Annotated in this window: 55 protein-coding genes and 1 riboswitch (2 of these 56 running past the window's edge); of the genes, 41 read left to right on the forward strand and 14 right to left on the reverse strand. The window is 37.2% G+C overall.

Annotated elements, in window-relative coordinates; all coding sequences use genetic code 11:
• A protein-coding gene (locus H9632_RS09085; RefSeq protein WP_191703797.1) for a methyl-accepting chemotaxis protein crosses the window boundary here: on the forward strand, window positions 1-1,513 show its 3' portion. It extends 173 nt beyond the left edge of the window; the window shows 1,513 of its 1,686 coding nt (coding positions 174-1,686); the start codon falls outside the window, past its left edge; the stop codon is at window positions 1,511-1,513.
• A gap of 98 nt (window positions 1,514-1,611) precedes the next feature.
• Here H9632_RS09085 and H9632_RS09090 read toward each other — a convergent pair whose 3' ends face one another.
• Window positions 1,612-2,079 (reverse strand): hypothetical protein, encoded by a 468-nt coding sequence (locus tag H9632_RS09090; RefSeq protein ID WP_191703798.1) that lies wholly within the window; start codon window positions 2,077-2,079, stop codon window positions 1,612-1,614.
• Between the two features lie 176 nt (window positions 2,080-2,255).
• On the opposite strand from H9632_RS09090, the gene H9632_RS09095 reads away from it, so the two are divergent.
• The 4 genes from H9632_RS09095 to H9632_RS09110 all read left to right on the forward strand — a co-directional run bounded on the left by H9632_RS09095 (window position 2,256) and on the right by H9632_RS09110 (window position 5,947).
• A complete protein-coding gene (locus tag H9632_RS09095) occupies window positions 2,256-2,729 on the forward strand; it encodes a Fe-S oxidoreductase (protein ID WP_191703799.1) in 474 nt (157 codons plus the stop codon).
• A 470-nt stretch (window positions 2,730-3,199) separates the two neighbouring features.
• The gene (locus H9632_RS09100; protein WP_191703800.1) at window positions 3,200-4,528 is read left to right on the forward strand and encodes a hemolysin family protein; all 1,329 of its coding nucleotides are present in this window, start codon (window positions 3,200-3,202) and stop codon (window positions 4,526-4,528) included.
• Window positions 4,529-4,583: 55 nt separating this feature from the next.
• The gene (locus H9632_RS09105; protein ID WP_191703801.1) at window positions 4,584-5,648 is read left to right on the forward strand and encodes a hemolysin family protein; all 1,065 of its coding nucleotides are present in this window, start codon (window positions 4,584-4,586) and stop codon (window positions 5,646-5,648) included.
• A gap of 134 nt (window positions 5,649-5,782) precedes the next feature.
• Window positions 5,783-5,947, forward strand: coding sequence for a hypothetical protein (locus tag H9632_RS09110; protein ID WP_191703876.1), 165 nt, complete (start codon window positions 5,783-5,785; stop codon window positions 5,945-5,947).
• 57 nt (window positions 5,948-6,004) lie between these two features.
• Here the strand turns inward: H9632_RS09110 and H9632_RS09115 are convergent, their stop codons facing one another.
• Window positions 6,005-6,208 (reverse strand): hypothetical protein, encoded by a 204-nt coding sequence (locus tag H9632_RS09115; RefSeq protein ID WP_191703802.1) that lies wholly within the window; start codon window positions 6,206-6,208, stop codon window positions 6,005-6,007.
• 152 nt (window positions 6,209-6,360) lie between these two features.
• On the opposite strand from H9632_RS09115, the gene H9632_RS09120 reads away from it, so the two are divergent.
• Window positions 6,361-7,287: a bile acid:sodium symporter family protein gene (locus tag H9632_RS09120; protein ID WP_191703803.1), complete on the forward strand. Its 927-nt coding sequence runs from the start codon at window positions 6,361-6,363 to the stop codon at window positions 7,285-7,287.
• A gap of 291 nt (window positions 7,288-7,578) precedes the next feature.
• Complete coding sequence (gene sstT, locus H9632_RS09125) at window positions 7,579-8,790, forward strand: serine/threonine transporter SstT (protein ID WP_191703804.1); 1,212 nt, start codon at window positions 7,579-7,581, stop codon at window positions 8,788-8,790.
• A gap of 64 nt (window positions 8,791-8,854) precedes the next feature.
• On the opposite strand, the gene H9632_RS09130 is transcribed toward sstT, so the two are convergent.
• Complete coding sequence (locus H9632_RS09130) at window positions 8,855-9,775, reverse strand: DUF4003 family protein (protein WP_191703805.1); 921 nt, start codon at window positions 9,773-9,775, stop codon at window positions 8,855-8,857.
• A 173-nt stretch (window positions 9,776-9,948) separates the two neighbouring features.
• Here H9632_RS09130 and H9632_RS09135 point away from each other — a divergent pair, with 173 nt between their 5' ends.
• The 5 genes from H9632_RS09135 to H9632_RS09155 all read left to right on the forward strand — a co-directional run bounded on the left by H9632_RS09135 (window position 9,949) and on the right by H9632_RS09155 (window position 16,443).
• A complete protein-coding gene (locus tag H9632_RS09135) occupies window positions 9,949-11,163 on the forward strand; it encodes a carboxylate--amine ligase (RefSeq protein WP_191703806.1) in 1,215 nt (404 codons plus the stop codon).
• A 105-nt stretch (window positions 11,164-11,268) separates the two neighbouring features.
• Window positions 11,269-11,706, forward strand: coding sequence for an SACOL1771 family peroxiredoxin (locus H9632_RS09140; RefSeq protein ID WP_191703807.1), 438 nt, complete (start codon window positions 11,269-11,271; stop codon window positions 11,704-11,706).
• A 13-nt stretch (window positions 11,707-11,719) separates the two neighbouring features.
• Window positions 11,720-13,723 (forward strand): ABC1 kinase family protein, encoded by a 2,004-nt coding sequence (locus tag H9632_RS09145; protein ID WP_191703808.1) that lies wholly within the window; start codon window positions 11,720-11,722, stop codon window positions 13,721-13,723.
• Window positions 13,724-14,010: 287 nt separating this feature from the next.
• The gene (hutH, locus tag H9632_RS09150) at window positions 14,011-15,495 is read left to right on the forward strand and encodes a histidine ammonia-lyase (RefSeq protein WP_191703809.1); all 1,485 of its coding nucleotides are present in this window, start codon (window positions 14,011-14,013) and stop codon (window positions 15,493-15,495) included.
• 69 nt (window positions 15,496-15,564) lie between these two features.
• Window positions 15,565-16,443: a 5'-3' exonuclease gene (locus H9632_RS09155; protein ID WP_191703810.1), complete on the forward strand. Its 879-nt coding sequence runs from the start codon at window positions 15,565-15,567 to the stop codon at window positions 16,441-16,443.
• Window positions 16,444-16,499: 56 nt separating this feature from the next.
• On the opposite strand, the gene H9632_RS09160 is transcribed toward H9632_RS09155, so the two are convergent.
• From H9632_RS09160 to H9632_RS09175, 4 genes are all read right to left on the reverse strand, one after another.
• A complete protein-coding gene (locus H9632_RS09160; protein WP_191703811.1) occupies window positions 16,500-17,633 on the reverse strand; it encodes a Ger(x)C family spore germination protein in 1,134 nt (377 codons plus the stop codon).
• Window positions 17,630-19,060: a spore germination protein gene (locus H9632_RS09165; protein WP_191703812.1), complete on the reverse strand. Its 1,431-nt coding sequence runs from the start codon at window positions 19,058-19,060 to the stop codon at window positions 17,630-17,632. Before H9632_RS09165 ends, H9632_RS09160 begins: the two co-directional genes overlap by 4 nt.
• Complete coding sequence (locus H9632_RS09170; RefSeq protein WP_191703813.1) at window positions 19,057-20,145, reverse strand: endospore germination permease; 1,089 nt, start codon at window positions 20,143-20,145, stop codon at window positions 19,057-19,059. Before H9632_RS09170 ends, H9632_RS09165 begins: the two co-directional genes overlap by 4 nt.
• Window positions 20,146-20,227: 82 nt before the next feature.
• Window positions 20,228-20,755 carry a C39 family peptidase gene (locus tag H9632_RS09175; RefSeq protein ID WP_191703814.1) on the reverse strand — a complete coding sequence of 176 codons (528 nt, stop codon included), beginning with the start codon at window positions 20,753-20,755 and terminating at the stop codon, window positions 20,228-20,230.
• Between the two features lie 133 nt (window positions 20,756-20,888).
• On the opposite strand from H9632_RS09175, the gene H9632_RS09180 reads away from it, so the two are divergent.
• Together H9632_RS09180 and H9632_RS09185 are read left to right on the forward strand one after the other, a co-directional pair.
• Window positions 20,889-21,413, forward strand: coding sequence for a sigma-70 family RNA polymerase sigma factor (locus H9632_RS09180; RefSeq protein ID WP_191703815.1), 525 nt, complete (start codon window positions 20,889-20,891; stop codon window positions 21,411-21,413).
• The gene (locus H9632_RS09185; RefSeq protein ID WP_191703816.1) at window positions 21,382-23,160 is read left to right on the forward strand and encodes a hypothetical protein; all 1,779 of its coding nucleotides are present in this window, start codon (window positions 21,382-21,384) and stop codon (window positions 23,158-23,160) included. The genes H9632_RS09180 and H9632_RS09185 overlap by 32 nt, the downstream gene beginning before the upstream one ends.
• A 46-nt stretch (window positions 23,161-23,206) precedes the next feature.
• Here the strand turns inward: H9632_RS09185 and H9632_RS09190 are convergent, their stop codons facing one another.
• The 3 genes from H9632_RS09190 to H9632_RS09200 all read right to left on the reverse strand — a co-directional run bounded on the left by H9632_RS09190 (window position 23,207) and on the right by H9632_RS09200 (window position 25,576).
• Window positions 23,207-23,818 carry an NAD(P)-dependent oxidoreductase gene (locus H9632_RS09190; protein WP_191703817.1) on the reverse strand — a complete coding sequence of 204 codons (612 nt, stop codon included), beginning with the start codon at window positions 23,816-23,818 and terminating at the stop codon, window positions 23,207-23,209.
• A gap of 2 nt (window positions 23,819-23,820) precedes the next feature.
• Window positions 23,821-25,026 carry an MFS transporter gene (locus tag H9632_RS09195; protein ID WP_191703818.1) on the reverse strand — a complete coding sequence of 402 codons (1,206 nt, stop codon included), beginning with the start codon at window positions 25,024-25,026 and terminating at the stop codon, window positions 23,821-23,823.
• 232 nt (window positions 25,027-25,258) lie between these two features.
• Window positions 25,259-25,576 (reverse strand): thioredoxin family protein, encoded by a 318-nt coding sequence (locus tag H9632_RS09200; protein WP_191703819.1) that lies wholly within the window; start codon window positions 25,574-25,576, stop codon window positions 25,259-25,261.
• A 243-nt stretch (window positions 25,577-25,819) separates the two neighbouring features.
• On the opposite strand from H9632_RS09200, the gene H9632_RS09205 reads away from it, so the two are divergent.
• The 10 genes from H9632_RS09205 (at window position 25,820) to H9632_RS09250 (ending at window position 36,248) form a co-directional block, all read left to right on the forward strand.
• Complete coding sequence (locus tag H9632_RS09205; protein WP_191703820.1) at window positions 25,820-28,204, forward strand: 3-hydroxyacyl-CoA dehydrogenase/enoyl-CoA hydratase family protein; 2,385 nt, start codon at window positions 25,820-25,822, stop codon at window positions 28,202-28,204.
• A 199-nt stretch (window positions 28,205-28,403) separates the two neighbouring features.
• A complete protein-coding gene (locus tag H9632_RS09210; protein ID WP_191699822.1) occupies window positions 28,404-29,576 on the forward strand; it encodes an acetyl-CoA C-acetyltransferase in 1,173 nt (390 codons plus the stop codon).
• A 30-nt stretch (window positions 29,577-29,606) separates the two neighbouring features.
• Window positions 29,607-31,391 carry an acyl-CoA dehydrogenase family protein gene (locus tag H9632_RS09215; RefSeq protein ID WP_191703821.1) on the forward strand — a complete coding sequence of 595 codons (1,785 nt, stop codon included), beginning with the start codon at window positions 29,607-29,609 and terminating at the stop codon, window positions 31,389-31,391.
• A 332-nt stretch (window positions 31,392-31,723) separates the two neighbouring features.
• Window positions 31,724-32,080: an arsenate reductase family protein gene (locus H9632_RS09220; RefSeq protein WP_191703822.1), complete on the forward strand. Its 357-nt coding sequence runs from the start codon at window positions 31,724-31,726 to the stop codon at window positions 32,078-32,080.
• 79 nt (window positions 32,081-32,159) lie between these two features.
• On the forward strand, window positions 32,160-32,540 hold the full coding sequence (gcvH, locus tag H9632_RS09225) for a glycine cleavage system protein GcvH (RefSeq protein ID WP_191703823.1): 381 nt from the start codon (window positions 32,160-32,162) through the stop codon (window positions 32,538-32,540).
• A gap of 92 nt (window positions 32,541-32,632) precedes the next feature.
• Entirely contained in the window at window positions 32,633-32,959 is a 327-nt protein-coding gene (locus tag H9632_RS09230; RefSeq protein WP_191703824.1) for a toprim domain-containing protein, read from the forward strand.
• Window positions 32,960-32,966: 7 nt separating this feature from the next.
• The gene (locus tag H9632_RS09235; RefSeq protein ID WP_191703825.1) at window positions 32,967-33,269 is read left to right on the forward strand and encodes a thioredoxin family protein; all 303 of its coding nucleotides are present in this window, start codon (window positions 32,967-32,969) and stop codon (window positions 33,267-33,269) included.
• 61 nt (window positions 33,270-33,330) lie between these two features.
• Window positions 33,331-33,434: riboswitch (SAM riboswitch) on the forward strand.
• A 157-nt stretch (window positions 33,435-33,591) separates the two neighbouring features.
• Entirely contained in the window at window positions 33,592-34,620 is a 1,029-nt protein-coding gene (locus H9632_RS09240; protein ID WP_191703826.1) for a methionine ABC transporter ATP-binding protein, read from the forward strand.
• Window positions 34,613-35,281, forward strand: a complete 669-nt coding sequence (locus H9632_RS09245; RefSeq protein ID WP_191703827.1) for a methionine ABC transporter permease — start codon at window positions 34,613-34,615, stop codon at window positions 35,279-35,281. Before H9632_RS09240 ends, H9632_RS09245 begins: the two co-directional genes overlap by 8 nt.
• A 160-nt stretch (window positions 35,282-35,441) precedes the next feature.
• On the forward strand, window positions 35,442-36,248 hold the full coding sequence (locus tag H9632_RS09250) for a MetQ/NlpA family ABC transporter substrate-binding protein (protein ID WP_191703828.1): 807 nt from the start codon (window positions 35,442-35,444) through the stop codon (window positions 36,246-36,248).
• Between the two features lie 76 nt (window positions 36,249-36,324).
• Here the strand turns inward: H9632_RS09250 and H9632_RS09255 are convergent, their stop codons facing one another.
• Window positions 36,325-37,227 (reverse strand): LysR family transcriptional regulator, encoded by a 903-nt coding sequence (locus H9632_RS09255; RefSeq protein WP_191703829.1) that lies wholly within the window; start codon window positions 37,225-37,227, stop codon window positions 36,325-36,327.
• 118 nt (window positions 37,228-37,345) lie between these two features.
• On the opposite strand from H9632_RS09255, the gene gltB reads away from it, so the two are divergent.
• The 9 genes from gltB (at window position 37,346) to H9632_RS09300 (ending at window position 49,367) form a co-directional block, all read left to right on the forward strand.
• Window positions 37,346-41,866, forward strand: a complete 4,521-nt coding sequence (gene gltB, locus H9632_RS09260) for a glutamate synthase large subunit (RefSeq protein ID WP_191703830.1) — start codon at window positions 37,346-37,348, stop codon at window positions 41,864-41,866.
• A 15-nt stretch (window positions 41,867-41,881) separates the two neighbouring features.
• On the forward strand, window positions 41,882-43,363 hold the full coding sequence (gltD, locus tag H9632_RS09265) for a glutamate synthase small subunit (protein WP_191703831.1): 1,482 nt from the start codon (window positions 41,882-41,884) through the stop codon (window positions 43,361-43,363).
• Between the two features lie 312 nt (window positions 43,364-43,675).
• Window positions 43,676-44,458, forward strand: a complete 783-nt coding sequence (gene sufC, locus H9632_RS09270) for a Fe-S cluster assembly ATPase SufC (RefSeq protein ID WP_191703832.1) — start codon at window positions 43,676-43,678, stop codon at window positions 44,456-44,458.
• 18 nt (window positions 44,459-44,476) lie between these two features.
• Window positions 44,477-45,784: a Fe-S cluster assembly protein SufD gene (gene sufD / locus H9632_RS09275; protein ID WP_191703833.1), complete on the forward strand. Its 1,308-nt coding sequence runs from the start codon at window positions 44,477-44,479 to the stop codon at window positions 45,782-45,784.
• Window positions 45,784-47,013 (forward strand): cysteine desulfurase, encoded by a 1,230-nt coding sequence (locus H9632_RS09280; RefSeq protein ID WP_191703834.1) that lies wholly within the window; start codon window positions 45,784-45,786, stop codon window positions 47,011-47,013. Before sufD ends, H9632_RS09280 begins: the two co-directional genes overlap by 1 nt.
• Window positions 47,003-47,443, forward strand: a complete 441-nt coding sequence (gene sufU, locus H9632_RS09285; RefSeq protein ID WP_191699837.1) for a Fe-S cluster assembly sulfur transfer protein SufU — start codon at window positions 47,003-47,005, stop codon at window positions 47,441-47,443. The genes H9632_RS09280 and sufU overlap by 11 nt, the downstream gene beginning before the upstream one ends.
• Window positions 47,444-47,509: 66 nt before the next feature.
• Window positions 47,510-48,907 carry a Fe-S cluster assembly protein SufB gene (gene sufB, locus H9632_RS09290; protein ID WP_191703835.1) on the forward strand — a complete coding sequence of 466 codons (1,398 nt, stop codon included), beginning with the start codon at window positions 47,510-47,512 and terminating at the stop codon, window positions 48,905-48,907.
• A gap of 40 nt (window positions 48,908-48,947) precedes the next feature.
• Window positions 48,948-49,211, forward strand: coding sequence for a hypothetical protein (locus tag H9632_RS09295; RefSeq protein WP_191703836.1), 264 nt, complete (start codon window positions 48,948-48,950; stop codon window positions 49,209-49,211).
• A gap of 18 nt (window positions 49,212-49,229) precedes the next feature.
• Window positions 49,230-49,367, forward strand: a complete 138-nt coding sequence (locus H9632_RS09300) for a hypothetical protein (protein ID WP_191703837.1) — start codon at window positions 49,230-49,232, stop codon at window positions 49,365-49,367.
• A gap of 245 nt (window positions 49,368-49,612) precedes the next feature.
• On the opposite strand, the gene H9632_RS09305 is transcribed toward H9632_RS09300, so the two are convergent.
• Window positions 49,613-50,083 (reverse strand): hypothetical protein, encoded by a 471-nt coding sequence (locus H9632_RS09305; RefSeq protein WP_191703838.1) that lies wholly within the window; start codon window positions 50,081-50,083, stop codon window positions 49,613-49,615.
• A 529-nt stretch (window positions 50,084-50,612) separates the two neighbouring features.
• On the opposite strand from H9632_RS09305, the gene H9632_RS09310 reads away from it, so the two are divergent.
• Entirely contained in the window at window positions 50,613-50,756 is a 144-nt protein-coding gene (locus H9632_RS09310; protein ID WP_191703839.1) for a hypothetical protein, read from the forward strand.
• A gap of 47 nt (window positions 50,757-50,803) precedes the next feature.
• Here the strand turns inward: H9632_RS09310 and H9632_RS09315 are convergent, their stop codons facing one another.
• Window positions 50,804-51,118, reverse strand: a complete 315-nt coding sequence (locus tag H9632_RS09315; protein WP_191703840.1) for a thioredoxin family protein — start codon at window positions 51,116-51,118, stop codon at window positions 50,804-50,806.
• A gap of 114 nt (window positions 51,119-51,232) precedes the next feature.
• Here H9632_RS09315 and H9632_RS09320 point away from each other — a divergent pair, with 114 nt between their 5' ends.
• The 6 genes from H9632_RS09320 (at window position 51,233) to H9632_RS09345 (ending at window position 56,935) form a co-directional block, all read left to right on the forward strand.
• Window positions 51,233-52,084 carry a DUF72 domain-containing protein gene (locus tag H9632_RS09320; RefSeq protein ID WP_191703841.1) on the forward strand — a complete coding sequence of 284 codons (852 nt, stop codon included), beginning with the start codon at window positions 51,233-51,235 and terminating at the stop codon, window positions 52,082-52,084.
• Between the two features lie 20 nt (window positions 52,085-52,104).
• Entirely contained in the window at window positions 52,105-53,469 is a 1,365-nt protein-coding gene (locus H9632_RS09325; protein WP_191703842.1) for a bifunctional metallophosphatase/5'-nucleotidase, read from the forward strand.
• A gap of 63 nt (window positions 53,470-53,532) precedes the next feature.
• On the forward strand, window positions 53,533-54,636 hold the full coding sequence (locus H9632_RS09330; protein WP_191703843.1) for an HD-GYP domain-containing protein: 1,104 nt from the start codon (window positions 53,533-53,535) through the stop codon (window positions 54,634-54,636).
• A gap of 40 nt (window positions 54,637-54,676) precedes the next feature.
• Window positions 54,677-55,474 carry a sporulation protein YunB gene (gene yunB, locus H9632_RS09335; RefSeq protein ID WP_404829015.1) on the forward strand — a complete coding sequence of 266 codons (798 nt, stop codon included), beginning with the start codon at window positions 54,677-54,679 and terminating at the stop codon, window positions 55,472-55,474.
• A gap of 113 nt (window positions 55,475-55,587) precedes the next feature.
• Complete coding sequence (gene lipA / locus H9632_RS09340) at window positions 55,588-56,499, forward strand: lipoyl synthase (protein ID WP_191703844.1); 912 nt, start codon at window positions 55,588-55,590, stop codon at window positions 56,497-56,499.
• 91 nt (window positions 56,500-56,590) lie between these two features.
• Window positions 56,591-56,935 (forward strand): YutD family protein, encoded by a 345-nt coding sequence (locus H9632_RS09345; protein ID WP_191703845.1) that lies wholly within the window; start codon window positions 56,591-56,593, stop codon window positions 56,933-56,935.
• A gap of 41 nt (window positions 56,936-56,976) precedes the next feature.
• On the opposite strand, the gene H9632_RS09350 is transcribed toward H9632_RS09345, so the two are convergent.
• Window positions 56,977-57,243 (reverse strand): DUF3055 domain-containing protein, encoded by a 267-nt coding sequence (locus H9632_RS09350; RefSeq protein ID WP_191699846.1) that lies wholly within the window; start codon window positions 57,241-57,243, stop codon window positions 56,977-56,979.
• 91 nt (window positions 57,244-57,334) lie between these two features.
• On the opposite strand from H9632_RS09350, the gene H9632_RS09355 reads away from it, so the two are divergent.
• Window positions 57,335-57,671 carry the 5' portion of a DUF86 domain-containing protein gene (locus tag H9632_RS09355; RefSeq protein WP_191703846.1) on the forward strand. The gene runs 116 nt beyond the window's last position, so 337 of the gene's 453 nt are visible here — the first part of the coding sequence; its start codon is at window positions 57,335-57,337; the stop codon falls past the right edge of the window.

Raw genomic sequence — 57,671 nt, forward strand, 5'->3', positions numbered from 1 at the left:
TTTTCAAGGATTATATGGACGAGCACTTATATTGGAAAATTCCGATAAAAACCAAGAGAATTTGCTTACATACGCTGGTAATTTAGATGAAAATATTAAACAGATTGAACTTTTAGCTACAACAGATACTATGAAATCTTATATAGCGGAAATTAAAATATTTAATAATCAATTTAACGAAAGTGTCGACAAATTACTTGCTACGCTTAAAAGCGGCAATGTTCAAGCTAGTACAAATCTCGTAAATAATGATATGCAAAATGCGAATGTAGGAATTTTGAATGTAGCGAATGAAATGGTAGCATTCCAAAAATTTCAGTTGGATGAAATTAAGATAGAAACAGAACAAGCAATGACAACTTCAAAAATAATATCGATGGTATCTGTTGTGATTAGTATTATTGTCGGTTTCATCATGATTTTATTTGTAAAAAGATCAATCGTAAAACCTTTGGCGACTTTAATGAACGCAGCAGAGCATATTTCAGAAGGGGATTTAACACATCCTCTAGTAAAAATTCAATCGAAGGATGAAATCGGTCAGCTAGGAACAATCTTTAATAAGATGAAGCTAAATCTTCAAAGCCTTATCCAGTCCGTTCAAAATAATTCACAGCAATTAACTGCCGCCGCTGAGGAGCTTTCAGCAAGTGCGGAAGAAATTACTGCAACGACAGAAGATGTAACACAACAAATTGAACATACTGCAGATGCAGCACAAAATTCAGCAGTTGCTTCAAATGAAAGTGCACGGGCAATGGAAGAAACTGCCCACGGTGTTCAGCGCATCGCGGAAGCTTCTCAAATACTTCACAATTCATCGTTGGATGCAAGCTCGACTGCTACAAAAGGTGCTCAAACTATTGAAAGTGCTCAAGAGCAGATGGCGACAATCAATCACTCTACCTCTACTGTGAACGAACTTGTACAAAAGCTAGCGGCGCAAACGGTTGAAATTGAAAATATGACAAAAGTTATTACGGACATTACAGATCAGACAAATCTATTATCCTTGAATGCAGCGATTGAGGCAGCACGCGCTGGAGAGCATGGGAAAGGCTTTGCGGTGGTTGCTGATGAGGTTCGCAAACTTGCGGAAAGCTCGAAGCAATCAGCGAATTCAATTGTTGGATTGACAATGGAAATTCAGCGCGATACTTTCAATGTAGAGCAAGCTGTTTCAAGTGCACTTAACTCAGTAAATGACGGCGTAAAAATCATTGGCCATGCGGGAGAATCATTCAATGAAATTGTTGGTGCAGTAAATTTAATGACAACACAAATCGAAGAAATCTCGGCAACAGCAGAGCAACTTTCAGCAAGTTCAGAAGAAGTAACAGCTTCCGTAAATGAAATTGCTGGAGGAGCAAATAGTGCTTCACAAAGTATGATTTCCGTTGCCGCTGCGATGGAAGAACAATCTGCAACAATGCAGGAAGTAAGCGGTATAGCTGTTTCTTTAGTGGATAGCGCAGCTGAATTACAACATGAAATCGGGAAATTTAAAGTGTAAAATATTCTTGCATTAAGTTGAAAATATAAATTAGAATAGCTAACAAAAAGCTCTTATGAAGCAGGAATCTCACTGCATCATAAGAGCTTTTATTTAATTTAAAAACACTGGAATGTAAGGATGGAGCCACGATTTACTGTGCTATATACCCAACCGAAACGTCCCCAACGGAAGCCTAAAATGATATTGCTAGTGACGAACGTTGGGAAAAACCAGAATGTATTACCATTTCTTTGCCAAATAAATGTGTTTCGATAAATACATCGTCTTATTCCGCTTGAACCTTGCTGTGATTGGGATGACGATAATTGCATTTGTGGTGTAAATGCAGGAGGCGGACCCATTGGCATAGGTGTGTTTCCTCCTGGTTGTGGACCACCTGGGAACGTCTGTGGTGGACCTCCCGGAAACGGATTATTACCTCCTCCTGGTGGTGGAGGTGGACCCCCAGGGCGAGGCGGATTCATCGGGAATGGACTTGGCTGATTGAACGGTGGTGGGAAAAATGGGCTGAATGGTTGTTGATTGGGGCTATCATCAAATGGGTTAAATGGATTTTGACTCAAAAATTTACCTTCCTTCATAAAGTATTCATTGCTAATCTATGTGAAAGAAAGCATCGAATCCTAGGATTTAGCCTAATTAATTGTCACTTTCTTACATTTGCGCGTAGAAAATTTGATTAATTCGCGGAATTTTAATAAAATCACGAAGAATAGGTTTCAAAGAAGGGAATTAGAAAATGAAAAAATTTTTGCTCGCTATATTTTTATTATTGGTAGCCGGCTGCAGTGATGGAGAAGGGAAGCAACATACTAAATTTACAGAACAGCAGGCGGTACCATTCGAATTAGTTCATTACGAAGAAAAGATTGCCCCAATTTATGAATCACTCGTTCCACATATTGCATATGCCAGTACGCCGTCACAATTTGAATCACTTCAAGGACGTTTTAAAGTAGCTGACTTTTCAATTGATCTAGACAACTATATGGCTGTATTTATCGTTACTTATTCAAATGGCTGTGGGGTATTTGTTGATGGAGTATACGATCATGATGGATATCTAGGTGTTCAACTAATCGACTCTAATGGTAAGTCATGCGATGTAGAAGGTGTCCCTCACACTTTCGTTTTACAAGTGGAAAAAAATCAATATAAAAAAGTACAGTTGTTTAATGGTGAAATAATCAAATCTTCAGTAGATGTAGAATAAAATTTTTAAGAGCCTGGGACAGAAGTAGAAATTTCATTGGATAAGGAGAAGACCCTTATTAAAAAACGGATATTTTATAAAATTGATTGGAATGGAGGGCGACTCCTGCGGGAACAGCACGACGCCTGAGACTACAGGCTCAGGCCGTGCCCGCGGAAAGCGTCCCGGAATGGAAATCAATTTTTACGCCAGCAAAAAAATGCTATTTTTCTCAGGGAGAAAAATGGCGTTTTTGGGTTATTTCCCAGTCCCTTAAATTTTTTTGAGGGGATAATTTGCTATCACAAACAAAAGATTATATAATTTTCTTAAACTATAACGTGATGGTTTTGAATGCTAGTTTTAATCAATTCCGATCATATTCTTTCTTTTTATGAGCATGCCATCGCTCTTTTTGGGTACATAAATAGAAAGATAAAAAATTATAGCAATTCATTTTGGAGGTGAATCCCTCATTTAGAGGGAAGTAATTGGACGTAAACACCATATTAAACATCATTTTATTAATTATCTTTTTAGGTTTAACAGCTTTTTTCGTTGCAGCAGAATTTGCTGTTGTGAAAATTCGTAAATCCCGTATTGATCAATTGATTTTAGAAGGTAATAAAAAGGCAGTCATAGCAAAAAAAGTAGCAGGTGACCTCGATTATTATTTATCAGCTTGTCAGCTTGGTATTACAATTACAGCAATCGGCTTAGGTGCTTTTACAAAACCGTATGTAAAGGAATTAATGTATCCAATATTTAATTGGTTAAATGTTTCGGACATTGTAGCTTCTGCTGCCTCGTACGTTATTGCTTTGGCGATTGTAAGTTATCTGCATGTAGTAATCGGTGAAATGGCGCCAAAAACGTTGGCGATTCAGTTCTCGGAGAAAGTAACATTGATGCTTGCAGGACCTCTTTATTGGTTCGGTAAAGTGATGTATCCATTCATACAGGCGTTAAATGGAACATCGCGTCTGCTTTTACGGGCAGTTGGTGTCAAATCGGCAAGTGAAGATCAAGCATACTCGGAAGAAGAGCTTAAAATTATAATGGCACAAAGTTTTCAGGGTGGTCAAATTGACCAGCAGGAGCTGAAATATTTGGAAAATGTATTTGCATTTGATGAACGTGATGCAAAGGATATTATGGTGCCTCGAACAGATTTAATAACGATTGATAAAGACATGAGTGCGGAGGAAATTGTGCAAATTTTAGATGAGCATAACTACACACGTTATCCTGTCGTTGAGAATAATGATAAAGATCGCATTATCGGTGTTGTCAATGCCAATAAACTTCTCAGTCATATCGTATCCAACCGGGAAGTTCAGTTAGATCAATTTGTAAGGAAAGTTCCGTTTGTTTTAGGTGTAACTAGCATTCAGGATGCTTTATTGAAAATGCAAATGGCAAAAGTACATATGACAGTTGTCATTGATGAATATGGTGGCACTTCCGGTGTACTCACTATGGAAGATGTACTGGAAGAACTAGTGGGCGAAATCCGTGATGAGTTTGATGAAGATGAAGTAGATGAAATCCGTAAATCCGGTGAAAATGAATATACGATAAGCGGACGTGTATTACTTGTTGAACTGGAAGACCGTTTCGGCTTTGAATTTGATGATAGTGAAGAAATCGATACGATTGGTGGATGGATTCAACATTCGAGCATTGATTCGGTTAAAAATGGAGAAGAGCTCCAAATTGGAGATGAAATCAAATTTGATGACCATAGCTGGACAATTTCGGATATGGACAATCTTCAAATTAAAGAAGTCATTTTAAAACAGTATATATTTCAACAGTAAAGAACCCATACTTATTTGTCTTGGAGGTGAATCCCTCAATTTTCGGGGGAATTAATTGGACAGTATTATAATAATAAATTTAATTTTAATTGCGATTTTTATTTTATTAACCGCCTTTTTCGTAGGTGCTGAATTCGCGATATTAAAAGTTCGTATGTCACGTATTGAGCAGCTTATCGCAGAAGGTAATAAAAAGGCGATTACAGCAAAAAAAGTTACGCAGGATTTGGACTATTACTTATCCGCCTGTCAGCTTGGTATAACAATTACAGCTTTAATTTTAGGTGCGCTAGGTGAGCCAACAGTTGAAAAAATGCTACAGCCGGTTTTTGACCAGTTCAACATCCCGGCAGCAATTGCGACAGCCCTTTCCTATGTGATAGCTTTATCGGTAGTAACATTCCTACACGTAGTACTTGGTGAATTAATGCCAAAAACGCTGGCGATTCAATATGCAGAAAAGATGACGCTATTATTGGCGCCGCCACTTTATTGGTTTGGTAAAATAACGAGTCCTTTTATAAAAGTGCTAAATGGTTCTGCACAGGGATTATTAAAAATTTTCGGTGTAAAGCCAGCCGGTCATGATACGGTATATTCAGAGGAAGAGCTTAAACTTATTGTGACGCAAAGCTATGAAGGTGGCGAAATTAATAAAACTGAGCTTGCTTATTTGGAAAACATATTCGCTTTTGATTCACGTCAACTAAGCGAAGTCATGATTCCTCGTAATGAAATGATTACACTGGAAAAGAACTTTACTTTAGAGCAGATGTTAGCTGTTATAGAGGAATTTGAATATACACGTTATCCGGTTATTGGTCGAAATAAAAATACATCGGCATTTATCGGCTTTGTGAATTCGAAAGAAATGCTGACAGATATTGCTGCAGGACGTATTAATGATATGACTTCATATATCCGTGAAATCCCTCGCTATAAAGAAACCGTTGCGATAAAAGATGTGTTTTTAAAAATGCAGCAAACACGCAATCATATGGCAATTGTTACCGACGGAAAAGGGGTTACAATTGGGCTTGTTACGATGGAAGATATATTATCGGAAATCGTTGGAGAGATTGAAGACGAAGATGATGGTAATGTAGTATATACAAACTAAAAATTCCAACCTCAAAAATCGATCATTTTGCCAATTGGCCTAGTGATCGATTTTTGAATTACAGCTTTTCAGGATATAATCTTAACAAACCGTGCCCTTAAAACTAAACCTTTTAAAATGAAAGAAAGGAGACGATGAACATGCAATGTGGCGCAAAATGTTTTGTAGTGGAAGTGGAACATAATGGTGAAAAAAAGCGAATCCCTGTAACAGCCAGATCTGCGGTAAACGCTAGAAAAACGGTCCGCCTCAAGTATGAGGAAGCTGTTAAAATTATTTCCGTAAGAGAAGAAAAATAAGAAGCGATCTACTAAAAAATCGATGGCCACTTTTCAAAGAAGGGCATCGATTTTGTGTTAAAGACGATTCTGTTTTTCTAGTTTAATTTGCTTCACTAAATGAATGATGAGCATTAAAATCCCTGCTGTACATAAAACGACGCTAATGATAAACAATATGAGCCAAGCTTCCATACTCCAGTTTCCCGTAAAAAATATAGAACCTACTAATAACAGGACCCCTAAAAATAAAATAAGGTATCCACCTTTAGACAGTGACATGCCAAAAACCTCCTTCCAATACTACATCATAAAAATAACATAAAAATCGTAAATTTATCTATTAAAATGAATACAAGTTATTTAAAGCGCTTATCTGTCAGTCTGTCTATGATACAATTTATGAATTAATGTAGTAGGGGAGAAGTGGCAAAATGAAAGTACAACAACTCAATCAATTTATCCAAAAGTGGATACCCGTATTAACCCCCCTAAGCTTAATATTCGGCGTTTTTTTAGAAGATATTGGCACTCATTTATTATTTATAGTACCCATTTTATTTGCATTAATGACGCTAATTAGCAGTTTAAGTTTGAAGTTTCGAGATATTAAAGTGTTTACGCAATATCCGAAAACGATTTTATTTATGATTGGATTTTTACATATATTAATGCCTTTGTGGGCATTCCTTTTAGCAGAACTTATTTTTGATGACCGTTTATTAACGATAGGCTTTTTAATTTCTGTAGCAGTACCAACAGGTGTGACAAGTGTGATTTGGGTGACGATCAGTAAAGGGAATTTACCGCTTTGCTTAGCAATCATTTTAATCGATACTTTGATTGCACCGCTACTAATGCCGCTAATTTTACTTTTTGTAGTAGGTGAGACAATACAGCTTAATATGCTATCACTAGTGTTTGATTTAATCTGGATGATTGTTTTACCATCTTTATTAGGAATCATCATAAATGAATGGACAAAAGGAGTATTACTCGAGAAATTCGGCGGCCCTTTATCGCTCATTTCAAAGCTATGTTTATTTGCGATTATTATGGTTAACAGCAGTGCGATTGCTCCTTATGTTAAGGATATCAATTTAGAGTTGGCGAAAGTAATTGTAGTTGTATTGTTATTGGCGGTATCAGGCTATGCTTTATCGCTTATACTCAGTCGGCTATTTTGGAAGTCTAAAGGGGATCAAGTTGCGATAGTTTTTAATGGTGGAATGAGAAATATCGCAGTAGGAGTAGTTTTAGCAACGACATACTTCCCATCAAAGGTTGCCATGCCAGTCGTGTTTGGTATGCTGTTTCAACAAATACTTGCATCGATATTTTATAAAATAATCCGAACATAACAGCTGAAAATAAATTTAAATTGAGCTGTTCAATTATTTAATTCGTGTTTTTTAAGCTCTTATAGGTGAAAAGTAAGTTATATCAGTATTTTGCTATATTTTGCGTTGTACTTCCAGAAAATACAGTTGTGTTAATTAGGGGGACAATGTATTATTGATATATATTAAATTAACGAAAAAGTGTTATAGAAGGAGAATCTTTAAGTAGTGGGATTTTTCTCATCAAAGATGATACTTCACTCGCTTCAACATCACGAAGTAAGTTAACAACTTAGAATTGCGGAGGAAATTATGAATAGAATGTTCGAAAAATGGAACAGCATTAACTTAGTTAGCCGTATAATCGTAGGGATAATCGTTGGAGTTGGATTAGCTTTAACAATTCCGGAAGCTGTAAGTGGTATTACTATTTTAGGGACTTTATTTATTTTAGCTTTAAAAGCAGTTGCACCAATTTTAGTGTTTGTCTTGGTTATTAATGCAATTGCTTCACATGTCGGTGGTAAATCAACAAATATGAAGACAGTACTTGCCTTATATGGGGTGGCTACATTATCTGCCGGATTTGTCGCAGTTGTTGTAAGTTTTATTTTCCCGACGACATTAACATTAAAAACAGAAGCACAGGATGTAGCACCGCCAAGCGGGATTATTGAAGTGTTTGAAAAATTATTATTCAATATCGTATCAAATCCAGTCAGCGCAATTATGGAAGCCAACTACCTTGGTATTCTGGCGTGGGCTGTTATTTTAGGAATTGCGTTGAAAGCTGCGAATGATTCTACAAAAGGTGTAATTGCTAATTTTTCAGATGCGATTACAAAAGTTGTACAATGGATTATTAGTTTAGCTCCACTTGGGATTATGGGGATTGTGTTTGAAGCGGTCTATACGACAGGTCTTTCAGCTTTAAGTGAGTATTTGCGGTTAATTATCATATTGGTAGGAACGATGTTTTTCGTCGCACTTGTTGTAAATCCGCTGATTGTATTTGCAGTGGCACGAAGAAATCCATACCCATTAATTTTAATATCATTAAAAGAAAGTGGAGTAACGGCCTTTTTCACACGTAGTTCGGCAGCGAATATCCCTGTTAATATGGCGTTGGCAGAAAAACTGAAATTGGACAAAGATACGTATGCTGTATCCATTCCTTTAGGTGCTACTATTAATATGGGCGGGGCAGCCATTACGATTTCTGTTTTAACGATGGCAACTGCACATACATTAGGAATCGAAGTAGATCTTTTCACTGCAGTCATTTTAATGGTTATGGCAGCCCTTTCGGCAGCAGGTGCATCAGGTGTAGCTGGAGGATCATTATTATTAATACCATTAGCTTGTAGTTTACTTGGAATTTCAGATGATATTGCAATGCAAGTTGTAGCAATTGGATTTATCATTGGGGTTATTCAGGATTCGTGTGAAACAGCATTAAATTCTTCAACAGATATCGTATTTACAGCAGCAGCTGAGTATGCAAAAGAACGCAAACAAAATTAAAAAAATAAAACTATGCTGAACGGTAAAAAGAAGCCATTTAGCATAGTTTTTTTATTTTAGAAGGTTAATCGCCACCGCCACCACCATCACTTCCGCCATCTGAAGAGCTTGATTCAACTGCAGAGAAAATAATATCAGAGTAATACGATTCATTCGACGGTATGTCACCAATTGCTTCATTTGATGTATAGATTTGTGTAGTGATAAGCAAGGTGTTGCATTGATTGTGATTTAATTTTAATTCTCGGCATATTTCATTGTGGATATCGTAAAGTGCCGGGAACTGGTGTACTTCAAATTTTGCTAGGGCAAGCAGGGCAATTGTTGCATAGTGGCAAGATTTTAGTTTTGTTTCTGTATTTTTTATAAATAAAGTTAACTCCTGCAGCCTTGTAAATGTAAACTCGTCAAATGTACCTGTTCCAAGCGTTAAAATAAGAGCTGCATTTTTAGTGGCGTCTTTTCTTTCATAACCGATAGACACGAGTGCCTTATAGTATTGCTCAATAGTATTCGCCAAAATCCCTGTATCTTCTGGTCGCCTAGCCAGCATTGCACAAGTGGCCGGTTTTATTGGATAATATTTCATGCTTGTTTGCTTCATTAAATCAGCTAACAGTTTCTGAATTCGGTCCATATCATCCTCTGTCGTTAAATAGGCAGACGTTATATAGCTATGTTCGCCACGTGAAAACTGCTTCGTCAAACTTTTATAAAGATTGAGTGCTCCGCCAATTTTTTCAGGCTGTTTTGCAAAGTGGACATAATATGTATTAATAACTTGTTGATTGACCCGTGCTGTGTTATACCATTTCGTATGCTTCTTAATCTCCTGCCGAACCGCTTCATAATCTTCATAATGAAAAATGATATTACGCACTGTAAGCTTCAGTGCTAAATTAATGTAAAAAGATTTGGCATCCGAGCCAAAGTATAAATTAATTTTATCGATGTTAGTAAAAAACAATTGTAATTGAGCATTCATAGCGATCACCTCTTACTTAATACGTACGTTTTAAAAGAAGAGAAGTTTCAAAATCAGGAACATTGTTTGACAAAATTCGTTTGTAAATTACAGCATAAATCGAAAGAGTATTGTATGATAAATAAGTGAAAAATGAAATGAAAGACCTTGAACAAATTGAGAGGAAGTAAGTTATGACCCAACAACGTTTTTTACCGATTATTGTAGGAACTGATATTAATGCATATAACATGGCGATTTCGTTCCATGAAGAATATAAAATACGTCCAGTTTTAGTAGGAAAGGGTGTATTGCCCTTTACAAATTTAAGTAATATACCACGTGCGATTGAATATGATAAAAAGTTGGGCGATCCGACACAATTTGCGAAGATTTTAATTAGTGTTGCAAAGAAATATGAAAAAGAAGCAGAAAAGTTAATTTTAGTCGGTACGAATGATTTATATGTCCGCTTAATTATTGAAAATCGTGCAATTTTACAGGATTATTTCGTATTCAACTACATCAACGAAGATTTAATGAATGACTTGCAAATTAAATCCAACTTCTACAAGCTGTGTGAGCAGTTTGACATCGATATTCCAACGACAGTATTTTATGATTGCCGGCAAGACGGATCATTTGAACAGCAAATGATGTATCCTGTTATAATTAAACCGAGCAACGGCATTGAATATAGCCGCCATCCATTTGAAGGACAGGCAAAAGTATTCAAAGTGGAAAGTAAAGAAGAAGTACAAAATGTAATCGATATGATAAAAAAGAGTGGCTATAATGATGAGTTGATTATTCAGGATTATATTCCGGGTGATGATACAGCAATGTGGGATTCTGTTATTTATGTAAATACGAAAGGCGAAACACAGCTCGTATCTTTTGCCCAAGTTGTTCTGCAAGAGCATACAAAAACGGCAATCGGAAATTATACGGCATTAATTTCCCGTTACAATGAAGAAGTGATGACGAAGCTACGGGGCTTTTTAGAAGCAGTTGGCTATCGTGGATACGGGAACTTTGATTTAAAATACGATGAGCGTGATGGGAAATTTAAAGTGTTTGAAGTAAATATTCGCCAAGGTCGTTCAAGCTACTATATTAACGCAATGGGTCACAATATGGCCCGCTATTTTGTGGAAGATTTAATAAACGATATTCCAAAACCATGCGCCTATTTAAAGGGGGACGTGCTCTTTTCGGTCGTACCTAAAATTGTATTGAAAAATTTCGTTCATGATGAAGATGTGAAAAAGGATATCGAGCGTCTAATTCAAGAAAAGAAACTTGTTAATCCGCTATTCTACAAGCAGGACAAGCATTTAAAACGTAAATTTTACATGTTCATACGTCAAGTTAACTACTATAAAAAGTACAAAGAAAACGTCTGGTAAAGTCGAAGCCCATCAACGAGCAACTCTTGTTGATGGGCTTTTTTATCGGGAATTAACTATAAATAATGTTATAGTAAAAGAAAAAAATGAAAAGAGTGAATATTCATGACAATACATACATTTACATTACATATAGATTGGCCAGGGGGTCGCAATTCGGTAGGAGAGCTTTCGGCAGAGCGCTTGCAAACCAAAATTTCCATTCCTCCAGAAATGAATGGCCCCGGTATCGGTACAAATCCGGACGAGATGTTGCTAGGTGCAGCAGCAACATGCTATTTGATTACGCTTGCGGCAATGCTTGAACGAAGTGAAATAGAAGCAGAACTCACATTGGAATCAAAGGGACTTGTTGATGTGACAAACGGCGTATTTACTTATAAAGCGATTCATCATAATGTAGAGATTTTACTAAAAAACAAAGAAGATGATCGTGGGCGTCGTATAGCAGAGCGCTATGCATATAAAGCGGAGGAAACATGTATGATTAGTAAGGCGTTAAAAGGGAATGTAGATATAGAAGTACATTTAACTCTGAGATAAAGGGGCGATTATGATGAATATCGTTTCAGCAATGATCCAACTTTTAGTTGCAGCGGTAATTATTTTTTTCATTAGCGGTCGATTAATTGGTTCACAGGTGAGCTTAACGAAAAGAATTATGTCAGTAATAATTAGTGTAGCTTTTACAACCTTTGTATTTTGGTATACGTACTTGCGTGGTTCAGACTACTATGACCAAGGTATTGTTTCCAATGTTGTTAATATAGCAACACTTTTATGGTTAGGAAGTATGCTCCTTATTTCCATGCTCTTTTATTTGCTTTTTGAGCTCTTTGATCCAATCGAGTTGAATGAAAAAGGGGCACCTATTGGCAGGCGTTCGTATTTTAGAACGTTCATTACGTATTGGAGGCGACAAAAACGTTTGCGCCAAGTAGTGAGTATTGCCGTGAAAAACGGGGTCACAAGAACGATGAAGTATGCACGTGCCCGTGAGGATGAACGTGAGCTAGCAAAGGCATTACGGGAAACACTTGAACAGTGTGGTGGAGTATTTATAAAGTTTGGACAAGTTCTATCAACCCGTAAAGAGCTATTGTCCCCGATTTTCATAGATGAACTCCAAAAGCTGCAGCAACATGTAAAACCTCTTTCTGAACAGCAAGTGGACCAAATTATAAAGGAAAACTTTAATGCAGATACTAGTAAGATATTTTCCTATTTCAGCAAAACACCATTAGCTTCTGCTTCGATCGGTCAGGTACATAAAGCAATTCTAAAGGAAACGAATGAGCCTGTCGTTGTAAAATTTTTGCGCCCTGATGTAAAAAATATTATGCATGAGGATTTGGCCATCTTAATGGAATTTGCAAGCTGGATCACAAGTAAATCGCAATGGGCTGAAAATCTTGGCTTTTATGATTTGGCAAAAGGTTTTAGTCTGGCATTGAGTGAAGAAACCGATTTTAATATTGAAGCTCGCAATATGGAGCAAGTCGCAAAAATTGTAGAGCGTGGAAGCATCGATGTAAAGGTTCCGAAAGTATATCCGGAATGCAGTAACTCAAATGTAGTAGTGATGGAGCATATAAAAGGAAAATCGGTAACGGTCGCGAATAATATATTTGTTGATTTACAAATTGATCGACATGAATTTGCCCAAACGTTACTCAAAATATTTTTGGAACAGGCACTTATCTCAGGAATTTTCCATGCAGACCCACATCCAGGTAATATTTATGTGGAGGAAACGAGTGGACGTGTAGCGATACTGGACTATGGGGCAGTAGGACGATTAGCGGCACATCAGCAGGAAGGTTTGAAGTACTTCCTCGTTGGCATACATCAAAATGATGCGGCTATTGTAGTTGATGGTATTAGTCAACTAGTTGAAAACGCTGAAAAGATCAAACATCATGAGATGGAGCAGGCAATTAGTCAAATCCTATTGAAAATTAATTATGTATCGAATGTTCCGACAGACGAATTAATGTATTCTATTTTCTCAGTCGTTCGTGATTTCGGTCTACATTTTTACCCTTCAGTTAACGTGGCATTACGTGCAATTATTACTTTAGATGGCACCCTTTCAGTCATTTGTCCAGGCTTTAAAATATTTAGCGAAGTTAAAGACTTCTCAAATGATTACTTAAAAATGAATTTATTGAAGCCATTTAAGAAGCCACTTGAAACAAAACAGTACCTTGAAGAAGAACTGGCACTGTTAATACCTAATCTACGAAAAATTCCGCGCCGCATGGATCAATTGTTTAAGAAAGTCGAGAGCGGCAAAATCATATTGCATCATGATATTTTTTCGGATAAAGCAAACTCAATGTTTGTTACACAGTTATTTTCCAGGTTCGTGTTACTCCTCGTTGGAATTACGTTCGGTATTATTTCTGTGGCACTTCTCGCAATCTCGCAATTTATTCATAATGCATATGCGATTTATTTAAACACAGCTGCATATTTAGGATTATTTTTATGTGCAATTTTACTCGTACGTTTATCGATTCAGGCAATCCGAGATATGAAGCGGACAAATAAAATGTAGGGACCCATAGTGGGTCTCTTTTTTTATGGGGAAGTAGCAGTACGGGGCAATGTTCTAGTCGAATAAGCGATTCACTTTAACGCTTTACTATAATAAAATACTAATTCATTAGACAATCAACCTGCTAGTGCGTGAGTATATTTTTAGATAAAATATGAATTAAAGCCTATAAATATGGCATTTTGTACAGAAAAACGTAATTTAATATAAAAATGAGTAGAAATAAACTGTTATTTGTACAATAATAAATTTAAAGGTAAGAGGATAATGAAGAAGGAAGTGGGCAAATGATTCAACTAAACGGTCAGAATTTATCAATGGAGCAGTTAGCGTATATTTTATATAGCGGGGAAAAAGTTGAGATTGCTGAAGAAGCGAAAGTACGTGTTGTAAAAAGCCGTGAAGCGGTGGAACGAATTGTACAACAAGATAAAACAGTGTACGGCATCAATACTGGATTTGGTAAATTCAGTGATGTAAAAATTGCAGAACAAGAGGTAAGCAAGTTGCAGGTTAATTTAATTCGCTCACATGCATGTGGATTTGGTGAGCCTTTTTCGGAGAAGGTTGCCAAAGCAATGATGGTACTTCGGCTAAATGCTTTATTGAAAGGGTTATCAGGTATTCGATTAGAAGTTTTGGAACGATTATTATATATGATTAATGAAGATGTAATACCGGTAATTCCGCAACAGGGTTCACTTGGAGCATCGGGAGATTTAGCACCGCTTTCCCATCTAGTATTGGCCCTAATTGGTGAAGGAGATGTTTTTGTAAATGGTATATCCCAATCTTCTCATGAAGTGTTTGAACAGCGAGGACTGTCTAAAATTGAATTACAGGCAAAAGAAGGTCTTGCTTTAATTAACGGTACACAGGCAATGACTGCACAAGGTGTAGTCAACTATATAGAGGCAGAAAAGTTAGCCTATGCCAGTGAATGGATTGCCGCGATGACAATGGAAAGTCTGTACGGTATTATTGATGCATTTCACCCTGCTGTTCATGAAGCGCGCGGTATGAAAGAGCAAATGGATGTTGCAGCTCGTATGCGTAATTGGTTGCAAGATAGTATGCTTATTACACACCAAGGAGAAAAGCGTGTTCAGGATCCTTATTCATTACGGTGTATTCCACAAATTCATGGTGCAAGCTGGCAAGTATTAAATTATGTAAAAGAAAAGCTGGAAATCGAAATGAACGCAGCAACAGACAATCCACTTATTTTCGAGGATGGAGACGTTGTTATTTCAGGTGGTAATTTTCATGGGCAGCCGATTGCATTTGCCATGGACTTTTTAAAAATCGGTATGGCGGAGTTGGCGAATGTGTCCGAACGCCGGATCGAACGATTAGTAAATCCTCAATTAAACGAAGGATTACCACCGTTTTTAAGTGCAAATCCAGGGTTAGAATCCGGAGCAATGATTTTACAGTATAGTGCGGCAAGTCTAGTTTCTGAAAATAAAACACTGGCACATCCAGCTTCTGTCGATTCTATTCCGTCATCGGCAAATCAGGAAGATCATGTATCGATGGGCACAACTGGTTCTCGTCATGCACGTATGATTATTGCCAATGTACGCAATGTGCTGGCAATTGAAGCTTTTTGTGCAGCACAAGCAGTTGAATATCGCGGAGTGGATAAGATGTCTCCGAAGCTGTTGGAAAAGTGGAACGAGATACGGGAAATTGCGCCTGCTATGACAGAAGACCGCATTTTTAGTCGTGATATTAACCGTATTATCGAATACTTAAAACCTAATATGTAAGTTATTGTGAACGATTAACATTCCGAAGTTTGTTATAATATATTTCTACTAGCAAAAGAGGAGATTACTATGACAAAACCACATTTACTAATTATTGATGGTATGGCGTTATTATTCCGATCGTTTTTTGCATCGGCTGCTATGAATCAATTTATACGACTGGATGACGGCACACCTTCTAACGGGGTGCAAGGATTTGTACGTCATGTTTTAACAGCGCAAAACTTAATGAAACCTACTCACTTAGCTGTTTGCTGGGATATGGGTGCACATACGTTCCGAAATGATCTATATGAAGGGTATAAAGCAAATCGCCCTGCACCACCAGAAGAAATGCTGCCTCAGTTTGATATGGCAAAAGAAGTTTCGGCTATGATTGGCTGGCAAAATTTTGGTACGGCCGGTCTTGAAGCAGATGATTTAATTGGCTCTATGATTGAAAAATGGAAGGATGAAGCACAAATTACCGTGATCAGCGGCGATAAAGATTTACTGCAATTATTAAATCCTTCCACAACAATTGCCTTTACGAAAAAAGGCTATACTGAGTACGATGTGTATACGGAAAGCCGCTTTATCGAGGAATACGGTATTTTACCGAAACAATTTGCAGAAGTAAAAGCATTTATGGGGGATTCAAGTGATGGTTACCCAGGTGTAAAAGGAATTGGTCCAAAAACTGCACTTCAGCTCATACAAAGCCACGGCTCTATTGATGGAGTGTTAGCTGCATTACCGACACTAAAGCCAGGACAACGTATTAAAATAAGTGAGAATGAACAAATGTTAAGGCTTTCTCATCAGCTGGCAACAATTGATTGTTCAGCATCGATTGAATGTGATTTTGAAGCATTACGTTTGACTGACTATATGCCGGACTTGTTCGAGCTGATTGAGCAAAGAGGCTATCGTCTCATTGCCAAACATGCACGGGCAATTTACAGATAAAGACGAAAAAGGGCTGTGCCGAGCGTCAAATTTGACGTTCAGCACAGCTCTTTCTTTTAATCTGAAGTAATACGTTCACCTTTAACTTTTACAAGCTCTACATCCAAATTACGGATTGTTGATTCATCAAGAGGGATTTTCCCATCCTTCTCGTGTTCCTTCCAAACCTTCACATTTTTACGATACAATACTTCCGATAACCGGTATATATCAGTGTCGAATTCTAATGAAGCTTTGTATGTTTGTTCAATTTCTTGCTTTACCTGTCGTTCAATCTCTTTTTTCAGTACAGCCATTTTTTGCTGATTCAGTATTTCATTTGTTTGAACGACCAATTTAACATTGATATCAAATTGCACCTTATTTTCGGTTACTACAGGGATAATTTCTGTGTGCACCTCGTCAACGGTTGACGTTGTATATTGTTCTTCAGATTCCTCCATTTTAACTGTAACATCTGAGCGCTTTGTCTGGTTAATCACCCACTGCACACCGTTTAAATCATCTCCTAATAGGTTCCCCTTAAAACCAGAATCCCTATGGAGAATACTGATCCCTTTAAAAGTGTAAACAGGATCTGGTCCATCTTCCTTCGACCAGTTTTCACTAATATCAACCAAAGGGATTTTTGCTTCATAACTAGGCTCATTCAATTGGATCATGAGCTCACGAAATTGAATTGGTCGTATTCGTGATGATTGGTTATAGGAGCTAAGCGGATCTGATAGTTTGGAAAGGGTAATGGATTTATTAATAATAGGTGTGATGAGCAGAATTTCGTCAAGAGGCGAATTCGTCATATAAGCCCAAGTCGTATATCTCAATTCTCGATAACGGATAAATGAATTTACGATAGGTTCAACTTTGTTCTCCTTTGCAATATTTTCAGAGAAAATAACATACTTTAAATGCCCTAAAAATACCCGCTCATCCATCGTTTGATATAAATTGAAAAAGGCTTCATCAAATGTCCGCCCTGTAGCAACCCCGACTTCAGCCTGTGTGGCATCTGGATTTGGCTGTTCGCTTTTGGCTATATTGGTAAAGGCGACGATTTGTGCAAAAATTTCATACTGTTCATCTTTATAATCAATTCCTAGCCCGTGAATATAGTACATGCGTTCAGCTTGGTTCGTATCCCAGCATCCTGAAAGTAATAGCAACAAAGGAAATAAAAGAAACTTTTTCATTTTGTATTATTTTCCTTTGTTTTATCTTTAACATTTAATAGGTCCGGGCGCTTATTATTCGAAGTTGGCGGTGGACGGAAGAATGACATTTTTAAATTATTCCAGCTTAAATTAGCAGCAACATTTAAATACGGTACACCAAAAACACGAATATTTGCTATATAAACAAGGCATATATATATTGAAAGGAAAAACCCGAAAAGCCCAAATATCGATGTAATAATTATAAACACAATACGCAACATACTGATCGTAGTAACGAAGGATTGATTGACGAGTGTAAAAGTAGCAATCGTTGAAATCGCAATGACCACGATCATAGCTGGGCTCGTAATCCCTGCCCGAATGGCTGCATCCCCTATAATTAATCCTCCAACAACACTAATCGTTCCCCCTAAAATACTAGGTAGACGTAATCCAGCTTCTCGAAATAATTCAAACATAAATAGCATTCCAAGCATTTCCAAAGCTGAAGGGAGCGGTGAGCCAGTGTTTGCTTGTACAACCGTCGCAAGCAATTGAATGGGGAGCTGCTCTTGATGAAAGGTTGTTAACGCAAGCCAAAAAGCAGGAAGCAAGAGTGCGATTAAAATGCTCCCTAGTCGTAATAACCTTTCTAATGAGCTGTAGATAGGCGGATAATCATTATCCTCACCGGACTTGAGTAACACTAAAATATCGATCGGTGTGATAATTGCATATGCAACGCCGTCTACCAAAATAATATAGCGACCAGTAGTAAGAGATTGCATTGCAGAGTCGGGCCGACCTGTCGTATCATTGAGCGGAACAAGATATGAAATCTTATTAAAACGTTCAAGCAATAATTCCCCACTTAAAATGACATCTGTTTCAATTGCTGAAAGCTGCTGTTTAATTTGTTTTAATATGGATAAATCGGCAATGTCGTTAAAATATAAGATTGCTACCTTTGTTTTAGAACGTGTTCCGATTGTCATTTTTTCCACGGATAAGGAGTTCGTTGGCAGTCGCTTACGAATAAGCGCAATATTTACACCTAAATCTTCAATAAAATTATCACGAGGTCCCTTTATAAGTACTTCTAGATTAGTCTCTTCTGGGCTTCGATTTGGCTTTTTTTCAATATTACTGCATAACAAAATCTTTAAACTTTCAATATAGATAAGGATAAATCCGCTAAATACATTCGTAACGGCTTCTTGTAAATCGTCAATCTTCTGTAGCTGTGGGAGATGCAGCTTCTGCATTAAACTGGCTTCATCAAATTGATCCTTTTGATGGCATGCAACTTTTAATCTAGGTACGACTACTTCATTGAATAAATGATTGTCTGTCATTGCCTCACAAGTGATGAGCATCACATTACTTGCTGGAAAATCTAATGTCTGAAAGCGAATATCAGCACAATTGTCAAATTGCTTTTTTAAGGTAGCTTGTTCAATCAAGCATTTCCCACCTTTCGCTTTGTTTTTCGATTTACTAATATGAAAATAATAATTGAAAGTATGAAAAAGAAAATTGTGGTGCTTATTAAAAAATATTGCCCCTTCCATTTACTAAATATACTGTCATCGAGCAAATAAAGCGGCAGTGATAAAAAGACAAAAACCGGCACAATATACTCCCATATTTTTTTCTTTTGACCTGTAAATCCTAATAGCTCAATTGCTATGAACAATATAAAGCCAATTCGGACAAAGGCTCCAGTCAGCCACTGGTAAATAGAAAAAAAATCAACATGGTTAATGAAGCTTCCAATTGAAGCAATACGCCATTCTTCATATGCCGGATAGCGCTGTTTCGCCGCTTCAACTGGTCCGAATTCCGCAATGGCCCCAATCAATGGCCCCATAGTTAAACCTAAAAGTAAAAATAGTATCAGTATTAAGTGTCTGTATTTTAATTTTGTTTTAAAATGATGCTGAATGAAGAGCAGTAAATAGATTTCTACAAAGCCTGAAGCAGGGTATAACATAGATGTAAAAACAGGTGAAAACCCATGCTCAAGGAAAGGTCTTAACAAGGAATAATCTTTAACCTGAATATTTACAAAGGCAACAAAAAAGCCGAGAACTACGACCACGAATAGCACAATAACATTGACCATCGTTATTGTTAAAATGGACGATGTGGCAAGTAAAAAGCAAACAAATGTAAAGAAGAAAAATAGTAATAAGAAGGGTGTGTTAATTAAAAAAGTTGTAGATACCCACTGTAACGTTTCGTGCATCGTAAGGGCAGCCATTAAAATCAAATAAAAAACGGTGACATAAATGAGTGCCTTGCCAAACCGTGGATATCTTTTTAATAAATATTGACGAACTGATTCATCCTTTATTTTCTTTAATGTGAAAAAAGGAAGCAGTAACCAAGGAATAATTAATAGTATCGCTACAAGAACAGATATCCATGCATCTCTTCCCGCCCCATTAATCAAAGAAGGAATAATTGTAACGTGGTTTTTTAATCCGATAAAGGTCATTGTCAAAAAGATAATATGTAAAAGACTAATCGAGCCAATTGATTTCATATATGTTCCTCGCATTTTTTATACAGTAATAACCAATTAATGTATTTTTTATTCTTGCCAAAAAAAGAGCATTAGCTATTTGCTAATGCTCTTTTGGTTCAATTTTGACAAAGCTTAATACTTTCCGGTTGTCATCATATTTAAATGTTCTTATTTGACTCTCTCGATTTCGTCCGCCGTTATCATGAATAGTTAAATAAAGTTCATCATCTTTAATTTCGTAGCCAATTAAAGGGACCCAATGATACTTATAAAGAGGGTTATAATTTTTTAGGAACTGCCCGGTAAAATACACATCAAACTTCATCGCAACAGGATTGCCTAGGCGTAATTGTTCAATTGCCTGGGTTAAAGTACATCCTTCAACACACCAATCATCTCCAAGTAGTCGGCGTAAGTTTCTAATCATCCGCCATTTAAAAAGTCCAATTTTTGTTCCACCTAATAATTTATAAAATTCATTTACATCTTTTGTGCGGATCGTCTCATCTTTGCATAAGTAATTCAAAATAACGTGTGCAGTCGTCGGGCCGCATGCTGAGTTTTGATATTCAGGTCGGATACTCGAACTATATTGTGACCTGCCATTAACGTTTAATAATACCCGCATACTAAATACCTCCATTATATTATAAAATTATCATATACCCATTTTTTAAAAAAATAATCCTTCATAATTTGAAACTAAAAATATTACAGCTCCGTCTAACGGTTAACAAAATGAAAAAAGGGGGGACGATTATATGCAGCTAGAGCAATTTATAACAATACATGGCGAGGAATTACTTCGGCTTTCCTATACATATGTCAAAAATAAAGAAATGGCAGAAGATATTGTACAGGATGTGCTTTTAAAAGCATATGAGCAGCACGACAAATTTCGGGGGGATGCGAGTTATCGGACGTATCTATATCGTATGACAATTAATCGTAGCTATGATTATCTACGCAGTTGGAGCTATAAAAATACAATTTTAACGAATAAAATCCAGGAAATATTCCAAGTAACCAAATCCACTGAACAACAAGTGTTCGAGCAAAACGATAATCGCCTATTAGGGGATGCAGTGCTCGATTTACCAGTAAAATACCGTGAAATTATTATTTGGTTTTATTACAAAGAGTTGAAGATTGATGAAATTGCAGAGCTCCTATCAATTTCAAATAATACCGTAAAAACAAGACTAAAGCGCGGACGTGAAAAGCTAAGAAATCAATTAGAAGGTGGTGAATGGGATGACGAATTCTCAAGTAAAACGAGCAATTGATGAAGCAATCGGAAAAGAACCTTTAATGAACGAAGCGTTTTTGCAAAAAGTTGTACAAAAGAAGAAACGGAAAAAGCCGCTGCCATTTTTGCAGCCAGCGATTGTTGTTCTGTTGATGCTTGCGATTGGGACAGTACTGTACTTTACTCCGGAACAACGTAACCATGCTGTTGAGATAGAGGCCCAATACTTAAAGCCTAACCAGGAGCAGCTAGTGGCTGAGTTTTACGGTGCCATCATAGCGCAAGACAAAAAAGCTTTAGTAAACATAAGCGACGTTAGCAGCGAGCAGGCTTTTGCCCGCTATTCTATATTTGAGTTTACAAAGCCAGTAGAAGTAATTAAAACGATAGAATCAGAAGAAGCCGTTACAGTATTTCTAAAGCTTCAATCAAAAAACAAAAACTTTTTAGATGAGCTTGTCATTCATAAGGAAACAGAAAAAATCGAAGTTAATACTGCACAAACTATGGGACTTTACGACGCAAATGCGGAGTTGCCTAAGAACTTTGTATTGGAATATAAAGCAGCACCTTATGCTCCGATAATGAAAAATATAGAATTAGATCTAAAAAAAGCAGACGTTCAAAAAGTTAATGATTATACACTTTATCAAATACCAACAGATGAGGGGACATGGCGTGTATTTGAAGCACCTGACGGGAAGCTATTAGATTTAAATACGGTCAGTAATGGGCAGACGCAAGTAATTAACGGTGATAGAGGAAAGTTTTTCTTTATTGATAGTGAAACGATGGAAACAACATATATTTATAGGGACAAAGAGGGGAATTACCAAATATTAACGGGGCAGCTTAAATATCCTGGAGTGACAACGTATCAAACAGAGTTTCATGAAGAACCTGTCTTTATGTTTGGTGGCCCTGAGCCTAAAGTAATTACAACTAAGCAAGGGCAACTGATGTATGCAGAGGTTTTTGAAAATGCAAATCTAATTAATTCTCCGGCATTTTATGATACAGAAACGATTGGCCAACACATACTCGTAAAGTATAGTGAGGATTCGAAACAAATTTCTGCTTATTATCAATTTACAGCTCAGGATGAGTTAATGGATTTTCGTGAAATTGGGATGCTTGAAGCAAAATCGGAGCATTTACAAGATATGATTTTACAAAATCGTTATAATGATCAACTGCTCTATACTTTTAATAAAGATACTATTTACTACAGAGGGAGAACAGTTTCCGGCGAATTAATTGAGGAAAAATATACAAAAATTCAAGTCGAAACAAAGGACAATCAGTATTTCATAACAGGGGATAATGACTTTAGCTGGACATTAACACGCACTGCACCGCGTATTTTACAGGATGAAAAAGGTATTGAATACATGATTCCTTTTGCATTTGAAGAGTTCCCTAAAGTGAATACCACTCTTTTAGCAGACGATATTCAATCGCTAAGGGTATATAAAATTGATGGATACGGTACGAATGCCTATGTTTTGGAAGAAGACTTGGATGAAGTGAATGAATTACTGTTACAAGCACAGGTGAACGAAGATTACATCACCTTGGATAAGTCAGAACTAATGATTGAAGTCGAATACCCCAATGGTCAAAAGGAAAATTTAGAGTTATGGTTAAATGAAGGCAAACCGAGTATTGTGATGAAATCTGATTTTTTAACTAATACAGATACATTATTTACTATACCGGATGCATTAGCGGATCATTTCCTTCAATTAGTTGAAAGAATCGAGAAATATGATAATTCCAAATGAAAAGCGAAAACTACCTCAACTATGGGGTAGTTTTCGCTTTTTATAATTAGCTACATAAGCCAACTGAAGTATTTTCGTATTTTTCATCATCCAGCGCCTTTACCATAAAATGCGCAACGCTTGCTCTTGGAATCGTACTTGAGCCTTTTGGAACTGTATCAAATGCTTCTTTGTAATCTGTTTTCAAAGGTTCATCTTTTAATCCCATTGGACGTGCAATAGTATAGACAACACCTTTTGATTTGTAATAGTTTAATGCAGCGCGGTGATCTGCCAAAGGATTTGCCAACATTTTCATCATCATTTTACCCATAATACCAGGGATTTCACCATCAACACCTGCTGAAGCACAGTAAACTAAACGCTTCACGCCTGCTTTTTCCATGCCATCTGCAATGTTTTTGCCCATTGTTTCGAGCTCGTTTGATTTTTTCATTCCTGTGCTAGAGCCTAAGCATGAAACGACTGCTTCATGGCCAACAATTGCATCTGCCACTTGCTGAGCGTTAAATGCATCACCTTGGATAATGTCGACACCAGTTGTTTTTAATTTTTCGGGTGTACGGACAAAAGCTGTAACGCTATGTCCGGCTGCAACAGCCATTTCAACAAAATGCTGCCCGACGCCACCTGTAGCACCAAATACTATAATTTTCATGATTAATGTCCTCCTTTTAATGCTGCTCTTTGAATCTTAACGCCTTTCCACATAAATGTAAAAATAATCGTTAAAATTAAAATAACCAATCCTGCAATGAATGGATATAAAATATCTATGTCATATAATGCACCTGCAAGAAGAGGACCCATAATATTTCCAATACTCATATAAGCATTATTCATACCCATCGCAAACCCTTGCTCATTACCTGCCATTTTTGAAATTAATGTCGTTAAAACAGGACGCAAAATAGATGTCGCCAGGAAAATCAATAACGAAATTGCAAAGAACATCGTATAGCTTCCTGCAATAATAGAAAGGAAAAATCCAGAAGCTGTAACAATTAAAAATAACTTCAGTACATTTACTTCCCCAATTGACTTTACAAGTCGATCGACAACGAATAGTTGCATAATAACACCGATTAATCCTGTTGAAGTAATCATAAAGGCAATCTCTTGCGGGGTTGCACCAAATTTATCGTCGACATACAGACCAAGAACGGTTTCGTATGACATTAAGCCGAAGCTCATAATAAGTGTAATAACTAATGGAATGAAGAAAGGCTTTTTAACCGATAAAATAATATCCTTTATCATTGATTGATTGTTATCGATAAGCTGAGGAGTTGCAGTTTCTACAATCTCTTCCAAGCTTTCTTTAAGCGTAAAGTATGATACTACAAATGCTAAAAGACCGACGATTGCGGATACTAGAAGCGGTGTTTTCAAACCGAAATCCGCCAAAAATCCACCGATACCGGGACCAATAACAATACCAAGGGACATCGAAGCAGAAATAAAGCTATTTCCCTTTGCACGCTGATCCATCGTCGTAATATCTGCAACATATGCGTAAATTGCCGGAATTAAAAATGCACAACCAATTCCACCAATTGCGCGTGATAAGTAAAGTAGCCAAATAGAATCGGCGAAGTAAAAAAGAAACATCGAAATTGCTAATGTTAGTAGTCCGATATTAATAAGCGGGCGACGACCATATTTATCTGCCCATTTCCCACCAATTGGCGATACTAAAAATTGTGCAAATGCAAAAATAGCAATAATTAATCCTGCAGCTGTTCCGCCTTGCCCAAGTTCTTTTAAATAAGAGGGGATAATCGGAATAATAATTCCAAAGCTCCCAACAGCAATAAACATGTTAAGCATAAGTAACGCCAATTTTTTTCTTTGATCTGAAGTCATAAAAATTCCTTTCTTACTATTAAATTCTGCCCGGCGAAATTAAAAAAATCCATAAAAAAATCCGTGAAATCCGCCGAGGCATATTTTCTCCCAACTAGTGTTTACTCCTGTTGAATAAGAAAATTTTCACGTACTCAATTGTAATCGGAAAACTACATTCTGACTAGTTATTTACTTAAAAATAAGATGAACCAAAAGCATGTAAACTTTTGGATTCATCTTAAAAGAACTATTAAGCCTGTGCGTTTAAAAATTCTTCAACTTGTGCCGGTGATTTAGCATTGGCACTATGCAAGTGAGCTAACTTTTCACCATTTTGGAAGATTAATAGTGATGGAATACCCATTACTTGATATTTCTCCGCTAAGTCCGGGAAGTTGTCACGGTTAATTGAATACCAATCATATTGATTATATTCTTCAATTATAGGATTGATGAACATATCCATACGTGTGCAGTCCGGGCACCAACCGGCAAAGAATTTAATGATAACCGGTTTTTCTTTACTTGTTAGTTCTGTAAATTGTTCAATTGTTGTAATTTCTTGCATATTAATCACGCTCCTTATAGCACATTGTACACGAAACAAGTAGATTACGAAAAGTAATTTAACTTAAGACAAGTTCTTACTATCAATAAAAATATAAGAATAATAATTTTATTTAAAATTATGAGAAAATTATTGCGTAAATTATCAAAATACTCTACACTAAGAACAGAAAAGCTGTTTGAAGTTTTTTTTTTCATTTGAAAATGAATGACTGTTCATTCAAGGGAGAAGGGGGAAGTGCTCGTGTCTTACAATATTCAAAAAGTAGCGGTTTTAGGTTCAGGGGTAATGGGTTCAGGTATTGCAGCTCATTTAGCAAATATCGGGATTCCAACTTTATTATTGGACATCGCACCACGTGAACTTACAAAGGATGAAGAAGCAAAGGGTTTAACACTTGATTCTAAAGCTGTAAAAAATCGTTTTGCTAATTCAGCGATGCAAAAATTACTAAAGCAAAAACCAGCACCACTTTCAGCGAAAAAAAATCTAGCATTAATTACACCGGGGAACTTTGAAGATGATCTAGAGAAACTGAAAGATGTGGACTGGATTATCGAAGTTATCGTAGAAAAATTAGATATTAAAAAAGGATTATTTGAAAAGATTGACGCTGTGCGTAAGCCAGGGACGATCGTTTCATCAAATACATCAGGGGTAAGTATTAACGCAATGGCAGAAGGGCGCTCAGAAGATTTCCAGGAACACTTCCTTGGGACACATTTCTTTAACCCGCCACGTTATCTGAAATTATTAGAAGTGATTCCAGCAAATACTACAAAGCCTGAAGTTGTGAACTTCATGCAATCGTTCGGTGAGGATGTATTAGGTAAAGGCGTTGTAATTGCGAAAGACACACCAAACTTCATTGCCAACCGTATCGGAACATACGGTCTAATCGTTACGATGAATGAAATGGTAGCGCGCAATTATTCAGTAGGTGAAGTAGATTCAGTGACTGGTCCTATAATCGGACGTCCAAAATCTGCAACATTCCGTACATTGGATGTGGTAGGTCTTGATATATTTGCACATGTTGCAAAAAATGTATACGACCAAACGACAGGTGCAGAGCAAGCAGTGTTTGAAGAGTCACCAATTTTAAAGAAAATGGTTTCAAATGGTTGGTTAGGCGCAAAATCCGGTCAAGGCTTCTTCAAAAAAGAAGGAAAAGAAATTTTACAGTTAAATTTATCTACATTTGAATATGAGCCAAATAAAAAGCTTGTTGCACCATCTCTTGAAATGGCAAAGCAGGCGAAAGGACCAGGCGGTAAATTAAAAGTATTAATTTATGCGAAGGACCGCGTAGGCGAATTATTATGGAATTCATTTGCACCAACATTACTTTACTCAGCGCAGTTAATGGGCGAGATTGCAGATGATGTCGTAGCAATCGATAATGCGATGAAGTGGGGCTTCGGCTGGGCACAAGGTCCATTTGAAATGTGGGATGCAATCGGAGTTGAAAAATCTGTAGCAAAAATGAAAGAAGAAGGTCGTGAAATTCCAGAGTTTGTGAGCGGATTACTCGATAAAGGCTTCTCTACATTCTATACAGAAATTGATGGAGATTTAGCATACTACAACGGTACGGAATATGTAAAAGTACCAGTAAATGAAAAGGCAATTGATTTAAGACGCTATAAGAAAAAGCATGGCGTTATTAAATCAAATTCAGGTGCAAGTTTAATAGATTTAGGCGATGGTATTGCATTACTGGAATTCCACTCAAAATCAAATGCAATTGGCTTGGACATTGTACAGATGATTAACTTTTCGGTTGATGAAGTTGAGAAGAACTTTAAAGGTCTTGTTATCGGTAACCAAGGTAAAAACTTCTGTGTAGGAGCAAACCTTGCAATGATTTTAATGGAAGCACAGGACGATAATATTTTTGAACTTGATTTTGTTATTAAATCATTCCAGCAGGCAATGCGCCGTATTAAATATTCAACAAAACCGGTTGTTGCAGCACCATTCCAAATGGCATTAGGCGGTGGTGCAGAAGTATGTTTACCGGCTGCACATATTCAAGCATCTGCAGAAACATATATGGGTCTTGTAGAAGTAGGCGTCGGGTTAATCCCAGGCGGCGGCGGTAACTTAGGACTTTATGAAAAATTCATTAAGGGCTTACCTCAAGGTGTAGAAGTAGACTACCAGCATATTGCTAATAAAGTATTTGAAACAATTGCAATGGCAAAAGTTTCGACATCTGGGGAAGAAGCGCGTGAAAACAATTTCCTAAACTTCGCAGATGGAATTTCTGTTAACCCAGATCATTTAATCTATGATGCGAAACAAGCAGCACTAGCATTAGCTGAAGCTGGCTATACACCTCCTGTGAAAAGGAAAGTAAAAGTAGTAGGTGCGCCAGGTTATGCAACGTTACTATTAGGTGCACAAGGAATGTTCGATTCGGGCTACATTACAGAACACGATTTGAAAATCGCTAAAAAGCTGGCATATGTCATCGCAGGCGGCAAAGTACCATATGGAACTGAAGTATCAGAAGAGTATTTATTAAACTTGGAAAAACAAGCGTTCCTAGAACTAGTAGCAGACCAAAAATCGCAAATGCGTATGCAGCACATGCTAGTAAAAGGAAAGCCGTTACGTAACTAATATTTGAACTATTAAAAATCACTTTGATATGGAATATAGGCAAGGACACCTCTGGATAAGCGTTCGTATGAGACAGCTGTTTCAGACCACGCTCCCGGAAGTGTTCGCCGAAATGAAATCAACGGTATGTTGAGAATATGTCGCTGGCAGGCAGATTACGAGTTTACTTGCTAGCTAATCACAAGGGGGAAACATCATTATGCGTGAAGCCGTTATCGTTGCAGGAGCACGAACACCGATTGGACGTGCGAAAAAAGGAACTTTGGCAAATACTAGACCCGATGATTTTGGTGCAGTTGTAGTAAAAGAAACGTTAAAACGTGCGGGCTATGAAGGACCAATTGACGATTTAATTATGGGATGTGCGATGCCTGAAGCAGAGCAAGGAATGAACGTTGCCCGCTTAGTAGGAGCATTGGCAGGTCTTCCAGATACAACACCAGCATTAACAGTAAATCGCTTCTGTTCATCAGGATTACAAACAATTGCGTATGCAGCTGAGCGTATTATGCTTGGTCATTCAAAGGCAATCGTTGCTGGGGGTACGGAATCGATGAGTATGATTCCGATGACAGGCAATACTGTGCGCTTAAATCCTAAGTTAGCTGAAGATGCACCACAATATTATATCGGGATGGGGCATACAGCAGAGGAAGTGGCAAATCGCTACAATGTAACTCGCGAAGATCAGGATGCTTTTGCTGTACGCTCACATGAGTTAGCTGAAAAAGCAATTAAAGAAGGTAAATTCAAAGACGAAATCGTACCGGTAGAAGTTACGGAGTACTATGTCGATGAAAACAATCAACTAAAAGAAAAGACAATAATATTTGATACAGATGAAGGGGTTCGTCCAGGTACTTCGGTTGAAACGCTGGCAAAATTACGCCCAGCCTTCAATGTAAAAGGTTCTGTAACAGCAGGGAATGCTTCACAAACTTCTGACGGTGCAGCAGCAGTATTAGTAATGGATCGTGAAGAAGCAGAAAAACAAGGGATGAAGCCACTTGCTAAGTTTTTAGGTTTCGCTGTAGGTGGAGTTCCACCGGAAGTAATGGGTATCGGACCAATCGTAGCGGTACCAAAAGCATTAGAAATTGCAGGGATAACTCAAGATCAAGTAGATTTATGGGAAATTAACGAAGCGTTCGCATCGCAATCAATTCAGGTAGTACGTGAATTAGGTATTGACATTGATAAAGTGAATGTTAACGGTGGTGCCATTGCATTAGGTCATCCGCTTGGAGCAACCGGTGCAATCCTAACAGTAAAACTAATTAACGAACTAAAACGTCGCGGTGGAAAATATGGTGTTGTAACGATGTGTATCGGCGGCGGTATGGGTGCAGCAGGGGTATTTGAAGTATTGTAATTCACAAAGGAAAATAGGGAGGAATTTATTATGGAACAAACAACAAATAGCATTATTAAAGGTGGCGGCTTCTTAATCGAGGACGTGGAAATCAACCGAGTATTTACACCTGAAGACTTTACAGATGAGCAAAAAATGATTGCCCAAACAACTCAGGAGTATGTTACGAATGAAGTATTACCAGTTGTTGAAAACTTAGAGCATCATGAGTTTGATCATTCAGTACGTCTATTAAAAACAGCTGGGGAACTAGGTTTACTTGCAGCTGACGTACCAGAAGAATACGAAGGTCTTGGCTTAGACAAAATTTCCTCGGCATTAATCGCTGAAAAAATGTCTCCAGCAGGCGGGTTCTCAATTACTCACGGTGCACATGTTGGTATCGGTTCATTACCAATCGTATTATTCGGTAACCATGAGCAAAAAACTCAATATTTACCGAAATTAGCTTCAGGTGAGTTAATTGCGGCATATGCATTAACAGAACCAGGTTCAGGTTCTGACGCATTAGGTGCAAAAACAACTGCCAAATTAAATGAAGCAGGTACACACTATGTATTAAATGGTGAAAAACAATGGATTACAAATGCAGGCTTTGCAGATGTATTCGTTGTGTACGCTAAAATCGATGGCGATAAATTTACAGCTTTCATCGTTGAGCGTTCATACCCTGGAGTTTCAGTTGGTCCGGAAGAAAAGAAAATGGGGATTAAATCTTCTTCTACTCGTACGTTAATTTTAGAAGACGCACAAGTGCCGGTAGAAAACTTACTTGGTGAAGTAGGGCGCGGTCATATTATCGCATTCAACATCTTAAATATTGGACGTTATAAATTAGGGGTAGGTACTGTAGGTGCATCTAAACGTGCATTTGAATTAGCAGTAGCTTATACGAACCAACGTCAACAATTCAAAACTAAATTATCGGATTTCAACCTAACAAAAGAAAAGATTGCATCAATGGCTTCTCACATTTATGCATCAGAATCTTTAAACTATCGTACAGTTGGTTACTTCGAAGATCGCTTAAGCCAGTTATCTGATGAAGAGCAAAAAGACGGCAAATCAATCGCAGCAGCAATCGCTGAGTATGCTATTGAGTGCTCAATCGCAAAAGTATTCGGTTCTGAAACACTGGATTTCGTAGCGGATGAAGCGGTTCAGTTACACGGTGGTTACGGCTTTATGGCTGAGTACGAAGTGGAACGCATTTACCGTGACTCTCGTATTAACCGTATTTTCGAAGGTACAAATGAAATTAACCGTATGATCGTGCCAGGCACTTTCATGAAAAAAGCGCTAAAAGGTGAATTACCTCTATTACAAGTAGCACAGGAATTACAAAATGAATTATTAATGCTTATGCCGGAAGAAATCGGTAACGAAGCATTAGAGCAAGAAAAATATTTAGTGAAAAATGCGAAGAAAATTGCTGTACTTGCAGCAGGTGCAGCAGCACAACGCTACGGTGCCAAACTAGATGCAGAGCAAGAAATTCTAGTAAACATTGCAAATATTGCGAACCAATTATATGCAATGGAATCTGTAGTGATCCGTACACAAAAAGCAATTGAGCGTGACGGTGAAGGAAAAGCGGCACAAAAAATTCTTTATACACAAATCTTCTGCCAAGAAGCATTTGCAGAAATTGAAAAAGAAGCAAAAGAAACATTAATCGCTTCAGTTGAAGGCGACGATGCACGTATGATCTTATCAGCATTACGTAAATTAACGCGTAACAACCCTTACAACTTAATTCCGAAAAAGCGTGAAGCAGCAGCGAAATTAATCGATGCTGAAAAATATGTAGTTTAATAGATAGAATATAATCGGATGCAGGAAGCTGTATCCGATTTTTTCTACGGAATAGATTTTCTAATAAAACGAAAAAAGTTCTAATATACTTTAAACGGTGCTAATTTAAATCGCATGTTCTAATAAAAGTGGCTGTTTTTCTAATATGTTTTCAAAAGTTTCGAATAAGAAAATGATTACTTCTAAAAAGCATTCGAGATATTCTAATATCATCAAAAATCTTCTAATATTAATTAATTTCAATATAACTCCCACAATGTAATTCCAATTTTGATTTGTTTTTCTATATCCGTTACAATAAGGGAAAATCAATGGTAAAGAGGAGTTCATTTATGACAGTGAAATTTATCCAATATCCAAAATGTACTACATGTAAAAAAGCACAGAAATGGTTAGATGAAAACGATGTTCAATATGAAAATATTCACATTGTTGAACAAACGCCTACTAAAGAACAACTTAAAGCGTATTATGAAGCGAGTGGGGTACCTTTAAAGAAATTCTTTAATACTTCAGGTATGAAATATCGTGAGCTGGAACTAAAAGACAAATTGCCTTCAATGTCTGAAGATGAGCAATTGGAGTTATTAGCTTCAGATGGTATGCTAATTAAGCGTCCGATTGTAACAGATGGTAAAAAATTAACATTAGGTTTTAAGGAGTCTGACTTCTCGGAAACATGGAAATAAACCGGTATTCACGTTGTATTTCCGAACGAAATATGGCAAAATGAAGTTGAATGTACTACATAATAATGGAGGTTTTTTAATGAGCACACCTAAAGAATTACTTTATTCAAAAGAGCATGAGTGGGTAAAAATGGAAGACGGCAAAGCAACAATCGGGATTACGGATTTTGCGCAATCTGAATTAGGGGACATCGTGTTTGTCGAGTTACCGGAAGTAGGCGACGAAATTTCAAAGGATCAGCCATTCGGCAGTGTAGAATCTGTTAAAACTGTTTCGGAACTTTATGCGCCAATCTCAGGTAAAGTTGTTGCTATTAACGAAGAACTTTTAGACAACCCAGAATACGTAAATGAATCTCCATACGGAACTGCTTGGATGGTTACGATTGAAGTAACAAACGATGCAGAAGTTGAAGAATTAATGGATGCAGATGCTTATTCTGCATTAATTGAACAATAAATATTTCAACACCAAAGCCTAAAAGTTAAAGGTTTTGGTGTTTTTTTGATATTGTATAGATAGCCGTAATTGATGAAAGGAAGCGTATCTTTATGGGAAAATGCATTGTAGTTGAAGGACGAGCTGATAAAATGAGGTTAATCCCCCTATTGGCTGAAGAAGTTACTATTCTTTGTACAAACGGAACAATAAGCGAAGTCAATTTAATCGAATTACTAGAAGACTATGAGCATTATGAAATTGTAACAATGTTTGATGCAGACAAGAATGGTGAAAAGTTAAGAAAACTAATGAACCGAGCATATCCTGAAGTAAAACAGCTTATCATACCTCAAGAATATGTAGAGGTTGAAAAAACGCCTACTATAATTTTACGGAACTTATTAATACAAGCAAAATTTTCAATAAAAGAAGGATGACTTATATATGGAACAATGGTCAAGAGAGCAGTGGGAACAAAATATACAACAATATGATCAAACAGCATTTTTTCTATACACTCCAATGTGTGGTACTTGTGAGATATCTGAAAAAATGCTAAAAGTAATTGAAAAATTACTACCAGATTTACCATTAGGTATGGCAAATATCAATTATATAGAGGGTTTGGCCAACGATTTGAAAATTGAAAGCGTACCTTGTTTAATTGTTTCTGAGAATGGAAAAGTGACAAAAAAGTTATATGCATTTAAATCCGTACCATTTTTGTATGAAATATTAAAAAAGTAATTGACGTCTTCTCTTTAGCATGATAAAGTAACAGACATAATAATAAAACTTAATAACGTTACTCTTATAAAGAGAGGTGGAGGGAAGTGCCCTATGAAGCCCGGCAACCAGCATTTTATGCAAAGGTGCCAATTCACACAAAGTTTAAACTTTGAAAGATGAGAGAACGGTTTACCGTATAAATTTTTATGTGAAACCTTTCTACTTGTCGTGAGTAGGAAGGTTTTTTTGGTGTAATTTTATTTTCGAAGATGCGAAAAAAACACCAAAAACATTATATTGAAATTACAGGTAGGTTATTTCAAGAGAAGGGGTACAACGCATGATTGATATACAAAATATCACGAAAGTATATAACACAAAAAACGGTGAGCTTACAGCGGTAGACAATGTTAGCTTATCCATAAAAAAAGGAGAAATATACGGTATTATCGGCTACAGTGGTGCTGGTAAAAGTACAATGATCCGCCTATTAAATGGTCTGGAAAAACCTTCAACAGGTTCAGTTATTGTAGGTGGACAGGATATTTCTAAAGCTTCAGGGGCAAAGTTAAGAGAAGCACGCCAAAAAATTAGTATGATATTTCAGCATTTCAATTTGCTTTGGTCACGTACAGTCGAAGAAAATATCGCATTTCCTCTTGAAATCGCAGGTGTTTCAAAAACTCAGCGTGAAAAGCGAGTAGAAGAGCTTATTGAACTTGTAGGTTTAAAAGGAAGAGGAAAAGCCTATCCATCTCAACTTTCAGGTGGTCAAAAACAACGTGTCGGTATAGCCCGCGCATTAGCGAACAACCCGGAAGTTCTACTATGTGATGAAGCCACTTCAGCACTTGATCCTGAGACGACGGATTCGATTTTAGAGCTATTACTGGATATTAATAAAAAGATCGGTTTAACAATTGTATTGATTACCCATGAAATGCATGTTATTCGCAAAATCTGTAACCGTGTGGCTGTTATGGAGGAAGGGAAAGTAGTGGAACAGGGAGATGTGCTACAGGTTTTCCAAAATCCACAAGCGCCGATCACAAAAAATTTCGTTTCACAGGCTTCTGGGGAAACACAGGAAATGCAAGCCTCACTAGAGCAAATCTTAGCGAACTATCCAGCAGGGAAAATTGCCAAATTAACATTTGCAGAGGCAACTACAGAACAGCCGGTTATCTCTCAGATGATCAAGCAATTTGACGTAGTTGTTAATATCGTACACGGGAAAATCTCCAATACAACTGGCGGTTCATTCGGTACGTTATTTATTCATATCGATGGTGAGCAACATGAAGTAGAGAAGGCATTAAACTTCTTAACTAAGCAGGAAATTCAAACGGAGGTGATTGAGCATGCTTAATCAATTATTTCCGAACGTTGACTGGGGTAAAATGCTTGATGCAACATACGAAACTGTTTATATGACAGCTGTAGCGACAGTCATTACATTTATCCTCGGAATTCTAATAGGAATTGTATTGTTTTTAACAAGTGACAACCAGTTATGGGCAAATAAAATCGTTCACTTTTTAACAGGATCACTCGTAAATATTTTCCGTTCGATTCCTTTTATCGTATTAATTATTTTGTTAATTCCATTTACAAAGTTTTTACTGGGAACAATTCGGGGTGCCAATGCAGCATTACCAGCGCTTATTATCGGAGCGGCACCATTTTATGCCCGCATGGTATTAATCGCACTAAGAGAAATTGATAAAGGTGTTATCGAAGCAGCGCGCTCGATGGGAGCCAAAACATCGACTATTATTTGGAAAGTACTAATTCCGGAAAGCTTACCAGCACTAATTTCCGGTATAACAGTAACAGCAGTTGCTTTAGTCGGCTATACAGCAATGGCTGGCATTATTGGAGCAGGTGGACTAGGGAATTTGGCGTTCCTTGATGGATTCCAGCGTAACCGTACAGATGTCACGCTTATGGCGACAGTCTTAATATTAGTTGTAGTATTCATTATTCAATATATTGGTGACTTTATTACGGTAAAAGTGGATAAACGATAGTTCGTGACTTACAGGTCATAATTATATAAGCCAAAGTTTTTTGAACAATAATAAACGCAAACTTACAAGAGTGCGCGTTTATACATTCAATTTACTGAATATAAAAATTGTTCGGTTAATAATGGCTAAAAATAACAAATAGAGATAGGGGTAAAAACAGATGAAAAAATTATTATCAAGCATTATTTTAGGAGCTTCAGTCTTAGCATTAGCAGCATGTGGAGGAGATGACGATACACTAAAAGTCGGTGCTTCAAATACACCGCACGCGGTAATCTTAGAAAAAGTAAAACCAATTTTAGAGGAACAAGGCATTGAGCTGGAGATTGCTACATATACAGATTATGTCCTTCCGAACCAAGATCTAGAAAATGGTGATATAGACGCAAACTACTTCCAGCACATTCCGTACTTCGAAGCACAAAAAGCAGATTTCGATTATGATTTTGCAAATGCTGGTGGTATTCACATCGAGCCAATCGGTGTTTACTCTAAAAAATACAAATCTTTAGAAGAGCTTCCTGAAGGGGCAACGATTTTACTGTCAAACTCAGTAGCAGATCATGGACGTATGCTTTCATTACTTGAAGCACAAGGTCTAATTACATTAGCAGATGGTATTGATAAAACAAAAGCAGAAACAAAAGACATCGTAGATAATCCGAAAAACTTCGTATTTGATGCAAACACTGCAGCTGAACTATTAGTGCAAATGTATGAAAATGAAGAAGGTGATGCTGTATTAATCAACTCGAACTTTGCAATTGATAATGGCATTAACCCACTGGAAGATTCAATCGCAATCGAATCAAGTGAATCACCGTATGTAAATATTATTGCTGTAAAGTCTGGTGAAGAGGATTCTAAAGAAATTAAAGCATTAGTAGATGCATTACGTTCAAAAGAAATTCAAGATTTTATCCTTGAAGAATGGGGCGGCTCTGTAGTACCAGTTTCAGGCGAATAAAATATATGGAGTTGCTTTATTTAGGCACTTACTGCAAAGAGATTAGCTGAGAAGATTCTCAACTAATCTCTTTTTTTCATTGGAATCTTGTTAAACGTGAGTAAAATTTAGACACAAAATCTACAAATACTTGTTCAGATGGGGCGAGGTCGCGGGTCGATGGTGCAATAATGCCGACTGTCCGTCTTATGGATGGAGTAGCAATGGGTACTTTTACTGTCATACGAGGTGTGGAATCGTATAAAGAGCTTTCTGGTAAAAGTGTGACCCCAATTCCAGCTGCTACAAGCCCTTTCAAAGCGTCCATATCTTCTCCTTCTGAAGTAATGGTTGGCATAAAACCTACAGAGCGGCAAGCGTCGACAGCTACTTTATTTAATATATAACCTTCTGGAAAAAGGACAAATTGATCAGTTCGTAAATCGACTAAATTAATCGTATCCCTTTTTGCCAATGGATGTGTTGCAGGCAGTAATGCATGAATACTTTCGCTAAATAAAACTGTTGTATTAATTGATTCATCTTTAGGGGGTAAAGGGCCTAATAACGCTAAATTAAGTTCCCGATTTTTAACGGCTTCGATTAAATATTTATAAGAACCTTGGCGCAAATGGAAAGCGATGTCCGGATATTCCTTTTTGAATGCGGAAATGACTGATGGTAATACATAGCTTGCTAGACTTGTTGGAAACCCAACTTTAATAACCCCTTTTGCCGGGTCTAGGTATTCTTCCACTTGTTTAGCGGCAAAATCAATTGCCTTCAGTGCGGCAATGCTATGTTCCAAAAAAGTTTTACCAATTGGTGTCAGTTTGACGTTACGTCCAATACGCTCGAAAAGTGCGGCTCCAAGCTCTTCTTCTAAATTGGCGATTTGTCTGCTGATTGCAGACTGGGCAACGTGTAGATGCTCAGCTGCCTCTGAAATATGTTCTCGTTCTGCTACCTCGACAAAGTAACGTAATTGTCTTAGTTCCACTAATCCCACCCCATTCATCTAAAAAATAGATTGTTTATATCCAAACTATATATTGTTTATATTATTTCGAAAACTTTAAAATGTAAATACGTTATTGAAAGAATGAGGGGGAATTAATATGAGTTTTCACCAGTTGCCAGGAGCACAAGGTTTATATAATCCACAGTTTGAACATGACGCGTGTGGCATCGGAATGTACGCTAACATAAAAGGGAAACCATCACATACGATTGTAAAAAAAGGTTTAGAAATGTTATGTCGTTTAGAGCATCGTGCTGGACGTGGAGGGGACGGTAAGACAGGCGACGGAGCAGGATTAATGGTACAAATTCCACATGACTTCTTTAAATTAAATTGTCCGGAAATTAACTTACCTGAAAAAGGAGCTTACGGTGTAGGGCAAATTTTCTTTACGAACGATGAAATCGAACGTACGAAAATCGAACAAAAAATGAACGAATTAATCCAACAAGAGGGTCAGGAACTTATCGGTTGGCGAACTGCTCCCATCAATAAAGAAAATTTAAGTGAAATTGCAAAATCTACTGCACCGGTTGTACGACAAGTATTTATAAAAGCTCATTCACAAAATCAACAAATATTTGAACGGAAATTATATATTATACGTAAACAATTGGAACATTGGGCGGTTGAGCAAGGTTTCGAACTTTATATCCCAAGTCTTTCAAGTCAAACAATGGTATTTAAAGGTTTATTGGCGCCGGAAGAAGTAAGTGAATTTTATATTGACTTACAACATGAAAGCTTTGTTTCTGCTTTAGCGCTTGTTCATTCACGTTACTCGACGAACACATTTCCGTCCTGGAAACGCGCGCATCCAAATCGTTACATCATTCATAATGGTGAGATTAACACATTACGTGGGAATATTAACTGGATGCGGGCACGTGAGCAACAATTTGTATCACAGGTTTTTGGAGAGGATTTGCAAAAGCTGTTACCAATTATCGATGCAACAGGCTCAGATTCTTCCATGCTTGATAATGCGTTCGAATTTTTAGTATTAGCAGGACGCTCACCGGCCGAGGCAGCGATGATGATGATTCCTGAGCCATGGACGGAAAATCCGCGCATTGAAGAAGACCGTAAAGCATTTTATCAATATCATGCTAGTTTAATGGAACCATGGGATGGACCGACAGCTATTTGCTTCACGGATGGTAGACAAATTGGAGCAATATTGGATAGAAACGGCTTACGTCCAGGAAGACTTTATGTCACAAAAGATGATCATGTCATTTTCTCTTCTGAAACAGGTGTTGTTGATTATGCAGAAGAAGATATTTTATACAAGGACCGTTTAAGTCCAGGGCGTATGTTATTAATCGATTTGGAGCAAGGGAAAATCATCTCGGATGAAGAACTGAAATCTCAAATGGCAGCAGCGAAACCGTATGCTGCATGGTTAAAAGAAAACATGATAGAGCTTAAAGCAAAAGATGAAAAGATTGTTGAATTAAATGACATCACTTTACGACAAAAGATCCATGGCTATACTTTTGAAGATGTTCAAAAATATATTGTACCGCTAGCAAAAGAAGGAAAAGATCCGCTTGGTTCAATGGGGAATGATTCTCCGCTAGCTGTATTATCAGATCGACCACAATCATTATTCAACTATTTTAAACAGCTCTTTGCACAAGTTACCAATCCGCCAATCGATTCCATTCGAGAGCATGTAGTTACTTCTACGATGACTCTATTAGGTGCGGAAGGAGATTTATTGCATCCGAACGAACAAAATGCAAAGCGTATTTTTTTAGAAACACCAGTGCTATCGACTGCAGAGTACGAGCTGCTTTTAAATAATGAAGAAGAAGCATTTAAAGTAGCTGAAATCTCACTTAAATTTACGGAAAATTTGGAAAGTGAGCTTAACCGTATTAAGACTGAAGCAGAAGCAGCGATTTTTGGTGGACGAACAATTATTGTGCTATCGGATTATTTGGAAGATGCAACACAATTAACAATACCGGTATTATTAGCAGCTAGTACTGTCCATCAATATTTAATCCGCATAGGGCTTAGAACAAAAGCAAGTATCGTTGTAAACAGTGCGGAAGTTCGTGAAGTGCACCATTTTGCAGCATTGATCGGTTTCGGTGTTGATGCGATTCATCCGTACTTAGCGTATGCAACAATTGAAGAAGCGATTGAAAATGAACACTTATCAATTCCTTTTGAAAAAGCAATGCAAAAGTTCCGAAAAGGTGCAGCGGAAGGTGTCGTAAAAGTAATGTCCAAAATGGGCATTTCAACGGTTCAATCATATCGCGGTGCTCAAATTTTCGAGGCAGTGGGAATTTCAAAAGCTGTAATAGATGAATATTTCACAGGTACGGCTTCACAAATTGATGGGATTGATTTGACAACAATCGGAGAAGAAGCAAAACGCCGTCATGAAGCAGCAATGAAATCAATGACAGATCAGTTGCAGTCAGGCTCTGATTTCCAATGGCGTGCAGATGGTGAACATCATGCGTTCAATCCAAAAACAATTCATACACTACAGTGGGCAACACGAAAAAATGATTACGGTCTATACCGCATGTATGCAGAAATGGCAAATGAAGAACGAATCGGCTTTTTACGTAACTTATTTGACTTCAAAAAAGCAGAACGTCGACTACCGATTGAAGAAGTGGAATCTGTTGATTCTATCGTAAAAAGATTTAAATCGGGTGCGATGTCTTACGGTTCATTATCAAAAGAAGCACATGAAACGTTAGCGATTGCGATGAATCGTTTAGGGGCACGCTCAAATTCAGGAGAAGGCGGCGAGGATCCAGCGCGCTACAAATTAGATGCAAATGGCGATAACCGTCGTTCAAGCATTAAACAAATTGCATCGGGACGCTTTGGTGTGAAATCGCATTATTTAGTAAACGCTGATGAATTACAAATCAAAATGGCGCAAGGTGCAAAACCAGGAGAAGGCGGTCAATTGCCTGGCAATAAAGTATATCCATGGGTAGCGGAAGTACGCGGATCGACTCCAGGGGTAGGATTAATTTCTCCACCACCTCACCATGATATTTATTCAATTGAAGATATGGCAGAGCTTATTCACGATCTGAAAAACGCTAACCGCTATGCAAGAATCTCGGTGAAGCTTGTAGCAAAGGCAGGGGTTGGAACTATAGCGGCGGGTGTAGCAAAGGGTGCAGCAGACGTTATCGTAATCTCAGGCTATGACGGAGGTACAGGTGCTTCGCCAAAAACTTCGATTAAACATACAGGTTTGCCATGGGAGCTAGGTCTGGCTGAGGCACATCAAACGTTAATGCTAAACGGACTAAGAGATCGTGTAACGTTAGAAACAGACGGAAAGCTAATGACAGGTAAGGATGTCGTAATGGCAGCATTGCTAGGTGCAGAAGAATACGGTTTTGCAACAGCACCATTAATCGTATTAGGCTGTGTTATGATGCGTGCTTGTCATCTGGATACTTGTCCGGTAGGAGTAGCAACGCAAAATCCAGAACTGCGTGCTAAATTTATGGGGAATGCAGATCATGTTGTAAACTATATGCGCTTTGTAGCAGAAGAAATGCGTGAATATATGAGTATTTTAGGCTTCCGAACTGTAGAAGAAATGGTTGGACGTACTGATGTTCTTCAAATTTCTGAACGTACGGCAAAACATTGGAAAGCAAGTCAATTGGATTTATCCGCATTGTTACATCAAATGCAAGGTACGCGTACGAAGCAGCAACAACAGAATCATCAAATTGAAGAAAGCTTTGATATGCGCGAGCTATTGCCAAAGGTCACAAAGGCTATTGAAGAAAAAGAGCGCATAGAATTAAGTTACCCAATTAAAAATACAGACCGAGTTATGGGGACGATTGTCGGTAGTGAGATTTCAAGGAAATATGGAGAAGCAGGGCTGCCGTTAAATACAATTAATTTAACGTTTACAGGTCATGCTGGTCAAAGTTTTGGTGCCTTTACTCCACGTGGTATGGCTATGCGGGTAGTAGGAGATGTCAACGACTACTTTGGAAAAGGTCTATCAGGCGGTAAAGTAGTAGCAATCGCTCCAATAAAAGGGGAGCAAGAGAAAAACGTTATTGCAGGGAATGTTTGCTTATACGGTGCGACAAGCGGGCAGGCGTTCATTAACGGGCAAGCAGGGCATCGCTTCGGTGTTCGTAATTCCGGTGCACAAATTGTTGTAGAAGGAATAGGCGATCATGGGTGCGAGTATATGACTGGTGGGAAAATTGTTGTATTGGGTGATGTAGGCCAAAACTTTGGTGCGGGGATGTCTGGAGGTATAGGCTACATTTTACCGAGCGACGAAGAGAAATTTAAAGCACAGTGCAATATGGAAATGATTCAATTCGAAAAGCTTTCGGATGCAGCTGAAATCGAATCAGTTCGCCAACTCATTATTCAGCATTTAGAGGAGACAGATAGCTCTTATGCACTTGATGTTTTAGCGAAGTGGGAGCAATTCGTTCCTCAATTCGTGAAAGTTGTGCCGGTAGATTATAAAGAAATGTTGGAAAAAATTGATGAGTATAAATTAAATGGATTAACGTATGACAATGCCGCAATGCAAGCCTTTGTGGAAGTGACAGGAAATCAAAAAAAGCTTGTGAGTTCGAAATAACAGGAGGGTTCTAGCATGGGGAAAGCAACTGGATTTATGGAATTTAAGCGTGAAAAAGTACAGGAACAGGCACCACTAGAGCGCATTTCGAGTTGGAAAGAATATGCAAGCAAACTATCAGATGAAAAGCTTCAGACTCAAGGTGCGCGTTGTATGGATTGTGGTACGCCATTTTGCCATATGGGAATTGAGATTCGTGGAACGACTGCAGGTTGTCCGATATATAATGTCATCCCGGAGTGGAATGATTTGGTCTATAAAGGACAATGGAGAGAAGCGTTGGATCGTCTTCATATGACAAATAACTTCCCAGAATTTACGGGGAGGGTTTGTCCTGCACCATGTGAAGGATCCTGTACATTAGCCATTACAGATCCAGCCGTAGCGATTAAATCAATAGAGCGAACAATTATTGATAAGGGCTTTGAAAATGGCTGGATTACACCACGTATCCCAAAGGTACGTTCTGACTTTAAAGTGGCGATTGTCGGATCTGGTCCAGCAGGCTTGGCAGCAGCCGATCAGCTTAATCAGTTAGGGCATACAGTAACAGTATTTGAACGCTCGGACCGCTTCGGTGGACTTTTAATGTACGGTATTCCGAATATGAAACTTGAAAAAGAAGTTATTGAGCGCCGTATTAAATTATTGGCATCGGAAGGTATTCGCTTCGTAGCAAATACAGAAGTTGGGAAAGATATTACTAAAGAACAATTGCAGGCCGGTTATGATGCTGTGATATTATGCACAGGGGCACAAAAGCAGCGTTCTCTTCATATGGAAGGCAGCGATGCTGGTAACATTCACTTAGCAATGGATTATTTGACAGATGTTACGAAAAGTCTATTGGATTCAAATTTTGCAGACAATAAAGCATTGAACGTAGAAGGTAAAGACGTCATCGTTATTGGTGGTGGAGATACAGGTGCAGACTGTGTGGCAACAGCATTACGTCAAAATTGCCGCTCAGTGTACCAGTTCGGGAAACATCCTCAACAGGCGAAAGTTCGTACGGATGATACAATGTGGCCGAAAGACCCTAATATTTATACGTTGGATTATGCTTACGCAGAAGCAGACGCGAAATTTGGACGTGACCCACGTGAATATTGCATTCAAACGACAAAAATCATTAAAGACTCAAAAGGTAATGTAAAGGAACTCCATACAATTCAAATGGAGAAGATTTTAGGGGAAGACGGATTCCATTACTTTAAGGAACTACCAGGTACAGAGAAAGTTTGGCCGGTACAGCATGTATTTGTGGCAATAGGCTTTGAAGGGGCGGAAAAAGAAACACCTGAACATTTCGGGGTAGAATTTACAAATAGTCGTATCCGCGCATCTATTAAAGATTATGAAACGAATATACCAGGGGTATTTGCTGCAGGTGATGCACGCCGTGGTCAAAGTCTTGTCGTTTGGGCAATTAAAGAAGGGCGCGGAGTTGCTGCAAGTGTTGAATATTATTTAAATGAATTAGTAGTTAAAAGTTAATATAATTATACCAACACCATTTTCTTTTAAGAGAATGGTGTTTTGTTAATTATATAAAAGGGAGAAAAGCGCCCGGTAATAAGTGAAATTGATTCTCAATTAGTGTTTAGCTATTGAAAAAATACAAAGCATAATTATTACTGTTTAAATAGTAGAAACAAACTGCAATAAAGTGTTTTAATAGATTGATAAGTGTTTTTTAATTAAAATCATTCTAAACTATTTGCAACACACATTCATTTCGGGTAAGATTGTTAATGAACTTAATTTAGCATACAAAAAGTATGCAAATGAATATTTGGAGGTAATTTAATGGCAACTTTAGAAATTAAAGATCTTCACGTTGAAATCGACGGAAAAGAGATTTTAAAAGGTGTAAACTTAACAATCAACACAAACGAAATCCATGCAATCATGGGTCCGAACGGTACAGGTAAATCTACATTAGCTTCAGCAATTATGGGGCACCCAAAATATGAAGTAACTTCAGGTGAAATAATCCTTGATGGCGAAAACGTATTGGAAATGGAAGTAGATGAGCGTGCACAAGCTGGTTTATTCCTTGCTATGCAATATCCATCAGAAATTCCTGGTGTAACAAATGCGGACTTCCTACGTTCAGCTATTAATGCTCGCCGTGAAGAAGGACAAGAAATTTCATTAATGAAATTCATCCGTGAATTAGATAAAACAATGGAATTTTTAGAAATGCCAGAAGAAATGTCACAACGTTATTTAAACGAAGGCTTCTCTGGTGGTGAGAAAAAACGTAACGAAATTCTGCAAATGATGATGATCAAACCAACATTCGGTATTTTAGATGAAATCGACTCTGGTTTAGATATCGATGCATTAAAAGTAGTTTCAAAAGGTATTAACGAAATGCGCGGCGAAGGTTTCGGCTGCTTAATGATCACTCACTATCAACGTTTATTAAACTACATCACACCTGACCATGTTCACGTAATGATGCAAGGTAAAGTTGTGAAATCTGGTGGTGCTGAATTAGCACAACGCTTAGAAGCAGAAGGTTATGAGTGGATTAAAGCTGAACTAGGTATTCAAGATACTGACGTTGTAACAGAAGAAGCATAATTAAGGAGGACGACGAAGATGACGGTTGAAACAAAATTAGCGTTATCAGTAGAAGAAGTACGCTCGTTCTCGCAAAATAACGCTGAACCAGCAGCATTTACTGATTTCCGTGTAAATGCAATGGAAAAAGCTGCTGAGCTTGACTTACCAAAACCAGACAGAACGAATATTAAAAAGTGGAACTTCATTGATTTCGCAAACCATACAGTAGAAAGCGCGCCATTCGCTTCATTGGAAGAACTACCTGAAGAAGTGAAAGCAGTCGTAGATACTGAAAAACAGGAAAACTTATATATCCAACGCAACAATACTCCAGCGTTTGTAAAGGTATCGGAAGAACTTAAAAACAAAGGTGTTATTTTCACAGATATTCAAACAGCGATTCGTGACCATAAAGATTTAGTAGAAAAATACTTTATGACAACAGCTGTAAAAGTGGACGAGCATAAATTGACGGCTTACCATGCTGCACTAGTTAACGGTGGTATTTTCGTATATGTTCCACGCAATGTTGTAATTGAAGAACCTCTTCAAGTTGTATTTTTAAATGACAATGCAGAAGCTTCATTATTCAACCACGTATTATTAGTGGCAGAAGAATCTTCAGCTGTTACTTATGTAGAAACATATATTTCTACATTTGAAGAAGCAAAAGGCCAAGTAAACGTTGTAACGGAAGTAATCGCAAAAGATAATGCACAAGTTACATTCGGTGCAGTAGATAACTTAGCACATGGTTATACTGCATATGTAAATCGCCGTGGACATGCACAGCGCGATGCAAAAATTGACTGGGCATTAGGTTTAATGACGAACTCAGATACAATTTATGAAAATACAACAAACTTAATTGGTGATAACTCTACTTCAGATTTCAAAATGGTAACTGTAGGTAGCGGAGATCAAAAACTTAACTTTACAACATTAATCCGTCAATGGGGTAAAAACTCCGACGGCCAAATTTTAAAACACGGTGTTATGAAAGATAAGGCACAATCTATCTTTAACGGTATCGGTCACATTATGCATGGCGGTACGAAAGCAAATGCTGAGCAAGAATCTCGTGTATTAATGCTTTCTGAAGGAGCTCGTGGTGATGCAAACCCGATTCTTTTAATCGATGAAGATGATGTAACAGCAGGACACGCAGCATCTGTTGGACGTGTTGACCCAACGCAACTTTACTACCTAATGAGCCGCGGTATTTCTAAACAAGAAGCAGAGCGCCTTGTAATTCATGGATTCCTTGCGCCAGTTGTTGCTCAATTGCCAATCGAAGGCGTTAAAAAACAGCTGACGGAGGTTATCGAAAGGAAAGTTCGATAATGATACCAAAAGAAATAAAAAGTTATTTTCCGATATTAAACCAGGAAGTTAATGGACATCCATTAGTTTATTTAGACAGTGCGGCCACATCTCAAAAGCCAATTCAAGTAATTGAAGCAGTGTCGAATTATTATAACTTGGATAATTCAAATGTTCACCGTGGTGTGCATACACTTGGAAACCGTGCAACAGATTCTTATGAAGGTGCACGTGAAAAAGTTCGTAAGTTCATTAATGCCAGTTCAACACAGGAAGTTATTTTTACGCGTGGTACTACTACAGCCCTTAATACGGTAGCTTCAGGCTATGGTCGTCAAAATGTCAAAGAAGGTGATGAAATTGTCATCACGTACATGGAACACCATTCAAACATTATCCCATGGCAACAGCTAGCAAAAGAAAAAGGGGCAGTTTTAAAATATCTTAACCTTGAACCGGACGGTACAATTTCACTGGAAAAAGTACGTGAAATCATTACACCAAAAACAAAAATTGTTTCAATGATGTATGTTTCAAACGTATTAGGTACGATTAACCCGATTAAAGAGATTGCACGTATTGCACATGAAAATGGTGCTATAATGGTAGCTGATTTAGCCCAGGCAGCACCGCATTTAAAAATAGATGTTCAAGATTTAGATGTGGACTTTGCAGGTTTTTCAGGGCATAAAATGTGTGCTCCTACTGGAATTGGGGTACTATATGGAAAAAAAGCGCTTCTTGAAGAAATGGAACCAGTAGAGTTTGGTGGCGAAATGATTGATTTCGTAGGTTTAGAAGAATCAACATGGAAAGAGTTACCGTGGAAATTCGAAGGTGGTACACCGATTATTGCAGGAGCAATTGGTCTGGGTGCTGCAATCGACTTCTTAGAAGAAATAGGTTTAGACAACATCGCAGCACACGAACATAAATTAGCAGGCTATGCGATGGATCAATTAGATACAATTGATGGTCTACAGATTTTTGGTCCACGTGACCCGATGAAACGCTGCGGACTTGTTACATTTAATCTTGACGATGTCCATCCTCATGATGTGGCGACAGTACTTGATATGAGTGGCATTGCAGTTCGTGCGGGACATCATTGCGCCCAACCTTTAATGAAATGGCTTCAAGTATCAGCAACAGCCCGGGCTAGCTTCTATATGTATAATGATGAAGCAGATATTGACCGACTAGTTGCAGGATTGCGCTCAGCGAAGGAGTATTTTGGCGATGTCTTTTAATAATTTAGATCAACTTTATCGTTCCGTAATTATGGATCACTATAAAAACCCTCGTAACAAAGGGGCACTTGAAGAAAACAGTGTGACAATCGATATGAATAACCCAACTTGCGGTGACCGTATCCATTTAACATTGAAGCTAAACGATGGTATCGTAGAAGATGCGAAGTTTGATGGAGAAGGCTGTTCAATCTCTATGTCTTCAGCATCAATGATGACACAAATCGTAAAAGGCAAAAAATTAGACGAAGCTTTAGAATTAGCAGACATTTTCTCAAAAATGATGCTTGGTGAAGACTTCGATGATGAAAAATATGATCTTGGGGATGTGGAAGCACTCCAAGGTGTTGCTAAATTCCCGGCACGTATTAAATGCGCTACATTAGCTTGGAAAGCAATGGAAAAAGGCGTAAATAACGAAAATAAATAATTTAAGTAGGCTAAAGTGCTTGTACAGCATTTTAGCACTTCTCATATGATGAACGGAGGAGACAACATGGCTAAAAAAATGCCTGAAATCGGCGATTATAAGTATGGTTTCCATGATAAGGACGTATCGATTTTCCGTTCTGAACGTGGATTAACTGAAGATATCGTTCGTGAAATCTCAACTATGAAGGAAGAGCCACAGTGGATGCTAGACTACCGCTTAAAAGCTCTTGAAAAATTCTATGAAATGCCAATGCCTCAATGGGGCGGTGACCTTGCGTCATTAAACTTCGATGAAATTACTTATTATGTAAAGCCATCTGAAGCAACAGAACGCTCATGGGATGAAGTGCCTGAAGAAATCAAAGCAACATTTGATAAATTAGGTATTCCTGAAGCAGAACAAAAGTATCTTGCAGGTGTTTCTGCTCAGTATGAATCTGAAGTAGTTTACCATAACATGAAGCAAGATTTAACAGATATGGGGATTATCTTCAAAGATACTGACTCAGCATTAAAAGAAAACGAAGAAATCTTCAAAAAACACTGGGGTACAGTAATCCCTTATACGGATAACAAATTCTCAGCATTAAACTCTGCAGTTTGGTCTGGTGGTTCATTTATTTATATGCCTAAAGGTGTTAAATTAGATACACCATTACAAGCATACTTCCGTATTAACTCTGAAAACATGGGTCAATTCGAGCGTACACTTATTATCGTAGATGAAGATGCTTCTGTGCACTACGTAGAAGGCTGTACAGCGCCTGTTTATACAACGAACTCTCTACACTCAGCTGTAGTAGAAATTATCGTTAAAAAGAACGCATACTGCCGTTACACAACGATTCAAAACTGGGCAAACAACGTTTATAACCTTGTTACAAAACGTACAGTTGTTGAAGAGAACGGTACTATGGAATGGATCGACGGTAACATCGGTTCTAAATTAACAATGAAATACCCTGCTTGTATCCTTAAAGGTGAAGGCGCACGTGGTATGACTCTTTCAATTGCCATTGCAGGTAAAGGTCAACACCAACACGCTGGAGCTAAAATGATTCACTTAGCACCAAATACATCTTCAACAATCGTATCTAAATCGATTGCTAAGCAAGGTGGTAAAGTAACTTATCTTGGGCAAGTGAAATTCGGTAAAAATGCAACAGGTGCTCGTTCAAACATCGAGTGTGACACGTTAATTATGGATAACCAATCAACTTCTGATACAATTCCATATAACGAAATCTTAAATGATAATGTATCTTTAGAGCACGAAGCGAAAGTTTCTAAAGTATCTGAAGAGCAATTATTCTACTTAATGAGCCGTGGTATTTCTGAAGAAGAAGCGACAGAAATGATCGTAATGGGCTTCATCGAGCCATTCACAAAAGAATTACCAATGGAATACGCAGTAGAAATGAACCGTCTAATCAAGTTCGAGATGGAAGGTTCTATCGGATAATTTAGGGGATAAAACTTTGAGGTGAAAGGCTTTACATGGCTTGAAAAATCGCCGAAAAGCCTATTTGCCCACAAATTGCCCACAAAAGATTTTAATTTGTATATTTAAGATTATTTTTGTAAAGGTCGAGCGCATCTTGCTCGATCTTTTTTGTTATATGCAAATAAGTATCGGCAGTCGTTTAGCTAGACAAAATGGAAAGGCGGGTGAAGAAGAAGCGCTCCTAACATCAAAAGAGAAATATCAGGTCATCAATGGAACGATTCGTTTGTCTACTGAAAAATTTGATGATAGTGAATGTTAGCCTAAGCGGATATTATAAATGAAACGTGGAGAAACGAAAAGTGCGATACGAATAGTAATAGAAGATCAATATTATCTATTCTTAAAAATCATTTATGATCAGGCGAAAGGGAATATTGATTATCCTGGCTCTTATACGGGACACTCGAAAAGTTAAAAGACAATTTAGATGGCAACCTTCATCCGGAAGCTATGATTCAATCCATAAAGCTTTTTTTATACATACTTGGAATATCAAAGGCTTGTTAAAGAAGTAGGCTTGAAATAGGTCCGCAAGAAAGCAATGGTCATTAAAAAAATGACTCCGGCAATATACCGAAGTCATCTCATCACAGCGTAAAACTACTACAGCTTTTTATATTCAAATGTCTACAATATAGGCTTTAAGTCTGTTCCTATATATTAATTAGTTTTTTTATCAAAGAATAAATTTAAATCTGTTTTATCAGTATCCTCAGCTAAAGCTATATTAATATATTGGTTTAATTCTGATATTTTCGCTTTTTCAAAAAATGGTACACTTATGTAGTGTGGTGATCCTGATTTTTCGATATTTAATATTGTTTGGATTCCACTACCCGCAACACCTATACCAATAATTAACCAAAATAAAGCCCCGAAAAAACTTTCTCCTAAAGAACCGATGCCGATAAAAATCAAAATTAAGCCAATAATTATTGCCTTAATATTGTATTTTGAAGATAACATAGATCCAGAAATATTTTTTAAAGGAATACTTTGTTCATCTTTTCCTGCAGGGATAAATCCTAGGATTGTATTTGATAAATTTGTTTTTACAAATCTGTTATCAACTTCGACTGCACCTTTTACCCAAAAAAATAACAGACTTGTCGAAAAACTAATTCTCTTCATGTTGAAAATCTCCTTTTGTGTTACTATTTGCTTACGCTAATTAATTATACCGAATTACCTAAATTATGTCATTATTAATTTTTTGAATCAGACAAAGGTAACATAAAATCTGTTGAATTATTAATTCTAAATACATAAAATTAATTTTATTTTTTTCTTTATATAAGATACTCTAACTTTTTCTTAATACCAAAATAATTTGATATAATGTGAGACACGTTTGAAATTTATATTTTCTAATTTGTAATTTACGATTAATGAGGAGTTATGTTGTTAAAGAATTTGCGGAGATGGTATAAAGAAGAAAGTTTCATAAATTTGGTTCACTTAATGATTATCATATACAGACATAAATAAAAATAAATTCTTCCACTAGGAATTTTGCCTAAGAGGAATTGTGTTGAATTCGTGAAGAAAACAGTATTTTTGCGAGATTATTTTAATTAAATACTTAGCTGCCGTTTACAATAATTGTATTAGATGGAATAATGGGATTATAGATTATGTGTATATAAAGGAGCGAGCTATAATGGAAAACTTATTCTGGCCAATTACTTTAGGGGTACCTGCTGTAGTATTAGTAGTGGCAGTAGTCGTTATTTTTTGGGCATTAGGACAAAAGAAGAACAACAAACTTTGGAAAAACGAAGAGCACGAAGGTATAATCAAATAATTAAAAAATGCTTCAAACGGATATTTCTTTTCGTTTGAAGCATTTTTCTATTTGAGGTTGGAAATAAAGTTTTCAATTTCTTCCTGCGTTTTACGATCTTTGCTGACAAAGCGACCAAGCTCAATTCCGTTTTCATAAGCTAAAAAGCTAGGAATACCGATAATTCCTAAATCGATACAAAGGTCTAAAAACTTATCACGGTCAACTTTAACGAATTTGTAATTTGAAAACTTTTCAACTACTTCCGGCATGAACGGATCGATAAAACGACAATCGCCACACCAATCTGCTGTAAATTCAAAAATCACTGCCGAGCTACTTTTAAATTGCTCAAATTCCTCGATTGATTGTAAAATATGCATAAACTGAACCTCCCTTTTCTACTATTATGGTAGGAATTATTTCATTTTGCAATGTATCGACTTACATATGTTCAGGTTGTTGTACAATACAATTAATTAAAGAGGTGAGTTGAAATGATTTCAATCGGCTTAACTGGTTGGGGCGATCACCCAGATGTTTATAGTAAAGTGACGGTAGCAAAAGATAAATTATTTGATTATAGTGGGCACTTTCCTGTTGTAGAGTTGGATACCTCGTTTTATGCTATACCGTCTATTGAAAATGTAAAAAAATGGTGTAAAGATACGCCTGATAATTTTCAATTCGTTATAAAGGCATATCAAGGGATGACAGGTCATCTTCGGGATGAATTGCCGTTCGAAACGAAAAATGATATGTTCAATGCATTTAGATCATGTGCCGATACATTCAAAAAGCATGGAAAGCTGGCGATGGTGCTTGTACAGTTTCCTCCATGGTTTGACTGTCAAAGAAAAAATGTACAGTATATTCGCTATATAAAACAACAACTGACAGATTATCCAATTGCGATTGAGTTTCGCAATCAAACTTGGTATAGTCCCCAAACGAAAGAAAAGACACTACAATTTTTAAAAGAACACCAATTTATCCATACTGTTTGTGATGAACCGCAAGCGGGAAGCGGTTCAGTTCCATTCGTACCTGTTGCTACAAATAATGAAGTACTTCTCAGAATACATGGTCGAAATGTACATGGCTGGCGCAATATTGGGCACGGGGAGAATTGGAGAAAAGTTCGATTTTTATATGATTACAATGAGGAAGAACTGCAGAAACTTGCAGAAGACATCCAACTTTTAGAGACACAGGTAGAGCACATTTATGTTTTATTTAATAATAATTCTGGTGGACATGCAGCTAAAAATGCAAAACGGTTGCAGCAAATCTTACGTATTGAATTTGGTGGACTTGCACCAAAGCAGCTAGGATTTTTTGAAGAGTAAATGAGAGTGGGGGAGCAAAAATGCGAGAAATAATTCATTTTTTTCATACGAATGATTTGCATAGTCATTTTACGTATTGGAAGCGCAGTCAATCGTTTATACAAATGCAACGCAAAATGCTGTCCGATCGAGGAGAAACAAGCTTTTTAGTGGACTTAGGGGATCATATAGACCGTTCTAATTTGTATACAGAAGCAACATTAGGCAAAGGCAATATAAAAATGCTGAATGAGGCGCAATACGATGTTGTAACAATAGGAAATAATGAAGGAATCACACTTCCTTACGATGTCCTTTTTCATTTATACGATGATGCTGAATTTGAAGTGGTAGTCGGTAATCTTTACTCGCAATTTGAAGAGAATCCAAGGTGGATGAAACCATATACAATTTTAACAACAAGGTATGGGACGAAAATTGCAGTAATTGCAGCGACAGCGCAATTTGACCTTTTTTATAAAGAACTTGGTTGGGAAGTAACAACACCTCGTGCAGAGTTAATAAAATTGGCGTTTGAATTAAAAAAACATGCCAATATTATAATTTGCATGTCTCACTTAGGAATTACAGAAGATGAGTTGTTAGCACAGGAATGTCCGATTATTGATGTAATCTTTGGCTCGCATACACATCACGTGTTTGAACAGGGACGTCTAGAAAATAATGTCCTTTTAACAGGGGGCGGTAAATTCGGCCAATATATTGGTCAGTTGGAGATGGAGTATGATCATTCAACACAGTCATTAACTGCCAAAAAAGATTGCCTGTATGAAAATGCTCTTTTACCTGAAGTTGAAGATGAAGGGGAATGGTTAATCCAATTACAAAAGGAAGCTAAGCTTATACTGGATGAACCTGTTTTTACTTTAACAAAATCATATAATAAAGAATGGTTTCACCGCTCCCAATTATCCAATTTATTTGCAGAATGTATGTATGACTATACGAAAGCGGATTGTCTCATGTTTAATGCGGGCATTTTCGTGGATAAATTACCAAAAGGGCAAATTTCTACATATGATATTCACAAAATTCTACCTCATCCGATAAATATATGTGTCGTTCAAATAACTGGTAGTGAACTAAAAGAAATATTCCTCCAATCTGAAAATGAAGAATGGTCAAGGCTTGAATTAAAAGGGCTAGGCTTTAGAGGAAATATTTTCGGGAAAATATTGAATTATGGTATTGAAATTACGAAGCAACGTGAATTGTTCATTAACGGTCATCTCATGGAATCAGATAAGGTATATCGTTTAGCTACATTGGATTTATTTACGTTTGGCTATTTCTTCCCTAGTTTTAAATATGCAAAGAAGGAATATTACTTACCGGATTTTATAAGAGATGTATTTAAAAGTTACTGTATGAAGAAATTTCAATGATAATTTATATATTTCTAACCCATTAAACGTGAATACGTAATATTAGAATGGAGAAATAAACAAATGCGATTAATATCGATTAATGTTTTGAAAGAAGGTATGGTAGTTGGGAGGACTATATGGAATGAAGCCGGACATCCACTCCTCCATAAAGATGTAATTGTAACGAATCGAATTATTGAAAGGCTACGACAACTTAATATTCAATATTTATACATTGATGACAGCCTTTCTACAGGAATAGAAATAGAAGAAACCATTGAACTGAAGAAACGAATTGAAGCAGTAAAAAATATGACCCAAGCATTTACAAATATCAAACAGGCTATACCAAACCAGTCCTCTTTTGTACTTGATCAACAGTCTAAAATAATCTGCTTAATAGTAGATGATATTATGAATTCTATTATTAATAGCGACGATGTATTAATGGTGCTGACAGATGCCTATTTATATGATGAATACATTTATCAGCACTCATTCCAAGTTTCTATGTATTCGATTGCGATAGCAAAAGAAATGGGATACTCATATGAAGATATTCGATTAATTGGGATCGGAGCACTTTTACATGATATAGGAAAACTGCTTATACCTATTGAGATTCTATTGAAGCCAGGACAATTAACAGAAGATGAGTATGAAGAGATAAAACGTCATGCACAATACGGTTTTGACTTATTGCGCAACTTGCATAGCCTATCTTTACTTATAGCGCATTGTGCATTTCAACATCATGAACGAATTGATGGGAGTGGATATCCACGAGGAATTGTGGACCATGAAATTCATCCATTTGCAAAGATAATTGCGGTTGCAGACGTATTCGACGCATTGACATCAAATCGAGTATATCGAGAAAAAATGTTGCCGACTGAAGCAATAGCTATCATTGCTAAAGATGATGGAACGAAATTTGATACAAAAGTTGTGGAGGCTTTCAAAAGAAGTATAGTCCACTATACAAACGGAACCATTGTATTGCTGACAGATGGACGACGTGGAATTGTATCAAAACAAAACTTAATCGATGTAACCCGTCCCTGGATTAGGATTTTTGAAGAAGATGATAACCTATTGGGTGCTACATATGAAATATGTTTGAGTGACTACCCTGGAATCTACATAAAAAAAATTGAAACAGAATTTGCTGTATATGTTGAATAAAAAATCCTCCTTCTCATATTTTAAGAGAAGGAGGATTTATTTGCGTTTTGGTAAAAGAAAGTGGAATTCAAAGTCAAAGAAGTCAAAGGCAAAACCCTATGGCAGAAAAAAAGGCAAAATGCATAATGTTGTTACGGTTGTTGTCGTAAGTATTATCGCAATGGTTTGTATTAGTATATATGTATTAAATGCAAGGTTAATGCCAATATATTTGGATTACGCCGAAATACAAACATATAAAGTTGCCTCGTATGTCGTAAGTAAAGCCATTAATTCAAGAACCTCAAGTGTTCTCGATGTGAATGATATTATTGTAGATTTACCGACACAATCAACTGATATGATAACGACAAAATTTAATACGGAAATCATTAACCAAGTGCGTGCAGAAACAACGGCATTAGTAAAAGAATATTTAGAGCAAGCAGAAAATGGGGATTTATCGCATTTGCCGAATTTGGAAAATGTCGAATATGATGTTGGAAAGATGGAAGCTGGAGACGGAATTGTATTTTTTGTGCCTTTAGGGCAGGCCCTGAACATTCCGATAATCGGGAATCTGGGACCGAAAATACCTATTCGTTTTCATATTATCGGGAATGTACATAGCAATGTTGAAAACACTGTTAGTGAATTCGGCATAAATAATGCCATTGTAGAAGTGAATTTATTCATTGAAGTAAATGTTCAAATTATCGTCCCGTTTGCGAGTAAATCTGCATCCGTAGAGCAGAAAATTCCAGTTGCCATTGGATTAGTACGAGGAACTGTTCCTCATATTTACAGTGCCGGTGAAGGGGCACAACCATCCATTGAAGTACCTATCCCTTACGAATAATAACTCAATTGCGATAAAATTAAATATTAAGAATACTGTGTTGTTGGAAATTATTTAATATGGTACTCTGACATCAGTAACAACTAGTAGTTGAGTGAAGGGGAGTAAGTGGAATGACATCTTGTAAACCAACTAATCTGAAGGAAGAGCATTTACGTAAGCCGGAATGGTTAAAAATTAAGCTGAATACGAATGATGAATATAAGGCATTAAAAAAGTTAATGCGGGACAATAATTTGCATACTGTATGTGAAGAAGCACGTTGTCCGAATATTCATGAGTGCTGGGGTGAGCGGCGTACAGCTACAATGATGATTCTCGGCTCTGTATGTACACGTGCCTGTCGCTTCTGTGCAGTTAAAACGGGATTACCAAACGAATTAGATTTAGCAGAACCGGAGCGCGTAGCAGATTCAGTTGCATTAATGAATTTAAAACACGTAGTAATTACGATGGTAGCCCGGGATGATTTAAAAGATGGCGGAGCTGAAGTTTTGGCGGAAACTGTACGCGCGATTCGTCGTAAAAGTCCATTAACTTCAGTGGAAGTGTTGCCTTCTGATTTAGGCGGTCGAGAAGAAAGTCTACGCTTACTTATGGATGCTAAACCTGATATTTTAAATCACAATATTGAAACAGTCCGTAGCTTAACACCACGTGTACGTGCGAAAGCAACATATGACCGGTCATTAGAATTTTTGCGTAAAGCAAAAGAGATGCAGCCAAATATACCGACAAAATCATCATTAATGATCGGCTTAGGAGAAACAATTGAAGAAATTTATGAAGTAATGGATGACCTGCGTGCAAACAACGTAGATATTATGACGATAGGGCAATATTTACAGCCGACGAAAAAACATTTGCCTGTAAAGAAATATTACTCTCCAATCGAGTTTGGAAAGCTACGGAAAATTGCCATGGAAAAAGGCTTCAGTCATTGTGAAGCTGGTCCGTTAGTACGCAGTAGCTACCATGCAGATGAGCAAGTAAATGCTGCTGCAAACCATAAAGTTGAGATCTGATGAATTTTGCCGTCTTTTTGAAATTTTGTAGTGAATATTGCTTTCATGCTCAATATTCATTAACATGGAAATAAGATAGGTGGTGTCTAGTTTGATTATTGCGGAAGGTTATACTTACGAAGTGATTGAAAATGTGCGGGAAGGCTTTCAAGAAGAAGCGTTTCTGACACGTTATTCAGATATTTTAACAAAATACGATTATATTGTTGGTGACTGGGGTTATGGTCAGTTGCGTTTAAAAGGCTTTTTTGATGATAAAAACCAAAAATCAACATTTGACACAAAAATCAGCACAATACAGGATTATTTATACGAGTATTGTAATTTTGGCTGTGCATATTTTGTTGTTCAAAAAACCGGTCGTGCAGTAGAAGTGAAAAAAGAACAAGAAATAGAGAAAACTGGTGAAGAAAAGGTTGCTGAAGTAGCTGAATAACTGAAAAACGAGGAGACGTTAAAATACGTTTCCTCGTTTTTTTAGCTTAATAGCTCACGTAAATATTCACGCAGGTCTTCTGTATCAGCCTCGGTACGGTTATAAACATGCTCTAAATAACCTGGTTCTTCTACATCATCAGCACCGATAATAGCAAATCTTCCAAACTGAATATCTAGCACGAGAACCTTCCCGAAAAAGCGACTGCTTTGTAAAATCGCTAAATCATAACGTTGCGATTTACCGGCAAAACTAACAAAGCGCGTTTTTGTGTCTTCTACATCATCATATAAGAAAAATCGTTCCATTTTATTTTGAACCCCTTCCATTTCTAAAGAATATGGTACTATATAAGGGAAAACACTATCAACTTTTATTGATTGAATGGAGGCTTTATCTATGTACTTCGTAGATAGAAATAAAATTACAAACAACTTATCACATTTAGATGAATTAATATCAATTTTTGAATCAACGGACAACTGGCTAGGCGATGAAATTCATAAGCTTGCTTTACAGCGTATCGGCCATAATGTCATGGAAGCGATGATGGACGTGGGGAACCTTGTAATCGATGGCTTCATTATGCGTGACCCAGGTAGCTATGAAGACATTATCGATATTTTTGTTGATGAAAAAGTAATTACACCTGAAATGGATGCACCGCTAAAAGCAGTAGTGGGATTACGTAAAATGATTGTTCGTGAATTTATCGCAGTCGATAATGAAGAGATTT

Source organism: Solibacillus merdavium, assembly GCF_014836935.1.
In the GTDB taxonomy this organism is placed as follows: domain Bacteria; phylum Bacillota; class Bacilli; order Bacillales_A; family Planococcaceae; genus Solibacillus; species Solibacillus ferritrahens.

What these genes read in the sequence shown, in the direction of transcription:
- H9632_RS09095 (WP_191703799.1), top strand. Translation starts at nt 2,256, where the DNA reads ATGAAAAAATTTTTGCTCGCTATATTTTTATTATTGGTAGCCGGCTGC.
- H9632_RS09110 (WP_191703876.1), top strand. Translation starts at nt 5,783, where the DNA reads ATGAACATGCAATGTGGCGCAAAATGTTTTGTAGTGGAAGTGGAACAT.
- H9632_RS09115 (WP_191703802.1), bottom strand. Translation starts at nt 6,208, where the DNA reads ATGTCACTGTCTAAAGGTGGATACCTTATTTTATTTTTAGGGGTCCTG.
- H9632_RS09120 (WP_191703803.1), top strand. Translation starts at nt 6,361, where the DNA reads ATGAAAGTACAACAACTCAATCAATTTATCCAAAAGTGGATACCCGTA.
- sstT (WP_191703804.1), top strand. Translation starts at nt 7,579, where the DNA reads ATGAATAGAATGTTCGAAAAATGGAACAGCATTAACTTAGTTAGCCGT.
- H9632_RS09130 (WP_191703805.1), bottom strand. Translation starts at nt 9,775, where the DNA reads ATGAATGCTCAATTACAATTGTTTTTTACTAACATCGATAAAATTAAT.
- H9632_RS09135 (WP_191703806.1), top strand. Translation starts at nt 9,949, where the DNA reads ATGACCCAACAACGTTTTTTACCGATTATTGTAGGAACTGATATTAAT.
- H9632_RS09140 (WP_191703807.1), top strand. Translation starts at nt 11,269, where the DNA reads ATGACAATACATACATTTACATTACATATAGATTGGCCAGGGGGTCGC.
- H9632_RS09145 (WP_191703808.1), top strand. Translation starts at nt 11,720, where the DNA reads ATGAATATCGTTTCAGCAATGATCCAACTTTTAGTTGCAGCGGTAATT.
- hutH (WP_191703809.1), top strand. Translation starts at nt 14,011, where the DNA reads ATGATTCAACTAAACGGTCAGAATTTATCAATGGAGCAGTTAGCGTAT.
- H9632_RS09155 (WP_191703810.1), top strand. Translation starts at nt 15,565, where the DNA reads ATGACAAAACCACATTTACTAATTATTGATGGTATGGCGTTATTATTC.
- H9632_RS09160 (WP_191703811.1), bottom strand. Translation starts at nt 17,633, where the DNA reads ATGAAAAAGTTTCTTTTATTTCCTTTGTTGCTATTACTTTCAGGATGC.
- H9632_RS09170 (WP_191703813.1), bottom strand. Translation starts at nt 20,145, where the DNA reads ATGAAATCAATTGGCTCGATTAGTCTTTTACATATTATCTTTTTGACA.
- H9632_RS09175 (WP_191703814.1), bottom strand. Translation starts at nt 20,755, where the DNA reads ATGCGGGTATTATTAAACGTTAATGGCAGGTCACAATATAGTTCGAGT.
- H9632_RS09180 (WP_191703815.1), top strand. Translation starts at nt 20,889, where the DNA reads ATGCAGCTAGAGCAATTTATAACAATACATGGCGAGGAATTACTTCGG.
- H9632_RS09185 (WP_191703816.1), top strand. Translation starts at nt 21,382, where the DNA reads ATGACGAATTCTCAAGTAAAACGAGCAATTGATGAAGCAATCGGAAAA.
- H9632_RS09190 (WP_191703817.1), bottom strand. Translation starts at nt 23,818, where the DNA reads ATGAAAATTATAGTATTTGGTGCTACAGGTGGCGTCGGGCAGCATTTT.
- H9632_RS09195 (WP_191703818.1), bottom strand. Translation starts at nt 25,026, where the DNA reads ATGACTTCAGATCAAAGAAAAAAATTGGCGTTACTTATGCTTAACATG.
- H9632_RS09200 (WP_191703819.1), bottom strand. Translation starts at nt 25,576, where the DNA reads ATGCAAGAAATTACAACAATTGAACAATTTACAGAACTAACAAGTAAA.
- H9632_RS09210 (WP_191699822.1), top strand. Translation starts at nt 28,404, where the DNA reads ATGCGTGAAGCCGTTATCGTTGCAGGAGCACGAACACCGATTGGACGT.
- H9632_RS09215 (WP_191703821.1), top strand. Translation starts at nt 29,607, where the DNA reads ATGGAACAAACAACAAATAGCATTATTAAAGGTGGCGGCTTCTTAATC.
- H9632_RS09220 (WP_191703822.1), top strand. Translation starts at nt 31,724, where the DNA reads ATGACAGTGAAATTTATCCAATATCCAAAATGTACTACATGTAAAAAA.
- gcvH (WP_191703823.1), top strand. Translation starts at nt 32,160, where the DNA reads ATGAGCACACCTAAAGAATTACTTTATTCAAAAGAGCATGAGTGGGTA.
- H9632_RS09230 (WP_191703824.1), top strand. Translation starts at nt 32,633, where the DNA reads ATGGGAAAATGCATTGTAGTTGAAGGACGAGCTGATAAAATGAGGTTA.
- H9632_RS09235 (WP_191703825.1), top strand. Translation starts at nt 32,967, where the DNA reads ATGGAACAATGGTCAAGAGAGCAGTGGGAACAAAATATACAACAATAT.
- H9632_RS09240 (WP_191703826.1), top strand. Translation starts at nt 33,592, where the DNA reads ATGATTGATATACAAAATATCACGAAAGTATATAACACAAAAAACGGT.
- H9632_RS09245 (WP_191703827.1), top strand. Translation starts at nt 34,613, where the DNA reads ATGCTTAATCAATTATTTCCGAACGTTGACTGGGGTAAAATGCTTGAT.
- H9632_RS09250 (WP_191703828.1), top strand. Translation starts at nt 35,442, where the DNA reads ATGAAAAAATTATTATCAAGCATTATTTTAGGAGCTTCAGTCTTAGCA.
- gltB (WP_191703830.1), top strand. Translation starts at nt 37,346, where the DNA reads ATGAGTTTTCACCAGTTGCCAGGAGCACAAGGTTTATATAATCCACAG.
- gltD (WP_191703831.1), top strand. Translation starts at nt 41,882, where the DNA reads ATGGGGAAAGCAACTGGATTTATGGAATTTAAGCGTGAAAAAGTACAG.
- sufC (WP_191703832.1), top strand. Translation starts at nt 43,676, where the DNA reads ATGGCAACTTTAGAAATTAAAGATCTTCACGTTGAAATCGACGGAAAA.
- sufD (WP_191703833.1), top strand. Translation starts at nt 44,477, where the DNA reads ATGACGGTTGAAACAAAATTAGCGTTATCAGTAGAAGAAGTACGCTCG.
- H9632_RS09280 (WP_191703834.1), top strand. Translation starts at nt 45,784, where the DNA reads ATGATACCAAAAGAAATAAAAAGTTATTTTCCGATATTAAACCAGGAA.
- sufU (WP_191699837.1), top strand. Translation starts at nt 47,003, where the DNA reads ATGTCTTTTAATAATTTAGATCAACTTTATCGTTCCGTAATTATGGAT.
- sufB (WP_191703835.1), top strand. Translation starts at nt 47,510, where the DNA reads ATGGCTAAAAAAATGCCTGAAATCGGCGATTATAAGTATGGTTTCCAT.
- H9632_RS09300 (WP_191703837.1), top strand. Translation starts at nt 49,230, where the DNA reads ATGAAACGTGGAGAAACGAAAAGTGCGATACGAATAGTAATAGAAGAT.
- H9632_RS09305 (WP_191703838.1), bottom strand. Translation starts at nt 50,083, where the DNA reads ATGAAGAGAATTAGTTTTTCGACAAGTCTGTTATTTTTTTGGGTAAAA.
- H9632_RS09310 (WP_191703839.1), top strand. Translation starts at nt 50,613, where the DNA reads ATGGAAAACTTATTCTGGCCAATTACTTTAGGGGTACCTGCTGTAGTA.
- H9632_RS09315 (WP_191703840.1), bottom strand. Translation starts at nt 51,118, where the DNA reads ATGCATATTTTACAATCAATCGAGGAATTTGAGCAATTTAAAAGTAGC.
- H9632_RS09320 (WP_191703841.1), top strand. Translation starts at nt 51,233, where the DNA reads ATGATTTCAATCGGCTTAACTGGTTGGGGCGATCACCCAGATGTTTAT.
- H9632_RS09325 (WP_191703842.1), top strand. Translation starts at nt 52,105, where the DNA reads ATGCGAGAAATAATTCATTTTTTTCATACGAATGATTTGCATAGTCAT.
- H9632_RS09330 (WP_191703843.1), top strand. Translation starts at nt 53,533, where the DNA reads ATGCGATTAATATCGATTAATGTTTTGAAAGAAGGTATGGTAGTTGGG.
- lipA (WP_191703844.1), top strand. Translation starts at nt 55,588, where the DNA reads ATGACATCTTGTAAACCAACTAATCTGAAGGAAGAGCATTTACGTAAG.
- H9632_RS09350 (WP_191699846.1), bottom strand. Translation starts at nt 57,243, where the DNA reads ATGGAACGATTTTTCTTATATGATGATGTAGAAGACACAAAAACGCGC.